Annotated in this window: 51 protein-coding genes and 1 tRNA gene (1 of these 52 cut by a window edge); 8 read left to right on the top strand and 44 right to left on the bottom strand. The window is 39.8% G+C overall.

The annotated features are described in order from the left end of the window. Positions 1-79: 79 nt before the first annotated feature. From KO529_RS23355 to mraZ, 15 genes are all read right to left on the bottom strand, one after another. Positions 80-153 (bottom strand) — tRNA-Arg (locus KO529_RS23355). A 77-nt stretch (positions 154-230) separates the two neighbouring features. Further along, complete coding sequence (locus tag KO529_RS23350) at positions 231-680, bottom strand: GatB/YqeY domain-containing protein (protein WP_215950260.1); 450 nt, start codon at positions 678-680, stop codon at positions 231-233. A 94-nt stretch (positions 681-774) separates the two neighbouring features. Next, positions 775-2,700 carry a cell division protein FtsZ gene (ftsZ, locus tag KO529_RS23345; protein ID WP_215950259.1) on the bottom strand — a complete coding sequence of 642 codons (1,926 nt, stop codon included), beginning with the start codon at positions 2,698-2,700 and terminating at the stop codon, positions 775-777. 44 nt (positions 2,701-2,744) lie between these two features. Continuing rightward, entirely contained in the window at positions 2,745-4,073 is a 1,329-nt protein-coding gene (gene ftsA, locus KO529_RS23340; protein WP_215950258.1) for a cell division protein FtsA, read from the bottom strand. A 3-nt stretch (positions 4,074-4,076) separates the two neighbouring features. Further along, the gene (locus KO529_RS23335; protein WP_215950257.1) at positions 4,077-4,796 is read right to left on the bottom strand and encodes a cell division protein FtsQ/DivIB; all 720 of its coding nucleotides are present in this window, start codon (positions 4,794-4,796) and stop codon (positions 4,077-4,079) included. A 10-nt stretch (positions 4,797-4,806) separates the two neighbouring features. Further along, a complete protein-coding gene (murC, locus tag KO529_RS23330) occupies positions 4,807-6,168 on the bottom strand; it encodes a UDP-N-acetylmuramate--L-alanine ligase (RefSeq protein WP_215950256.1) in 1,362 nt (453 codons plus the stop codon). Between the two features lie 4 nt (positions 6,169-6,172). After that, a complete protein-coding gene (gene murG / locus KO529_RS23325) occupies positions 6,173-7,267 on the bottom strand; it encodes an undecaprenyldiphospho-muramoylpentapeptide beta-N-acetylglucosaminyltransferase (protein ID WP_215950255.1) in 1,095 nt (364 codons plus the stop codon). After that, complete coding sequence (locus KO529_RS23320) at positions 7,254-8,447, bottom strand: FtsW/RodA/SpoVE family cell cycle protein (protein WP_215950254.1); 1,194 nt, start codon at positions 8,445-8,447, stop codon at positions 7,254-7,256. The genes murG and KO529_RS23320 overlap by 14 nt, the downstream gene beginning before the upstream one ends. Positions 8,448-8,450: 3 nt before the next feature. Next, positions 8,451-9,785: a UDP-N-acetylmuramoyl-L-alanine--D-glutamate ligase gene (murD, locus tag KO529_RS23315; RefSeq protein ID WP_215950253.1), complete on the bottom strand. Its 1,335-nt coding sequence runs from the start codon at positions 9,783-9,785 to the stop codon at positions 8,451-8,453. Position 9,786: 1 nt separating this feature from the next. Beyond that, the gene (gene mraY / locus KO529_RS23310) at positions 9,787-11,010 is read right to left on the bottom strand and encodes a phospho-N-acetylmuramoyl-pentapeptide-transferase (RefSeq protein ID WP_215950252.1); all 1,224 of its coding nucleotides are present in this window, start codon (positions 11,008-11,010) and stop codon (positions 9,787-9,789) included. 52 nt (positions 11,011-11,062) lie between these two features. Continuing rightward, entirely contained in the window at positions 11,063-12,526 is a 1,464-nt protein-coding gene (locus KO529_RS23305) for a UDP-N-acetylmuramoyl-L-alanyl-D-glutamate--2,6-diaminopimelate ligase (RefSeq protein ID WP_215950251.1), read from the bottom strand. Continuing rightward, on the bottom strand, positions 12,523-14,529 hold the full coding sequence (locus KO529_RS23300) for a penicillin-binding protein (protein WP_215950250.1): 2,007 nt from the start codon (positions 14,527-14,529) through the stop codon (positions 12,523-12,525). Before KO529_RS23300 ends, KO529_RS23305 begins: the two co-directional genes overlap by 4 nt. A 2-nt stretch (positions 14,530-14,531) precedes the next feature. Next, a complete protein-coding gene (locus tag KO529_RS23295; protein WP_215950249.1) occupies positions 14,532-14,852 on the bottom strand; it encodes an FtsL-like putative cell division protein in 321 nt (106 codons plus the stop codon). 90 nt (positions 14,853-14,942) lie between these two features. Continuing rightward, positions 14,943-15,839 carry a 16S rRNA (cytosine(1402)-N(4))-methyltransferase RsmH gene (gene rsmH / locus KO529_RS23290; RefSeq protein WP_215950267.1) on the bottom strand — a complete coding sequence of 299 codons (897 nt, stop codon included), beginning with the start codon at positions 15,837-15,839 and terminating at the stop codon, positions 14,943-14,945. After that, complete coding sequence (gene mraZ / locus KO529_RS23285; protein WP_031442632.1) at positions 15,826-16,290, bottom strand: division/cell wall cluster transcriptional repressor MraZ; 465 nt, start codon at positions 16,288-16,290, stop codon at positions 15,826-15,828. The genes rsmH and mraZ overlap by 14 nt, the downstream gene beginning before the upstream one ends. Positions 16,291-16,555: 265 nt before the next feature. Between mraZ and KO529_RS23280 the strand changes: the two genes are divergently transcribed. Next, entirely contained in the window at positions 16,556-17,320 is a 765-nt protein-coding gene (locus tag KO529_RS23280) for an alpha/beta fold hydrolase (RefSeq protein WP_215950248.1), read from the top strand. Between the two features lie 37 nt (positions 17,321-17,357). Then, a complete protein-coding gene (gene yihA, locus KO529_RS23275; protein WP_215950247.1) occupies positions 17,358-17,972 on the top strand; it encodes a ribosome biogenesis GTP-binding protein YihA/YsxC in 615 nt (204 codons plus the stop codon). Between the two features lie 2 nt (positions 17,973-17,974). Here yihA and KO529_RS23270 read toward each other — a convergent pair whose 3' ends face one another. From KO529_RS23270 to gldB, 3 genes are all read right to left on the bottom strand, one after another. After that, positions 17,975-18,379 carry a GTPase gene (locus KO529_RS23270; RefSeq protein ID WP_215950246.1) on the bottom strand — a complete coding sequence of 135 codons (405 nt, stop codon included), beginning with the start codon at positions 18,377-18,379 and terminating at the stop codon, positions 17,975-17,977. Between the two features lie 106 nt (positions 18,380-18,485). Next, complete coding sequence (gldC, locus tag KO529_RS23265; RefSeq protein WP_215950245.1) at positions 18,486-18,821, bottom strand: gliding motility protein GldC; 336 nt, start codon at positions 18,819-18,821, stop codon at positions 18,486-18,488. 27 nt (positions 18,822-18,848) lie between these two features. After that, positions 18,849-19,814 (bottom strand): gliding motility lipoprotein GldB, encoded by a 966-nt coding sequence (gldB, locus tag KO529_RS23260; protein WP_215950244.1) that lies wholly within the window; start codon positions 19,812-19,814, stop codon positions 18,849-18,851. 93 nt (positions 19,815-19,907) lie between these two features. On the opposite strand from gldB, the gene nadE reads away from it, so the two are divergent. After that, positions 19,908-20,696 (top strand): NAD(+) synthase, encoded by a 789-nt coding sequence (nadE, locus tag KO529_RS23255; protein ID WP_215950243.1) that lies wholly within the window; start codon positions 19,908-19,910, stop codon positions 20,694-20,696. Positions 20,697-20,865: 169 nt separating this feature from the next. Further along, positions 20,866-21,495, top strand: a complete 630-nt coding sequence (locus KO529_RS23250) for a response regulator (RefSeq protein WP_111621715.1) — start codon at positions 20,866-20,868, stop codon at positions 21,493-21,495. An 87-nt stretch (positions 21,496-21,582) separates the two neighbouring features. On the opposite strand, the gene dnaG is transcribed toward KO529_RS23250, so the two are convergent. Further along, a complete protein-coding gene (gene dnaG / locus KO529_RS23245) occupies positions 21,583-23,562 on the bottom strand; it encodes a DNA primase (protein ID WP_215950242.1) in 1,980 nt (659 codons plus the stop codon). A 125-nt stretch (positions 23,563-23,687) separates the two neighbouring features. Between dnaG and KO529_RS23240 the strand changes: the two genes are divergently transcribed. Further along, on the top strand, positions 23,688-23,954 hold the full coding sequence (locus KO529_RS23240; protein WP_215950241.1) for a zinc-ribbon domain-containing protein: 267 nt from the start codon (positions 23,688-23,690) through the stop codon (positions 23,952-23,954). A 71-nt stretch (positions 23,955-24,025) separates the two neighbouring features. Here the strand turns inward: KO529_RS23240 and KO529_RS23235 are convergent, their stop codons facing one another. From KO529_RS23235 to rsgA, 7 genes are all read right to left on the bottom strand, one after another. Beyond that, positions 24,026-25,003: a polyprenyl synthetase family protein gene (locus KO529_RS23235; RefSeq protein WP_215950240.1), complete on the bottom strand. Its 978-nt coding sequence runs from the start codon at positions 25,001-25,003 to the stop codon at positions 24,026-24,028. A gap of 169 nt (positions 25,004-25,172) precedes the next feature. Further along, complete coding sequence (gene rlmN, locus KO529_RS23230; protein WP_215950239.1) at positions 25,173-26,219, bottom strand: 23S rRNA (adenine(2503)-C(2))-methyltransferase RlmN; 1,047 nt, start codon at positions 26,217-26,219, stop codon at positions 25,173-25,175. Between the two features lie 89 nt (positions 26,220-26,308). Continuing rightward, the gene (queA, locus tag KO529_RS23225; RefSeq protein ID WP_215950238.1) at positions 26,309-27,358 is read right to left on the bottom strand and encodes a tRNA preQ1(34) S-adenosylmethionine ribosyltransferase-isomerase QueA; all 1,050 of its coding nucleotides are present in this window, start codon (positions 27,356-27,358) and stop codon (positions 26,309-26,311) included. A 95-nt stretch (positions 27,359-27,453) separates the two neighbouring features. Then, positions 27,454-28,683 (bottom strand): 3-phosphoshikimate 1-carboxyvinyltransferase, encoded by a 1,230-nt coding sequence (locus KO529_RS23220; protein WP_215950237.1) that lies wholly within the window; start codon positions 28,681-28,683, stop codon positions 27,454-27,456. Positions 28,684-28,763: 80 nt separating this feature from the next. Further along, entirely contained in the window at positions 28,764-29,090 is a 327-nt protein-coding gene (locus KO529_RS23215) for a nucleotide pyrophosphohydrolase (RefSeq protein WP_215950236.1), read from the bottom strand. Next, positions 29,090-29,542 (bottom strand): D-aminoacyl-tRNA deacylase, encoded by a 453-nt coding sequence (gene dtd / locus KO529_RS23210; RefSeq protein WP_215950235.1) that lies wholly within the window; start codon positions 29,540-29,542, stop codon positions 29,090-29,092. Before dtd ends, KO529_RS23215 begins: the two co-directional genes overlap by 1 nt. Next, positions 29,542-30,492, bottom strand: coding sequence for a ribosome small subunit-dependent GTPase A (gene rsgA, locus KO529_RS23205; RefSeq protein ID WP_215950234.1), 951 nt, complete (start codon positions 30,490-30,492; stop codon positions 29,542-29,544). Before rsgA ends, dtd begins: the two co-directional genes overlap by 1 nt. Before the next feature lie 149 nt (positions 30,493-30,641). On the opposite strand from rsgA, the gene KO529_RS23200 reads away from it, so the two are divergent. Continuing rightward, positions 30,642-31,037 carry a hypothetical protein gene (locus tag KO529_RS23200; protein ID WP_247097820.1) on the top strand — a complete coding sequence of 132 codons (396 nt, stop codon included), beginning with the start codon at positions 30,642-30,644 and terminating at the stop codon, positions 31,035-31,037. A gap of 82 nt (positions 31,038-31,119) precedes the next feature. Here KO529_RS23200 and KO529_RS23195 read toward each other — a convergent pair whose 3' ends face one another. From KO529_RS23195 to KO529_RS23175, 5 genes are all read right to left on the bottom strand, one after another. Beyond that, the gene (locus tag KO529_RS23195) at positions 31,120-31,794 is read right to left on the bottom strand and encodes a head GIN domain-containing protein (protein WP_215950232.1); all 675 of its coding nucleotides are present in this window, start codon (positions 31,792-31,794) and stop codon (positions 31,120-31,122) included. A gap of 281 nt (positions 31,795-32,075) precedes the next feature. Further along, entirely contained in the window at positions 32,076-33,158 is a 1,083-nt protein-coding gene (locus tag KO529_RS23190) for a bifunctional 3-deoxy-7-phosphoheptulonate synthase/chorismate mutase type II (RefSeq protein ID WP_215950231.1), read from the bottom strand. Between the two features lie 9 nt (positions 33,159-33,167). Beyond that, positions 33,168-34,028 (bottom strand): prephenate dehydrogenase, encoded by an 861-nt coding sequence (locus tag KO529_RS23185; protein ID WP_215950230.1) that lies wholly within the window; start codon positions 34,026-34,028, stop codon positions 33,168-33,170. 109 nt (positions 34,029-34,137) lie between these two features. Beyond that, positions 34,138-35,283 carry a pyridoxal phosphate-dependent aminotransferase gene (locus KO529_RS23180; RefSeq protein WP_215950266.1) on the bottom strand — a complete coding sequence of 382 codons (1,146 nt, stop codon included), beginning with the start codon at positions 35,281-35,283 and terminating at the stop codon, positions 34,138-34,140. Further along, positions 35,277-36,107, bottom strand: a complete 831-nt coding sequence (locus tag KO529_RS23175; protein WP_215950229.1) for a prephenate dehydratase — start codon at positions 36,105-36,107, stop codon at positions 35,277-35,279. Before KO529_RS23175 ends, KO529_RS23180 begins: the two co-directional genes overlap by 7 nt. Positions 36,108-36,585: 478 nt before the next feature. Here KO529_RS23175 and gldA point away from each other — a divergent pair, with 478 nt between their 5' ends. Next, positions 36,586-37,479: a gliding motility-associated ABC transporter ATP-binding subunit GldA gene (gene gldA, locus KO529_RS23170; RefSeq protein WP_215950228.1), complete on the top strand. Its 894-nt coding sequence runs from the start codon at positions 36,586-36,588 to the stop codon at positions 37,477-37,479. A 35-nt stretch (positions 37,480-37,514) separates the two neighbouring features. Here the strand turns inward: gldA and KO529_RS23165 are convergent, their stop codons facing one another. The 7 genes from KO529_RS23165 to KO529_RS23135 all read right to left on the bottom strand — a co-directional run bounded on the left by KO529_RS23165 (position 37,515) and on the right by KO529_RS23135 (position 42,816). Beyond that, a complete protein-coding gene (locus KO529_RS23165; protein WP_215950227.1) occupies positions 37,515-38,387 on the bottom strand; it encodes an ABC transporter ATP-binding protein in 873 nt (290 codons plus the stop codon). Then, positions 38,384-39,055 (bottom strand): molybdate ABC transporter permease subunit, encoded by a 672-nt coding sequence (gene modB, locus KO529_RS23160; RefSeq protein ID WP_215950226.1) that lies wholly within the window; start codon positions 39,053-39,055, stop codon positions 38,384-38,386. The genes KO529_RS23165 and modB overlap by 4 nt, the downstream gene beginning before the upstream one ends. Next, positions 39,055-39,456: a TOBE domain-containing protein gene (locus KO529_RS23155; protein WP_215950225.1), complete on the bottom strand. Its 402-nt coding sequence runs from the start codon at positions 39,454-39,456 to the stop codon at positions 39,055-39,057. Before KO529_RS23155 ends, modB begins: the two co-directional genes overlap by 1 nt. Next, a complete protein-coding gene (gene modA, locus KO529_RS23150; protein ID WP_252734535.1) occupies positions 39,449-40,183 on the bottom strand; it encodes a molybdate ABC transporter substrate-binding protein in 735 nt (244 codons plus the stop codon). Before modA ends, KO529_RS23155 begins: the two co-directional genes overlap by 8 nt. Before the next feature lie 105 nt (positions 40,184-40,288). Continuing rightward, positions 40,289-40,720: a BLUF domain-containing protein gene (locus KO529_RS23145; protein WP_215950223.1), complete on the bottom strand. Its 432-nt coding sequence runs from the start codon at positions 40,718-40,720 to the stop codon at positions 40,289-40,291. A gap of 111 nt (positions 40,721-40,831) precedes the next feature. Further along, entirely contained in the window at positions 40,832-41,641 is an 810-nt protein-coding gene (locus KO529_RS23140) for a sulfurtransferase (protein WP_215950222.1), read from the bottom strand. A gap of 11 nt (positions 41,642-41,652) precedes the next feature. Then, on the bottom strand, positions 41,653-42,816 hold the full coding sequence (locus tag KO529_RS23135; protein WP_215950221.1) for an alpha/beta hydrolase family protein: 1,164 nt from the start codon (positions 42,814-42,816) through the stop codon (positions 41,653-41,655). 333 nt (positions 42,817-43,149) lie between these two features. On the opposite strand from KO529_RS23135, the gene KO529_RS23130 reads away from it, so the two are divergent. Then, complete coding sequence (locus KO529_RS23130) at positions 43,150-46,200, top strand: PVC-type heme-binding CxxCH protein (protein ID WP_215950220.1); 3,051 nt, start codon at positions 43,150-43,152, stop codon at positions 46,198-46,200. 156 nt (positions 46,201-46,356) lie between these two features. On the opposite strand, the gene KO529_RS23125 is transcribed toward KO529_RS23130, so the two are convergent. From KO529_RS23125 to KO529_RS23100, 6 genes are all read right to left on the bottom strand, one after another. After that, positions 46,357-46,866 carry an OmpH family outer membrane protein gene (locus KO529_RS23125; RefSeq protein ID WP_031442598.1) on the bottom strand — a complete coding sequence of 170 codons (510 nt, stop codon included), beginning with the start codon at positions 46,864-46,866 and terminating at the stop codon, positions 46,357-46,359. Positions 46,867-46,942: 76 nt separating this feature from the next. Next, positions 46,943-47,782 carry an OmpH family outer membrane protein gene (locus KO529_RS23120; RefSeq protein ID WP_436835207.1) on the bottom strand — a complete coding sequence of 280 codons (840 nt, stop codon included), beginning with the start codon at positions 47,780-47,782 and terminating at the stop codon, positions 46,943-46,945. Positions 47,783-47,887: 105 nt separating this feature from the next. Next, positions 47,888-50,467 (bottom strand): BamA/OMP85 family outer membrane protein, encoded by a 2,580-nt coding sequence (locus tag KO529_RS23115; protein ID WP_215950218.1) that lies wholly within the window; start codon positions 50,465-50,467, stop codon positions 47,888-47,890. A gap of 4 nt (positions 50,468-50,471) precedes the next feature. After that, entirely contained in the window at positions 50,472-51,188 is a 717-nt protein-coding gene (locus tag KO529_RS23110) for an isoprenyl transferase (protein WP_247097822.1), read from the bottom strand. A gap of 31 nt (positions 51,189-51,219) precedes the next feature. Then, entirely contained in the window at positions 51,220-51,906 is a 687-nt protein-coding gene (locus tag KO529_RS23105; RefSeq protein ID WP_215950216.1) for a DUF6089 family protein, read from the bottom strand. Positions 51,907-52,022: 116 nt separating this feature from the next. Beyond that, positions 52,023-52,163: the final stretch of an NAD kinase gene (locus KO529_RS23100; RefSeq protein ID WP_215950215.1), read on the bottom strand. It continues 741 nt past the right edge of the window; 141 of the gene's 882 nt are visible here — the last part of the coding sequence; its start codon lies off the right edge, out of view; the stop codon is at positions 52,023-52,025.

Here is a 52,163-nt window from a genome sequence, read left to right as displayed (position 1 = left end):
CACTTCGCTATACTTCAAAAAAGAAGCGAGCTTCATTTTTGAAGCTCGCTTGCACAACCACTTTTTTGTGGTTTATCCGTGACCCCGGAGGGATTCAAACCCCCAACCCTCAGAGCCGAAATCTGATGCGCTATTCAGTTGCGCCACGGGGCCATTATTTAGTTCTCGGTCGACAGCAGCAGTAAGCGGTCCATTATATTAAAAATACTGCCCACTGCAACTGCCTACATTTAAATTAAATTCTTTTTTACAATAGTAGATATCGTCTTCCCATCTGCCTGTCCGGCCAATTCCTGGGATACGATCCCCATTACCTTGCCCATATCCTTCATCCCTGATGCCCCAACGGCATCTATAGTCTGTACCACTACCTTTTCTATCTCTTCCTCGGTCAATTGCTCTGGAAGGAATTTTTCGATGATCAAGGCCTGTGCCAATTCTGGCTCTGCCAGATCCTCACGCCCCTGCTCTTTATAGATGGCCGCGCTATCCTTGCGTTGCTTTACTAATTTTTGAACCAGCTTTACTTCATCTTCTTCGGACAGTTCCGTTCCCGGACCTGTTTCGGTCTGTGCCAACAATAAGGCTGATTTTATAGCTCGTAACGACTCCAATGCCACGGTGTCCTTGGCCCTCATTGCCGCCTTCATATCTTCCATTACCCTCTGCTGTAAACCCATATCTTTTTTTTAGCCCTGCGAAGATAAAAATAAACCCGAAAATAAAAGCTATTTTCGGGTCTAAACTTTAGTATTTATAGTTCTGTGAACAGCACTAGTCTACATTGTCATGTAAATAAGAGTTATTGGAACGTAATTGGATATCGTCATTACTATCCTCACTTAAGCTAGTTCTGGAAACTTTATTTTCCTTAGGGCTTTCACTTAAGTTTATCCCTTGTCTCTTATAAGCCGGCTGCTTGGATATTTCGTCCAAATTGCTAAGGCTATTCTGGAATTTATAATTAAAATCCTTTAGTTTTCTTCTACGTTCGTCTGCGCGTTCCTTTAACAGGATTTCAATTGGGGTATTAACAGGATCTTCATCCTCCACATTCACCCTCTGCTGGATCGGTTCCTGCTTTGCAATGGTACGCTTTTCAAATATCAACTCGTCTTCAACAATGCGGGGCTCAAACTCCTCAGCCTTGGATTTGGCTCCAGTAAGTTTCTTTTCCAACTCCATATAATCGTCCAGACTATAGCGCTTTTCCCCATTCTTATTGTATTCAAGGACAGGAATTACTTCTACGTGATCTTTCACCTCAAAATCCCTTACCTCTTCATCCAAATCGAATGTAATAATGTGTTGTGCCTCCTCTTCCTCTTCTACTGGTTTTTTGGCCAAAGGCATATCAAAACTAAATGCAAATTGATCTTCCTCCTCCAACTTGTTGGATACTACCCGTGGATCCACTACTTCTATATCCTTGATCTCGTCCGAAGCATTTATAATGATAAAATCGTCCTGAACATTTTCCGCAACTACTTCTTCATAGAAAACATTAAAATTCCTAATAAAATTAGTGGTAGGTATCAAATCCATTTTTGGCTCCTCTTGCACAGGGTTGTGCTTAACCGGAGTCGCCTTAATTTCCTCTTCTTCGACCAACTGGTGAACAACATTCTTTGGAGTAAGGTTGTGCTCCGCACGTTGCTCATCTTCTAACGTATGAATGATTTTTTTGGATTCCGTATTTACTATATCATCCTGTTGATCTATATTAAAACCCGTGGCTATAACCGTAACTGCGATTGCCTCGCCCAGTCCCTCATCTTCACCGACCCCCATAATGATATTGGCCCCAAAACCGGCCTCATTTTGAATATGGTCATTAATCTCACCTATTTCATCTATCGTAATTTCCTGGGAACCGGAAACGATAAGTAAAAGCACATTCTTTGCCCCAGTAATTTTGTTGTCGTTTAGTAAAGGGGAATCCAAAGCCTTCATTATGGCCTCATGCGCCCTAGAAGAACCCGAAGATATCGCCGATCCCATTATAGCCGTTCCACTACTGCTCAATACAGTCTTGGCGTCACGTAAATCTATGTTCTGAGTATAGTGATGTGTAATAACTTCTGCAATACCACGAGCGGCAGTGGCCAACACTTCATCTGCTTTGGAAAAACCAGCTTTGAATCCCAAATTGCCATATACTTCCCTTAATTTATTGTTATTGATAACAATCAAGGAATCTACATTGGCACGTAATTTTTCTATTCCCAACTGAGCCTGTTGGCAACGCATTTTACCTTCAAATTGAAAGGGCATGGTAACGATCCCCACTGTAAGAACATCCATTTCCTTTGCCATTTTTGCAATGACAGGGGCAGCACCAGTACCTGTTCCCCCGCCCATACCGGCAGTAATAAAGATCATCTTTGTGGTAGTATCAAGCATTTGCTTGATCTCTTCCATACTTTCAATAGCGGCCTGTTCCCCCACTTCAGGATTGGCACCAGCGCCCAATCCTTCAGTCAACGAAACTCCCAATTGTATCTTATTGGGCACGGGACTATTTTGAAGTGCTTGCGAATCGGTATTGCAAATCACAAAATCCACGCCATTGATACCGGCCTGGAACATGTGATTAATGGCGTTACTACCGCCACCGCCAACACCTATGACTTTAATTACGTTACTCTGATTTTTGGGTAAATCAAAGGATATACTTTCAAATTCAGTGTTCTTGCTCATATTTTTTATTTTACTGGTTTACTATACTTTTCTTATTTTATGATCTATTCCGCATTATCCAAGAAATCCTTCAATTTCTCGGACCATTTATCAAAAATAGATTTCCGCTCCTTTTTTAGGGCCGTTTTTGTCTGGGTTTGATCTTCCCCTGTAAAAACCTCATGATCCATATCCTTATCCACAGCCTCCTGACTCGCTTCCCTTACTTTGGCCTTGTTCTGCACAGCATTCATCAAGAGTCCTACTGCAGTTGCATATAAGGGACTGGCTATTTCCTCGTCCGAATCACCTGCCAAATGCTCATTGGGGTAGCCTATCCTAGTGTCCATTCCCGTGATATACTCTACCAATTGCTTCAAATGTTTTAACTGGCTTCCACCACCCGTCAATACAATACCGGCAATCAATTTTTTCTTTTGCTCGTCGTGCCCATAATTTTTGATCTCCACATAAACCTGCTCCACGATTTCCACCACTCTGGCATGTATGATCTTGGAAAGGTTCTTCAAAGTGATTTCCTTTGGCTCACGCCCTCTCAATCCCGGTATGGAGACAATTTCATTATCCTTGTTTTCCCCCGGCCAAGCCGAACCAAACTTGATCTTTAAAAGTTCTGCCTGCTTTTCAATAATGGAACAGCCTTCCTTGATATCTTCGGTGATTACATTACCTCCAAAAGGAATTACAGCCGTATGACGGATAATTCCATCCTTGAAAATTGCCAAATCCGTGGTACCCCCACCTATATCGATCAGTGCTACACCTGCCTCTTTCTCTTCCTGACTCAAAACTGCATTTGCAGATGCCAATGGTTCCAAGGTTATATTCCCAAGATCCAGACCTGCACTCTTTATACATCTTCCCACATTACGGATAGAAGAAACCTGCCCCACAACTACGTGAAAATTAGCTTCAAGCCTTCCTCCATACATCCCCATAGGCTGTTTTATCTCCGCCTGGCCATCTACCTTAAATTCTTGTGGCAAAACATGTATAATCTCCTCCCCAGGAAGCATAACCAATTTGTAAACCTGATTACAAAGCTTTTCTACGTCATCCTCATTGATAACTTCTTCAGATTTGGCCCTAGTTATATAATCGCTATGTTGCAAACTTCTAATATGCTGTCCTGCAATACCTACCACCACCGAGCTGATCTTTAAACCGGAATTGCCTTCTGCCAGTTCAACAGCTTGTTGGATAGACTTAATGGTTTGTGTAATATTATTCACCACTCCGCGGTGTACCCCCAAACTTTTAGACCTGCCAATACCTAAGATTTCAATCTTGCCATATTCATTTTCCTTACCAATGATGGCGACAATTTTGGTGGTTCCAATATCCAACCCAACTGAATAATTACCTTGTTCCATATCTTAAATTTTGGTGCACACTACTTGGTTATTAAATTCTAAACTCACCCTGTTATAATCGTTCAACGTTTTGTCCTTATTCGCTTTGGTATAAAAAGCTTTGAAATTGCTGAACTTTTTCTCCAATTCATCCACATGACCCAAATCCACTACAAAATTCTCCATCCTAAACTTCAACTGATACTTTTGCTCCTCGGTAATATGAACGCCTATTATATTCTTTCTCAAGAATTCATCAGAATTTATATAAGTCAAAATTTCGTACACTCCCTCCGTACTTTTATTGGTTACTATTCCTGTAATTATTGGTACCCGCGCAGAATGATATTTGGAAAATGGCATACGTTTCCCATCTTCATCTATATAAAACTTTGCAACTCCCTCAACTCTTCCGATTGGTTTACGCTGTATGACTTTAGCCACTAGATCCCCGTTTACCGTAAGGTAAACTTGGGCATTTTTCACCATTTCATTAGCTTCGATAGCTTTTTCTATAGTATTCAAAACTATATCTTCTTTGGGCAGGTTTCTAAGGTCTCCAGAATTTTGTATTAACAATTTATTAACCGTCTCTTGGGTCATGTAAAGATTCTGATCTCCGACGAACTTAATTTCAATTTTATCAATTTTTTTATGCCTGTTCCTAGCACTGGAAAATGCATAAAGACCCGTAACTACCAGCAACAGGGCCCCGAACTTTATGAAATTCCAATTAATTTTCATTTCTCTTATTTTATTGTTTTTTATGGACAAGATTTAGTTCCTTTTTAATTTTTGACACTTCCAATCCAATATCGCCAGCCCCCAAGGTTATTAAAACATCAGGGTTTTGGGCTATTATTTCAGAAATCAACTCTGACTTTTCAATTAATTTTTTCTTTGGGCTTGTAATTTTATCCAACAACCATTGCGAGGTAACCCCTTCAATTGGTTTTTCCCTGGCCGGGTAAATTTCCAACAGTAACAAACTCGGAAAATTGGACAGACTTTTTGCGAATTCTTCCACAAAATCCCTTGTTCTGGAAAACAAATGCGGCTGAAAAACAGCCAATACCTTTTTACCGGGATGCATTTCGGAAACCGCCTGAAAAGCAGCCTCTATTTCTGTAGGATGATGTGCATAGTCATCTATAAACACAAATTCGGAATTTTTTATCTGGTAGGAAAAACGTCTTTGAACTCCTTTGAAAGTGGCCAATGCCCCTGCCAACCTTTCTGGAGACGAACCAGCCTGAACAGCCATGGCATATGCCACCAAACCATTGAGCAGGTTATGTCTACCCGGTTTATTGAACCTAACGGATTTAAGATTGGCTTCCGGAGATTCCAAATCAAAAATATAGCTCCCTTGGTCTATTCTAATATTTCTAATACAATAATCGGAACCATCCTCAATACCGTAGGTTGTCCCATCCAAAGCCAAACCATTGCGAACAAACAGCTTACCATTCGGCTTTATTCGTTTTACAAAATCTCTAAAAGACTTTTGCAGCTCCTCACTGTTGCCATATATATCCAAATGATCTGCATCCATAGAAGTAACACAGGCCACATTAGGCGATAACCTAAGAAAGGAACGGTCAAATTCATCTGCCTCTACCACAGAATATTCTGAACCTTCCAACAAAAAATTACTGTTGAAATCCTCCGAAATCCCTCCCAAGAAGGCCGTAATGGAAGTCCCGGTCTCCTTCAATAAATGAGCCAGTATACAAGAAGTAGTTGTCTTGCCATGGGTGCCGGCAACTGCAAAACAAAAGGTATCCTTTGTTATCAATCCCAATACTTCTGAACGCTTTTTCACCTGAAAGCCATGGTCCATGAAATAATTATACTCCCCATGATCATTAGGCACGGCGGGAGTATACACCACTAAGGTATTGTCAGGATCCAAATACACCTTGGACACCAATTCCAAATCATCTTCATAATGCACCTGGATACCCAAATCCACCAAATCCTTTGTAAGAGGTGTCTCGGTCTTATCATAGCCCGCAACATTCTTACCTATAAATTTAAAATATCGCGCAAGGGCGGACATACCAATACCTCCAATACCTATAAAGTAGACGTTATGTATATCTTTTATGCCCATTTTCTTATTGTTGCACTAATAATTTTTCTATTTCATTTACAATCTCCTTGGTAGCATTTGGCATGGCCAAATTCTTGATATTGGCTCCCAAATTATTGCCCAGGTCCTTATTTTTGAGTAAATCCAAAAACACCGTCCCGAACTTTTCATCCAATTCCTTTTCCTTGATCATTATGGCCGCATCCTTTTCCACCAAGGATTGGGCGTTTTTTGTTTGATGATCCTCGGCTACGTTCGGGGAGGGGATAAAAATTACTGGCTTGCCTACAATGCACAGTTCAGAAACCGAACCTGCACCTGCCCTGGAAATAATAATATCGGCAGCCCCATAGGCCAAATCCATCCGATTTAAAAATGCCACTACCTTTACATCTGCACTTTCATGTTTCTTATATTCCTCATAATACAGCTTACCACTTTGCCAAATAACCTGAATTCCCTGTTCCTTGAAAAAAGGCAAACTTTGTTCAATAAGAATATTGACTCTTCTTGCCCCAAGACTGCCTCCTAGGACAAGCAATGTGGTTTTACCCGCCTGCAAACCAAAGAAGCTCAACGCCTCTACTTTATTTTCCACCAATGACACCAAATCCCCACGTACAGGATTACCCGTCTTTACGATTTTATCTTTCGGAAAAAATTTCTCCATGCCATCATAGGCCACACATATTTTGGCTACTTTGTTCGCCAATAATTTATTGGTGATACCAGCAAAGGAATTCTGTTCCTGCAACACACATGGAATTCCCTTTCCCGATGCCACCTTCAAGAGGGGACCACTGGCAAAGCCACCAGTACCCACAACGGCATGAGGTTTAAAATTCCGTACTATGTTTGCTGATTTCATCAAACTACTTATCACTTTAAAAGGAAACATTAAATTTTTCAAAGTGAGCTTCCTTTGCAACCCACTTATCCACAAACCTTCAATTTTGTACCCTGCCTGGGGCACCTTTTCCATCTCCATTCTATCTTTTGCCCCGACGAACAGAAAATCAGCATCGGGATACCTAAGTTTCAACTCATTTGCAATGGCAATGGCAGGATAAATATGTCCGCCCGTGCCTCCCCCCGATAATATAAATCTATAACTGCCCACTTAACACTTCTAAAGGGTTGGTCTCATCTATTTCATCCGATTCGGATTGCACATGTTTATTACTTGCACTAAGAATAATACCTATGGCCAAACAGGTCATCCAACTCGAGGTTCCACCACTACTAATCAAAGGCAAGGTCTGACCGGTAACCGGGAAAAGTTCCACGGCCACCGCCATATTGATCAATGCCTGAAATACTATAGGAAGTCCAACTCCCAGAACCAAAAGTTTACCGAATACCGTGTCATTGCTATTGGCCACCACCACAATCCTAAAAAGCAACAACAAATAGAAGAACATTAGCACAAAGCCTCCCAAAAGTCCGTACTCCTCTACAATAATGGCATAAATAAAATCCGATGAACTTTGTGGCAAAAAATTCTTCATTACACTCTTTCCTGCCCCATTGCCCACTATTCCTCCCGTTGCAATAGCTATTTTTGCCTTCTCTATTTGATAATCAGCCTCCGTATCCTCAGGATTGGAAAAGCTTTCTATTCTGCTCATCCAAGTATCTACCCTGTTAGGAAATAAATCCGGCACTGCCTTGGCCGTCAAAATAAACAGCGTTAGGCTCAATATCCCCGCACCAACGATTCCCAACAAATACTTAAAGGGATACCCCCCTATAAAACAGAGCAATAACACCATGGAAAATATAATCCCGGCCGTTGAAAAATTCGCAGGTAGTATTAGTACTATCACCAAAAAAACCGGCAACCAAAGTGGCAGAATACTCTCTTTAAAGGTTATAGTCTTATCCTTTATTTTTGTTAAATATCTAGCTACGTAGATCATTAGCACCACCGCTGCCAGGTTGGACGTCTGAAATGTAAACCCAACAATGGGAATACGGATCCACCTACTGGCATTGGCCCCATCAATGACCTGCCCTTGAGCAAGTGTATAGAGCAATAAAAGCAATACCACAGGCATTGCAATCAAGGACAAACCCTTGAAGAAGTGTGTAGGAATACGGTGCACCCCATAAATAATACCAAATCCCATTAGCAAAAGTATGGCATGCTTTACCAGGTAACCAATAGTGGTACCATTGCCTACCACGTATACCAGGTTACTACTGGCACTATAAACAGGTAAAAACGAAAATAAGGCCAAAAGGGCTACTACTGCCCAAATAGCTTTATCTCCATTAATTTTGTTTAAAAATCCGAACACCCTTTATAATTTTTTTATTGCTTCTTTAAACTGATTTCCCCTATCTTCATAATTCTTGAACAAGTCAAAACTGGCACATGCGGGTGACAACAATACGGTATCTCCCCGTTCTGCTATCTTATAGGCCACCTTTACGGCCTCGTCCATTGCAAATGTTTCCACTACCAGGTCCACTACATTTCCAAAGGCATCCTTTATTTTGGAATTATCGGTTCCCAAACAAATAATGGCCTTTACTTTTTCACGTACCAAAGGCATTAACTCCCTGTAATCATTCCCTTTGTCCACCCCTCCTACAATCCACACCGTAGGTGTTTTCATACTATCCAAGGCGTAGTAGGTAGCATTTACATTGGTAGCTTTGGAGTCGTTGATATACTGTACATGATGAATTTTAAGTACTTTTTCCAACCTATGCTCCGCTCCCTGAAAATTTTCTATACTTCTGCGTATAGTCTCCTTTCGTATACTAATTAGTTTAGCGGCCGTAGTGGCAGCCATGGTATTCTTTACATTGTGTTTTCCTTCCAAAGCCAAAGCGTCTGTACTCATTTCTATAGTGTTATTGTGTGTCTTAATAATTATTTTATCATTCTCTAAATATGCCCCTTCATCCAATTTCCTACTGATGGAAAAGGGCAATAATTTTGATTGGACCGGGTTCTTTTGCAACCACTGGACTATTACTTCATCATCGGCATCATATATTAAATAATCTTCCTTAGTCTGGTTCTTTGCAATCCTAAACTTGGACGCTATATAATTTTCAAATCTGTATTCATATCTATCCAAATGATCCGGAGTTATGTTGGTAAGGATGGCTATATGGGGTTTAAAATCCACTATCCCGTCCAATTGAAAACTACTTATCTCCAATACATAAAAATCAAAGTCATTTTCGGCCACCATTTTGGCATAACTATCTCCAATATTCCCCGCCATTCCCACATGCAAACCACCTTCTTTTAATATGTGGTTCGTTAGCATTGTGGTGGTGGTCTTTCCGTTGCTTCCGGTTATCCCTATAATGGTTGCCTTGGTATACCTTGAGGCAAACTCGATTTCCGAAATTACAGGAACCCCTATTTCCTTGAGCTTTACCACCAAAGGAACCTTATCCGGAATACCGGGACTTTTCATGACCAGATCGGCATTCAAAATCATTTCCTCGGTATGTTGCTGTTCTTCCCAGTCAATCTCAAAATGTTCAAGAACTTTTTTATATTCCTCCTTTACTATCCCCTTATCGGAGACAAAAACTTCAAAACCTTCCTTTTTGCCCAAAATAGCCGTTCCAACGCCACTTTCACCACCTCCCAAAACAACCAACCGCTTCATTCTATCGCACCTTTAAGGTTACAATGGTTATTACCGCCAACAGAATTCCAACAACCCAGAACCTGGTCACGATTTTGCTTTCATGGTATCCCTTTTTCTGGTAATGATGATGTAATGGTGCCATTAGAAAAATCCTTTTCCCCTCTCCAAATCTCTTTTTGGTGTACTTGAAATAACCCACCTGCAACATCACGGAAATCGACTCTGCAAAGAAAATTCCGCACAAAACGGGTATCAACAATTCCTTGCGAATAATGATCGCTATTACGGCGATTATCCCTCCAATGGTCAAACTTCCGGTATCCCCCATAAAAACTGTTGCCGGATAGGCGTTGTACCATAGAAATCCTACCAGGGCCCCAACAAAGGCTGCTATAAATACTACCAATTCCCCTACCCTGGGAATAAACATGATATCCAAATAATCCGAAAAGATGATATTACCAGAAACTAGGGTAAAGATGCCAAGAGTAAATACTATTATAGCCGATGTGCCTGCAGCCAATCCATCTATCCCATCGGTCAGATTTGCCCCGTTGGAGACCGCTGTGACAATAATTATGATTATGGGAATAAATACCAACCAGGCATATTTCTCCATCCCATCTCCCATCCAGGTAATAAAGCGGGCATAATCCAACTCGTTATTTTTAATAAATGGCAAGGTGGTCATGGTAGACTTAATCTCCTTTCCCGGTACTTGCTGTACGATATAGTCCTGGGTAATTTCTGTTCTGGAATGCTCCTTCATGGTAACCCCCGGGTGAAAATACAAGGTAGCTCCTACCATAAGCCCTAGACCTACCTGGCCCATTACCTTGAACCTACCTTTTAATCCTTCTTTATCCTTTTTGAAAATTTTGATATAATCATCCACAAAACCTATAATCCCCATCCAAATTGTAGTAACTATCAAAAGGATTACGTAAATATTATCCAAGAAACGCGCAAACAACAATACAGGAATCAAGGTGGACATAATAATAATCAACCCACCCATGGTCGGGGTACCCGCTTTTTGTTTTTGGCCTTCCAGCCCCAAGTCCCTTACGGTTTCCCCAATTTGTTTATGGCGTAAATAATTAATAATTCTTTTCCCATAGACCGTAGCCAATAACAGCGAAAGCATTACCGCCATTGCCGCCCTAAACGTTATAAATTGGAAAAGCCCCGCCCCTGGCAGTTGATAGTGTTTTTCCAAATATTCGAACAAATAGTATAGCATTCCTGGGTTTATTGTTTTTTATTATTCACTTTAATATTGACCACCAAATATTTTATTTATTTAAGTTGGCCAACAACTCCTTCACCATTTTAAAATCATCAAAATCCTCCCTGACCCCATTAGTTTCCTGATAGGTCTCGTGGCCTTTGCCGGCAACCAAAATAATATCGTGGGCGGTAGCCAATTGACAAGCTGTTTTAATAGCCTGCTTACGGTTAACGATAGACAGTGTTTTATTTACATTTTGCGCCTCCACACCAGCTTCCATCTCCTCTATAATAACAGTGGGCGACTCCGACCTGGGGTTGTCCGAAGTAAAAATGACTTTATTACTCAATGCTGTTGCGATATGACCCATAACCGGACGCTTAGACTTATCTCTGTCACCACCACACCCCACGACGGTGATGACATTTTCATTTCCAGTCCTCAATGTATTGATAGTATCAAGTACATTTTTCAAGGCATCCGGTGTATGGGCATAATCAACAATAGCTGTAATTTTCTCTTTTGATATATAATGTTGGAACCTTCCATCTACATTTTCCAATTCACTTAGTAGACGAAGAATTTCAAGTTTTTCCAATCCCAATAAATCCGCAGTGGCATAAATTGCCAACATATTATAGGCATTAAAATCTCCGATCAATTTGGACCAAACCTCATTGTCATCGATCTTTAACAATTGACCATTGAATTGATTCTCCAATATTTGCGCCCTATAATTTGCATAGGATTTCAAGGCATAGGTATACTTTCTCGCATTGGTATTCTGCAGCATTACCAAACCGTTCTTATCGTCTATATTAGTAAGTGCAAATGCTTTTTTTGATAGTTGATCGAACAATATTTTCTTAGTATCCCTGTATTCCGCAAAGGTTTTATGATAATCCAAGTGATCGTGGGAGAGATTGGTAAAAATAGCGCCTTCGAACACCAATCCTTCCGTTCTTTTTTGGTGTATTCCATGGGAACTGACCTCCATAAAACAATACTCAACCCCGGCATCGTTCATTAACTGCAGGTGCTTATTGATTGTTAAAGCATCCGGAGTGGTATGGGTGGTAGCATACTCCTTATTATCTACCATAATCCTTATGGTGGATATCAATCCCACCTTAAAACCGGCCTTTTTAAACAATTGATAAAGCAAGCTACTAACAGTGGTCTTTCCGTTGGTACCGGTTACCCCCACCAATCTTAAGTTTTTGGAGGGATTACCGTAATAATTGGATGCCATAATAGCCAAAGCTTTATTGCCATTATCCACCTGCACATAGGTTATTCCATTATCCAACTTCTCGGGCAGTTCTTCACAAACTATGGATTTTGCACCAGAAGCAATGGCCTTATCTATAAACTGATGACCATCTGCAACAAGACCTTTTATTGCCACAAAAACATCCTCCTTTCCAACTTTTCTGGAATCAAAACAAATATGGCTCACCATGACAGAAGTAGATCCACTTACCGCAGAAAGACCAACACCGTACAATATGTCCTTTAGCGTCATCATGATAGTACCAATACGATTTTATTAACCTTTTTCAGATCTGTTCCCTTGGCAATTGATTGCTTCTTGACTTTTCCATTGCCCTTCACCTCTACTTCTATCCCTAAATTTTCAAGGATCGATACCGCATCCATACCACTCATACCCTCAACATTGGGCACTTCATTATATTTTTTATTGGAGTCTGCAAAGTATCTTTGATAGTTCTCCTCCAAGTTCTTGTTCCCGGCATCATTAACATCCACCTCATCCACTAAAGGAGAACTTGCATAAATCTTTTGGGCAACCGATTTAAATACGGGACCGGATACATCGGCACCATAATAACCTACACTTTTGTCCGGCTCATGAATTACTACAATACAGGAATATTTTGGGTCGTCCGCAGGAAAGTAACCGGCAAAAGTTGAAATGTACTTCATCACTTCCGGATCCTTGGAAACATAATTCTTTTGAGTGGTTCCGGTTTTTCCAGCCATAGAAAAATTAGGCGAATACAACCCATGCCCGGTACCGTGCTTTTTCTCCACAACATCTTTCAACAATTGCTGAACCTTGTGCGCCGTTTCCTTGGAACAGATAGACGGATTGATAACCTCCTTCTCAAATTTCAAAATAGTTTTATCCCACTCCTTCACTGCTTTTATAAGCCTGGGCTTCAACATCTCCCCATCATTGGCAATGGCATTGTAAAAAGTTAGGGTCTGTAATGGGGTAAGTGAAACTTCATACCCATGGGACATCCATGCCAAGGAAACACCAGACCAACCCTTATCCCCAGGATAACGGATTACCGGGGTTCCCTCCCCATTAACCGGCAACCCCAATTCCCTATGAAGGTTCATGTTCATGAGGCGGTTGACAAATTTTTCCGGATTGTCCTTATAATTATTATTGATGATTTTAGCAAAAGCAGTATTGGAAGACACCTCAAACGCCTTAGCGGCGGTAATTTTACCATAACCCCCGTGCTTGGAGTCCCTAACCGTTCTGTTATAGACCTTATAAGTACCTTTTTCCGTATCTATTACCGTATTGGTATCTATTACCTTGTCCTCCAAGGCCACGACCATAGACATTAGCTTAAAGGTAGATCCAGGCTCATGAGACTCCCCTATAGCATAATTAAGTCGCTCATAATATTTGCCCTCGCTGGTCCTTCCCAAATTGGAAATGGCCTTGACCTCTCCGGTCTTGGTTTCCATTACGATTACACAACCATGTTCCGCGTTATATTTTTCCAATTGCCCCAATAAGGCATGATGTGCAATATCCTGGATATTGATATCAATGGTTGAAACCACATCATAGCCATCCTTGGGCTCTACAATATTATCCCAGCCAATAGGCTTCCATTGTCCTTTGGCAATTTTTTGTTTTAACCTCTTACCTTCTACCCCTCTTAGATATTGTCCGAAGGCCCCTTCCAAACCAACCCTGGTGTAGTATCCGTCCTCATCTACCCGTTCATAGCCAACGCTCCGCTCAGCGATCTTGCCCAAGGGATGCTCACGTACAATTTTTTGCTCTATAATTAGCCCCCCTTTATAGGGACCCTTATTAAAAAGCGGAAACTGTTTTACGGCCACATAATCCGAATAATCCAAATTCCTGGCAATCAAGGCGTATCGATTCTTATTGGCTTTCGCCTTTCTCAACAATTGCTGATAATGTGAGGACGTTTTGCCCAACAATTTAGCCAAGGCATCGGACAAAGGCTTTACATTATCTTCAAAATCCCTTTTTCCAACGGTTTCGGCATCAAATCGTATGGTATATCTTGAAACTGAAGTTGCCAACAAACTGCCATCATCCGAATAAAGATTACCTCTCTTAGGAGCAATGGTGAACATTTTTTCAGTGCGATCCATGGCCAGTTTCCTATACTTCTCCCCTTCCACCATCTGTATACTGACCAATTTGACCAAAACGGCAATTGCGAACAGAAATAGGAATCCCGCCACAATATATAATCTGGTCAATATGTTTTTTTCTGTTACAGGCACTATTATTCGGTTTCGGTTTTAACTTTTATTTTTTTCGGCGGAGTTTCAGACGGGAACAAACCATCTTCCTCCAGAATTCTCAACACAGTGGACTCCAACTTTAACTCCTGCATATCGGAACGGACATCTACAAACTCGCTCCTCAATTCCTTAACCTGTTCATCAAGGGCAGCAATTTTATGGACTTTTCCATCAGCACTATGGGAACTGGCAATCATGACCGTAGCCAAAAAAGAAACATATATGATAAACATCCAGTTCTTGGGAGCACCTCCACTCACTAAAAACTTTCCTTTTAATATGTCCAATATCCCTTTTCTCATTACTTAAAATTTACCCAACTATATACCTTATTATACTATTGCACAATTCAAACGTCACTAGGGACAGTTCAAAATTGCCGTACATTAATCTCAAACCCGCTCCGCTATCCGGAGTTTGGCACTTCGTGCCCTATTATTCAACTTTATTTCCTCCTTGGAAGGGACCACTAAACCTCCAACCTTTTTCATAGGAACTTCTATGTTCCCGTAAAAATCCTTTTCCGGCTCCCCTTCAAACTGGCCGGCCCTTATAAACCTTTTAACCAATCTATCCTCCAAGGAATGATAACTTATTACACTTAACCTACCCCCTTCATTCAACAATTCCGGCACCTGTAACAAAAATTCCTTTATCACTTGTATTTCCTGGTTCACCTCTATCCTTATAGCCTGGTAGATCTGAGCCAAAATCTTATGCTCCCTATGTTTTGGCAGATACTGACCAAGAACCTCCTTCAACTGATCAGTGGTTTTTATTGGTGTATTTTGCCGCTGCTCTATAATGGTTTTTGCCATGGCATTTGCGTTCCGCAGGTCACCATATTGAAAAAGCACCCTCCTCAACTCATCATAGTCATAAACATTTACCACATCAAAGGCTGAAATCTGGTTCTTTTTGCTCATTCTCATATCCAGATCAGCATCAAAACGGGTAGAAAACCCTCTCTCGGCCTGATCGAATTGATGGGATGACACTCCAAAATCGGCCAAAATACCGTCCACTTTCCTTATGCCATAGAACTTCAAAAACTGCCTTATATATCTAAAGTTTTCATTGATCAACTGAAATCGCCCATCATCAATAACATTTTGCAACGCATCCTCATCCTGATCAAACGCCAACAGCCTTCCATTTTCTCCCAGCCTTTTCAATATCTCCTTGGAATGTCCGCCACCACCAAAGGTCACGTCAACATAAACTCCATCGGATTTTATATTCAGCCCCTCAACGGACTCTGTCAGCAATACGGGGTTATGATAAGTCATCGTCGTCATCTCCCATTACTTCCTCGGCCAAACTTGCAAAGTCCTCGGCCGTTTCCTCCAATACCTTTTCATAGTTGTCCTTATCCCAGATTTCAACAATGTTAATTGCCGAACTCAATACTACCTCTTTCGTAATTCCCGCCACGTCTACCAAATTTTTTGGGATCAACAGCCTACCAGTAGCATCTATTTCCACCACCTTTACTCCTGCAGAAAATCTTCTTATGAAATCGTTGTTTTTTTTCTTGAATCGGTTCTTTTTGTTCATTTTCTGCATCAACAGATTCCACTCCGCCATAGGATACAGCTCCAAACAGGGTTGAAAAACAGAACGTTTAACCACAAAACCATCATTTATTACGGGAGACATTTGATTTTTAAGCGCCACAGGAAGCATTACCCTTCCCTTAGAATCGGCCTTACAATCATATGTTCCAATGAAATTAATCACTTAAAGTAGCTGGTTTTTAATTTAATAACTCAAATATATAGAAATTATTACCACAATTTACCACAAAATACCACTTTGTTAATAAAATGCATACTTTATCGACAAACGACACTCCAATTACACCTGAAAAAATTCTTGGGACCAATACCAGAAAAATTCTTTCAACAATAAATTGTCATTAAATATCAACGTTCCAAAAACTTATCTATGCTTGCATAATAATGAAATGCCTATATTTGCCAACTAAGATTAGAAGCTATCCTTAATGGAAAAAAAGATAATTAAAGAGGGAAAATACCGATATATTGAAATGGGTGAAGGAACACCTATTATAATATTACACGGTCTTATGGGGGGATTGAGCAATTTTCATGGGGTTATGAATCATTTTCCACCTAAAGGCTATAAGGTTTTGGTACCCGAGCTTCCTATTTACGACATGCCATTGCTCAAGACCAACGTAAAGAGCTTTGCTAAATTTTTGGAAGGGTTTATAGAACATAAAGGCCTTAAGGATGTGATACTTCTAGGTAATTCCCTAGGCGGACATATTGGCCTGCTCCATACCAAATTATACCCAAAAAAAGTAAAGGCACTGGTAATCACAGGTAGTTCAGGACTGTACGAAAGTGCCATGGGAGATGGTTATCCCAAACGTGGTGACTATGAATTTATAAAGAAAAAAGCCCAGGACGTATTTTATGATCCCGAAGTAGCCACCAAGGAAATTGTAGACGAAGTCTTTGCCACTGTAAACGATCGTATTAAACTGGTAAAAACCCTGGCCATCGCAAAAAGTGCCATTAGACACAACATGTCCAAAGATTTACCCCATATGTTGACCCCTACATGTATAATATGGGGGAAAAACGATAGTGTAACGCCACCCAATGTAGCTGAAGAATTCCATGCACTACTCCCGGATTCCGATTTATTCTGGATAGAGAAGTGCGGACACGCCCCAATGATGGAACATCCACAGGAATTCAACACTGTTCTTGACGCCTGGCTGGAAAAAAGAAATTTCTAAACAAGAGTTAAGATCTGCAACCTTTAAAAGCGAACAAATGAAAATTAAGTCGGCCGACTTTGTTATGAGCAATTCCAACGTAGCAAATTGCCCTAAGGACCATTTGCCGGAATACGCATTTATTGGTCGCTCCAATGTTGGAAAGTCCTCCTTGATCAACATGCTCACCCAAAGAAAAAGTTTGGCCAAAACATCTGGCAGACCTGGAAAGACGCAACTTATAAATCACTTTAAAATAAACGAAAATTGGTTTTTGGTAGATTTGCCCGGTTATGGCTATGCCCGTGTATCCAAAAAAGACAAAAAAACCTTTCAAAAATATATCACCGACTACTTTATAGAGCGGCAGCAATTGGTATGTGCATTTGTTTTGATCGATATTAGACATGAACCCCAAAAAGTAGATATGGAATTTTTGGAATGGATGGGAGAAAACCAGATTCCGTTTTGCATGATTTTTACCAAAGCGGATAAATTGAAACCAAAAGCCATAGAAAACCACGTCAATGCCTATATTAAGGAATTATTGGATGGAGTTTGGGAAGAGGCCCCCAATTATTTTGTAACCTCCTCTACCAATGGGATGGGCCAAGAAGAATTGCTTGGTTTTATTGATGAATTAAATACCAATTTCTTTAAGATAGTAAACTAGATTTACTTTCCGTTTCCCGCTACCTTGATCTGCCCTAACTTTTCTTCAACGGTCAAAATAAGATCCTCTTGGCTTTTCATGGCATTGATCTCCCCTTTTGAAAGAAACTCTTGAAGTTTATCCGCTTTTAAAAGGAATACCTGCGGAAAGGCTTCCTTGTTCTGTTTTTCTTCCGGATACCGTTTTTTAAACTCGTCCCTATGCAGAAACTCCATATCCACAACCGAATTCTGCCTAAATTCCTTCCATTTTCTATTTTCAGAAAAAAAGCCAAAGGTTATGGCACACAGATTACAATTGTAGGATTTTGGATCCAAGGTTTTATGGACACTATCCAAAAGGGCATTACCAAACCCGGAATTGGCATTATATACAAACACAAGTAGGTCTGTCCTGATACTTTCCATCGTTACAAATTAGGAATTACTATTACCAACTTAGTCGGCAAACACCGAAAATACTTAATGGAAAAGCCCTTTTTGCCCCAAGGGTGGCAAACAGCTTATATGCGGCCTATTTTTTTAATTCAAGTTTTTCGGCAAAATAATCGCAAAAATCTTTCATGGTAGCCGTCATCTTTTCATCCTGGGTAGCCTTCATAAAGGTGTCCGATAGGGAAACAAGGGTTTGATGAAAAAATACTTTCATTTCATCTACCGGCATATCCTTAGTCCATAGATCAATCTTTAAAGATTCCTGGTTTTCACTATCCCATACGGACAATAGCATTGCCTTGGCTTTTTCATTGTCTATGCCTCCATCTTGAGCAGACCAGGTTAGCTCTTCAGGAACCCTATTTTCATCCAATCCAACTCTTAGCGTAATTTCTGATGTATGTAGTTTTGCCATTGCTTTGTTTTTGATTTGTATTTACTATTACAGCTTTTTTGGCTTATACCCAGATCTTTTAAAAAGTTCTTCCTCGGGTAGGGTCAACATTTCCTGCAAAGTAATCTTATTGTTATCCATAAAGGCCTTGACAATTTGCCAACCTATATATCGTCCTATTTTACCTGGTGACTCGTTATCCAATTCCAATTCAAACTTGGAGAAAGGAGCTGGATCCAAAAATCTTGGGCCCAACTTGCTATTGGTACTGTACAACAATTCGCGTTCTATAAAATAGCGCCAAACCTGCTCTTCGTTGACTGTTGCCCAATCCAACTCATCCGGTGCATAACCTATAATGACAGCTTCATTTTTTTTAGGCATAAGCTGCTGCATTAAATACAGTTCTTTACCGTAATAAACAAGTTGCGACAAAAAAGTACGGTCGCGGGGTGGTGCTACAACAGCCTTAGCAAATGCACTGGCCACGTCGCGGGTCATGTATTGTTTGTCCAAATCGTTGGCGATATACTTGGAAATACCTTGATAAAACTTATGGGACCTTCCCAAATAGTTATCAAGACCAACAAGAAGTAAGCTATCCGTTAAAATAATTCTATTGTTATAGTCTACCTCCGAGGTAACTGTAACAACCTTTGGTATCGTATAATTGGGAAAATAATATTTTATATACTTAAACAACCACTCCAAATCTTCACTTTCACTTCCAAAGTCGGGGAAAGTTTTTCCTACCTCTTCCATAACTTCGATTTGTAGGGTGTCCTGTAATTTGGCTACCCAAATGCTATCCGGATAATTGGCAGGAAAAAGATAAGGGTACTTTGCTTTTAAAATTGGGATATCCAAGGGTTTTGCTTCTGCAAATTCCCTATCAAACCTATTAACCTTTACATCTACGTTTATTTTAGCCACCTCATCGGCCAATTTATCGCTGCGATCACAACTGCAAAAAATAATAATTGGGATTAAAAGAAGGAATATGGCCTTTTGCATTCTAAAGTAATTGGGTTAATGTTTTAAATATTAAACTCTAGGCTTTATTTTTACGGTGCAAAGTTAAGTTTTTAAACCTAATAAATTGTTCATATGCAGACCGAAAAAGTTATAGACCACATTGTAACCTGGTTACAGGAATATGCCAACAAAGCAAATATGAAGGGATTTGTAATCGGAATTTCCGGAGGAATAGATTCCGCAGTAACCTCTACCTTATGTGCAAGAACAGGACTACAACTTTTATGTTTGGAAATGCCCATTCACCAAGCCGAAAGCCAAGTAACCCGCGCATCCGACCATATAAAATGGTTAAAAAAGAACTATCCCAATGTTGAAAGACTAGAGGTGAACCTTACACCCACTTTTGATAGTTTGGTGGATGCACTGCCCGCTGTTGACAACGAGGAAGATAGGTTTATGTCCTTGGCCAATACAAGGGCCAGGTTAAGAATGACCACTTTATATTACTTTGCCGCCTTAAACAAACTGCTGGTGGCCGGTACCGGGAACAAGGTCGAAGATTTTGGCGTAGGCTTCTACACGAAATATGGGGATGGCGGTGTAGACTTAAGTCCGATCGCCGACCTACTCAAAACCGAAGTATACGAAATTGCCAAAGTCCTTGGCATTAACGAAGACATTATTAAGGCCGCACCTACAGATGGCCTATGGGGCGATGACAGAACAGACGAAGACCAAATAGGAGCATCCTATCCAGAATTGGAATGGGCCATGCAAATGGAAGGAGAAGGAAAAGTGGAGACGGATTTTTCTGATAGACAAAAAGAGGTTTTTCAGATATACAAAAGATTTAACCGCGCAAACAAACATAAGATGGTTCCTATTCCTGTTTGTGAAATACCAAATATGTTAAAATGAACATCTCACCTAAGAACCAAGTGATTAAATCGAAAAAACATGTGAAAATTTTCGGTTTTGGATAAAAAAATGAAGCTTTGCTTATCGAATTAGATATTTTAACCCTACATTGCATGTCAGTATTTTTAGACATGATTATTGATGTTGAAATCTAGAAAAATAACCCAAAATGATCAAAATTTTAATTGCTGATAATCATCCAATAGTTCGGATGGGCGTAAAACAAGTCTTGGAATCGGTTTCTGATATTCAAGTGATCGCCGATGCATCTACCACCACGGAATTATTCAATAAGTTGGAACTTTTTACCCCGGACGTAATTCTTCTGGAAATGGACATCCCCGAAATTAATGGCATTGCAACTCTTAGAAAAATAAAAAAAGAGTACCCCAACATAAGGGTTTTGATCTATAGCGGTCAATCTGAAGATGTTTATGCTTTAAGCACCATTCGTGCCGGAGCTTTTGGTTACCTATCCAAAACATCGGAAATAGATTATATCATAAGTGCTATACGAAAAGTTAGCGAAGGCAATATGTTTATTACCAACGAATTGGCGCAACGCCTAGCTTTTGATGAAGGCACACAAAAACCAAGAAGGTTCTTTAGAAAACTTTCCACAAGGGAGGTAGAAGTCCTTAAACTCTTGGCCAGTGGAAAGCGAAATAAGGAAGTAGCCCAAGGCTTGGATCTGAACGAAAAAACGGTCAGTACCTACAAAGCGCGTTTAATGCGTAAATTAAATGTGGACAACTTAGTGGATTTACTACAGCAGGCCAAAGCTTTGGAACTGTACTAGATATAGAATAACCAATCAAGAATAAAAAAGACTGATTTCCTGACAAATAGGACTTCAGTCTTTTTTTATTTATCCTATTCAGAAATCCTAAGAAAGAACCCTGTTGAGCTTTTTGTTCAACAATACATTGAGTTGTATATAGTTCATAATCTCTTCCATGGTTTCCATATTTCCTTCCTGATTATCCAAGGTGTTCTGCTGAAGGGAACCTATCCTCTTTTTTATCAAGTAACATCTAAGTGTTAAAATGGTTTCGCTCACCAACTGGGAAATACCTACTTTTTTATCTTTCGGATATATATCCTTTCGTTCCCACTGATGTAGAGCATACTTTTCCTCTTCCATTAAAATGGAAGAAATTTCCGTTGCCAGTTCTTGGTCCAAATTTGCTATAAAGGTGGTAATGGAAAAAATCTCCTTCTCATTAAGGTCTTCCATTAATCTATAATAGATATTTCTGAACTGCTCATTTGCCAACTCAATTTCATCGTCTTGTAAATCTAGATATATCTTTTCATATACTTTGGCATCCAGGGATTCAGGCTCCAGTTCCAAATCACCTTTTTCATTTTCCTTTAAAACAAGATCCTCGAATTGTTGGTCCAAATCCCCATAAAGCAGCAACATCTCTATAATCTTACGCTCCAGCTCATATTGCACATCTACCTTTTGTCGCTGTGGTTCGTTCTTGACCACATCAAAGGCCTGTTGCTCCTGCTTTACCTTTTTATTGGCGTCCGATACATCCTTTTTCCCAATCTGAGCCAAGGTATTGAATAGAACAGCCTCGGAAATATTCATGATCTGTGCGCACTCCTGTATATAAATTTCCTTCTGTATCCTATCTGGAATTTTAGAGATACTATTAACAATATCCCTAACCGTATCCGCTCTTTTAATAGGGTCGTTAGCAGCTTCCTCCACCAATAATGAAGCTTTGAACTGAATAAAGTCCTTGGAATTCTCCTGTAGGTAGAGCACCACATCCTCGTAATCATTGTTCTTGGAAAAACTATCCGGATCTTCCCCTTCCGGGAAAGTACACACTTTTACGTTCATCCCCTGTTCCAGAATAAGGTCTATCCCTCTTAGTGATGCCCGCAATCCGGCCGCATCCCCATCGAACAAAACCGTTATATTCTTGGTGAGCCTATTGATCAACCTTATTTGATCCGAGGTCAGGGCCGTACCACTGGAAGAAACTACATTGTGAATACCCCGTTGGTACATCTGAATAACATCTGTATACCCTTCTACCAAGTAACAATTATCTTCCTTGGCTATGGCCTGCTTGGCAAAGTATATACCATAAAGCACCTTGCTTTTGTGGTATATATCGCTTTCCGGGGAGTTTAAGTATTTAGCCGCCTTTTTATCATTCGTCAATATTCTGCCTCCAAAACCTAGCACCCTACCGCTCATGCTGTGAATAGGAAACATAACACGCCCTTTAAACCGATCAAAGGTCTTTTTGTTATCCCTATCTGCAGCATCGTCCTTAACAATAGTAAGGCCTGTTTTCTCCAAATAATCCAATTGATACCCCTTACCAAGGGCCGCTTTGGTAAAACCGTCCCACTGATCCAAACAATACCCCAGATCAAACTTTTTGATGGTATCATCCGTAAATCCACGTTCCTTAAAATAACTTAAACCAATGGCCTTACCCTGCTCTCTTTCCCATAAGACCTCCGAGAAATATTTTTGGGCAAATTCAGAAACCAGATACATGCTCTCCCGTTCATTGGTCTGCTCTTTTTGTTCGTTGCTCAGCTCTGTTTCCTCAATTTCAATATTGTACTTTCTGGCCAAATATTTAATGGCCTCAGGATAGGAGAAATGCTCGTGCTCCATTAGGAAGGCTACGACGTTCCCTCCCTTGCCGCTACTAAAATCCTTCCATATCTGTTTTACCGGGGAGACCATGAAACTGGGACTTCGCTCATCGGTAAACGGACTTAATCCTTTGAAGTTGGAACCGGATTTTTTTAATTGTACAAAATCCCCGATCACCTCCTCCAAACGGGCAGTCTCATATACTTTGTCTATGGTGGATTTTGAAATCAAATTTTACATTTTTTAGCAGGCTAAAGATAGTACTTTAAGGGCTGTTGAAAAAAGGAAAAGCCATGCTTGTAAAATAAATATTGGTTAAATTGCGATTTTCATTTAGATGTATAAACAAATAGGAAATGATATTATTTCTAGGAACAAAACCCGGAAAAACAACTTCAAAATTGCTACAAAACGTTGCTTGTCCCTATTGTGACAACAAAGGCACCTTAACAGCAGTAACAAGTACCACCTATTTCCACTTGTTTTGGATTTCCCTTTTTAGAGTGGGTACGCATACCATCATTAGCTGTTCCCATTGCAAAAGAACCTATTTTCAGGATGAATTTACGGAAGAAATGCAACGCAGTATTGAAACTGGAACAAGCTTGGAGCAAAAAAACTAAAATTACTTCAATTATCACGAACCAAAGTGCAGTCCCAAACCAATATTATACTTATCTACAATAGCAAAGATTTACTTTTTACGATCTACCACGTAATTTACCATAAGTTCAAGCGAACTTTTATATTCCGAATCTGGATAGGTATCCAATAGGTCCAATGCTTCTTCCTTATAGGCAAGCATCTTTTTTACGGCATATTCCAGACCACCGTTGGCTTTTACAAAGGCAATGACTTCCTTGACCCGTTTTTTATCCTTGTTGTGGTTCTTAATAGAATTGATCAACCATTTTTTTTCGGTCTTGGAACATTTGTTAAGTACGTATATCAATGGCAAGGTCATTTTTTGTTCCTTTATATCGATCCCCGTAGGCTTGCCAATTCTTTCCTCCCCGTAATCGAACAGATCATCCTTGATTTGAAAGGCCATACCAATTAATTCGCCAAATTTTCTAAAAGTTTCCACATCCGGGGAATCAGGTTTAACGGAACAGGCACCCAAACTACAGCAAGCGGCGATCAAGGTTGCCGTCTTCTGCCTAATAATGTCGTAATACACCTCCTCTGTAATATCCAAGCGCCTCGCCTTCTCAATTTGCAGTAATTCTCCCTCGCTCATTTCACGCACAGCGACAGAAATAATCTTAAGAAGATCAAAATCCCCATTATCTATAGATAACAGAAGCCCTTTTGAAAGTAGATAATCCCCTACCAAAACAGCAATTTTGTTTTTCCATAAGGCATTTACAGAGAAGAAGCCGCGACGTTTATTGCTATCGTCTACCACATCGTCGTGTACCAGGGTGGCGGTATGTATCAGCTCAATGACCGATGCCCCCCTATACGTCCTTTCGTTTACCTCCCCTTTATTCAACAGTTTGGCGGTAAGAAAAACGAACATTGGTCGCATCTGCTTCCCCTTTCGGTTAACGATATAGTAAGTAATCCTATTTAATAAGGCAACCTTGGAAGACATGGATTCATAAAACTTTTTTTCAAAAAGTTCCATTTCCTGATTAATCGGTTCCTTTATTTGGGATACAATTTTCAAGGGATAATTTAGGCTGTTTTGGATTGCTAGTTCAGTTGCGTAAAATTAGGTAAAAAAACATAGTAATTAACAGCCATAAATGGTAATGTAACCCTAAATTATAGATTTCAGCGAATTTGCAATAGGAATCGACAAAGAACAAAGTGGCCTTGCCCTATATTAGGTTTCCCTACGATTTATTTGCCAATTGCCCACAGGCAGCATCAATATCCTTGCCCCTAGAACGCCTAACGGTCACCGTTATGCCATTTTTTTCCAATGTTTCCACATACATTTCTATGGCGGCATTATTCGCTTGTTGAAATTCCCCGTCGTCTATTGGATTGTACTCGATAAGGTTTACCTTGGAGGGGGCAAACCTGCAGAAATCCACCAAGGCATTTGCATCTCTTTGAGTGTCATTAATACCTTCCCAAACCACGTATTCATAGGTAATCCTACTTTTTGTCTTTTGGTACCAATAGTCAAGTGCCTCCCTTAGATCGGCCAAGGTAAAAGTTGCATTGAAGGGCATTATGGAAGTCCTTATTTCATCTATGGCAGAATGCAAGGATACCGCCAATTTAAATTTTACTTCCTCGTCTGCCATTTTCCGTATCATTTTGGGCACACCTGAAGTGGATACGGTTATACGTTTGGGAGACATCCCCAATCCTTCCGGAGAGGTTATCTTATCAATGGCCTTAAGTACGTTGTTGTAATTCATCAACGGCTCTCCCATACCCATAAAAACAATATTGCTCAAAGGGCGGTCAAAATATAACCTACTCTCATTGTCAATGGCTACCACTTGGTCATAAATCTCGTCAGGATTTAGGTTTCTCATCCGCTTTAGTCGGGCAGTAGCACAAAATTTACAATCCAAACTACAGCCCACTTGGCTGGACACACAGGCGGTAGTCCTGGTTTTAGTAGGAATCAAAACAGATTCCACAATAAGATCATCGTGCAAACGAACCGCATTTTTAATGGTTCCGTCGCTACTGCGCTGCATTTGATCTACCTTTATATGGTTGATCACAAAATTATCCTCCAACATCAGCCTGGTTTCCTTGGAAATATTGGTCATATCCTCAAAGGTATGTGCCGATTTTTGCCACAACCATTCATAGACCTGGTTACCCCTAAAGGCCTTGTCTCCCTGGCTTTCAAAGAACGACCTAAGTTGTTCTTTGGTAAAAGCCCTTATATCCCTTTTGTTTTTTGCAACTTCCACTTTCTAAAGATAAATGATTCTATAAAAAAATCCCGCCATTCCAGAATTATCCTGGATACTGACGGGATCTTAGTATTATTTTTGGATACTTATATAATCAACATTGCATCCCCGTAAGAATAAAATTTATATCCTTCCAAAATAGCCTCCTTGTATGCCTTCTTCATTAAGTCGTGCCCCATAAAAGCCGAAACCATCATCAAGAGTGTAGATTTTGGCAAGTGAAAATTGGTCACCATAGCTGTGGCAATACTAAAATCGTATGGAGGAAACACAAACTTATTTGTCCATCCATCAAAAGTATTTAAAGTCTGCTGAGAAGATACCGCACTTTCCAAAGCTCTCATAGCTGTAGTACCTACAGCACATATTCTACGCTTCTTAACTTTGGCCGAGTTAACTATTTCGGTTGCCTTTTCATCTATGATCAATTCCTCACTATCCATCTTGTGCTTGGAAAGATCCTCTACTTCCACCGGATTAAAAGTCCCTAGACCTACATGAAGGGTAACCTCAGCAAAGTCGATTCCCTTTATTTCCAATCTTTTCAACAAATGCTTGGAAAAATGCAGACCAGCGGTAGGTGCTGCAACCGCACCTTCATGCTTTGCATAAATGGTTTGATATCTTTTTTCGTCTTCGGCCTCTACCTTTCGTTTAATGTATTTTGGTAAAGGAGTTTCACCTAGTTCCTTTAATTTTCTTCTAAAATCGGTATAGGAACCATCATAAAGAAATCTTAGGGTTCTTCCACGAGAAGTGGTATTGTCTATTACTTCGGCCACTAGAGTTTCATCATCACCAAAATAAAGTTTGTTCCCAATTCTTATTTTTCGTGCCGGATCTACCAAAACATCCCAAAGACGTTGTTCCTCGTTTAGTTCACGTAATAAAAAAACCTCGATTCTAGCGCCGGTCTTTTCTTTATTACCATATAATCTTGCTGGAAAAACTTTGGTGTTATTAAGCACCATAACATCGCCCTCATCAAAATAGTCTATAAGATCCTTGAACATTTTGTGCTCAATTTTACCTGTATCCCTGTGAACCACCATTAATTTGGACTCATCTCTGTTCTCTGCCGGATATTCTGCCAATAATTCGTTTGGAAGTTCAAAATTGAAGTGCGATAATTTCATCTAGTATATTCCTTAAATTTAGATTAATGTTTAGCGGCTGCAAATATACGACTAAGCAAGGGGCGATGTCAAGTAAAACACCATTTAAATAAAAATCAAACAGTTTGCACCTTGAATTTCAGATTTTTCATATCCTCCCAAAAGTCTGGATATGACTTGGATACCACTTCCGCATCGTTCACGAACAGTGTAGTCTTGAGGGCCAATGGTGCAAAGGCCATGGCCATTCTATGATCGTTATAGGTATCAATTGCAATTTCCTTTTTTATTTCCTTGGAAGGCTCCAAAGTCAGAGTTTTGTCGGTAACGGATATGGATGCGCCCAACTTGGTCAATTCCGTCTTTAAAGCTTCCAGTCTATCGGTTTCCTTAATTTTAAGGGTATGTAGGCCCGTCATATGACATCCTACGCCCAAACCTAAACAAGTCACGGCAATGGTCTGCGCAATATCCGGTGCATTTGCCAGGTCCAAATTGAAGCTGGTATTATTGGGAGCTGCGTTTTTTTTCAAAATAACCTCGTGGCCATGAAAGCTGGTTTCCACTCCAAAATCCTTGTATATTTCCTTAAGGACACTATCCCCCTGAAGGCTGTTCTTATTATAGGCGGACAATGATATTTCCGTACCTATATCACAAAGTGCAGCTATACTATAAAAATAGGAGGCGGAACTCCAATCCGATTCTACCACTTGGATGGTAGGTTCAACTGTCGTTTTTGGCGATACCTTAATCGTATTCCCCTGAAAAGAACTGGTTACCCCAATTTGGGAAAGCAGACCCAAGGTCATTTTTATATATGGTACCGATGTAATTTTACCCACCAGCTCCAACTCAATTCCATTTTCAAGACTTGGGGCTATTAGAAGCAAGGCTGAAATATATTGACTACTAATATCGGCAGGTAGACTAACTTTATGCTTTGTCAACTTTTTACCCTTTATGGCAATAGGCGGATACCCTTCGTCCTTTAGATAACTTATTTCCGCACCCAGACTCCTCAATGCCTCCACCAATACTTTTATAGGCCTTTCTGTCATTCTTTTGGATCCTGTGAGGGTAACTTCTTTATTCTCCTGTGACGCAAAATAAGCGGTTAAAAAACGCATGGCCGTACCTGCGTGATGAATATCTACAACACCATTACTGATCTGCAACCCCTTTTGCATAACCTCCGCATCATCGGAATTGGAAAGGTTATCGATTTTTATAGAGGGAAACAAGGCCTGTAGCAACAACAATCTATTGGATTCACTTTTGGATCCTGTTATTTTTACTGTTGATTTTATTAGGGTTTCAGTAGGAGTAGATAAATGTAGCTTCAATTTATATGGAATTATTTAGACTTATTTGCTTAATTTTTTGTTTTGGAATGAATGCACAAAAACAAACGACAAATATAGCACTATTTCAGCTTTTTATTGTTGTGGTGGCGGTCATGATCGCGTTTGGCCTTAAGGTTTAATTTTTTATCAAAAGACTCCTGTAAGTTTATTCCCGTCTGATTGGCCAGACACAGTACCACAAAAAGCACATCTGCCAATTCTTCCCCTAAATCTTTATCCTTGTCCGACTCCTTTTCACTTTGCTCCCCATAACGCCTGGCAATTATTCTAGCCACCTCCCCTACTTCCTCTGTAAGTTGGGCCATATTGGTAAGTTCGTTAAAATAGCGTACCCCATGGGCCTTGATCCATTCGTCAACAGCTTCCTGTGCGTTTTCTATGTTCATTATTCTCTATTTTTTGTATCTATTTGAATGGTTACCGGCCCATCGTTAAGCAGCGCCACTTTCATGTCCGCTCCAAAAACACCAGTTCCAACCTTTTTTCCAAGATCTTTTTCCAATTGGGCCACAAAACTTTCATACAGGGGAATAGCAATCTCCGGTTTTGCAGCTTTTATATAACTTGGCCTATTTCCTTTCTTTGTGGATGCATGTAACGTAAATTGACTAATTACCAAGGCCTCTCCCTCCTCCTGAAGCAGGGACAAATTCATAACTCCATTCCCATCATTAAAAATCCTGAGGTTTACAATTTTATTGGAAAGCCACTTAATATCATCGACTGTATCCGCATCCTCTATTCCCAAAAATATAAGTAGTCCGTTCGAAATTTTTGAGATTACTTTCCCATCTACCGTTACACTCGCAGTGGCTACCCTTTGTATTGTTGCACGCATTACTTTTCCCCGTAAATATCCATTCTATAATTCTCTTGTTCCCCGCTCAACATTTGCACATAACTCTTGTACCTGCTCCAAGCCACTTCATTATTCTCCAAGGCCTTCTTTACTGCACAATGGGGTTCATCCAAATGCAGGCAATTATTAAACTTGCATTCGCCTTTTAACTTAAAGAATTCTGGAAAATAATCCCCTATTTCCTCCTTCTCCATATCTACTATACCAAATCCTTTGATTCCAGGGGTATCGATAATCTTGGCCCCACATTCCAAATCGAACATTTCCGCGAAAGTGGTAGTGTGCTGCCCCTGCATATGCTGGGAGGATATTTTTTTGGTCTTCAAGTCCAATTGAGGCTCTATGGCATTGACCAAGGTGGATTTCCCCACTCCGGAATGCCCCGAAAACATACTTGTTTTTCCTATCATCAATTCCTTTACCTTATCCACATTTTTTCCGGTCTTGGCAGAAATCCCTATACACGTATAACCAATTTCCCTGTAAAGGTTAGCTAGATATTTTATCTCATCAAGCTCCTCTTCACTATAGGTATCTATCTTATTAAAAAGCAAAATAGCAGGAATATGGTACGCCTCGGAGGTCACCAAAAAACGATCTATAAAACTTGTAAAAGTGGGCGGATTGTTTAAGGTTACTATCAGGAAAACCTGATCCAAATTAGCAGCAATAATATGGGTTTGCTTGGATAGATTTACCGACTTTCTAATTATATAGTTCTTCCTATCCTTAATTTCGGTAATAATACCCTGGAAATTTTCATCGGCCCCATCCACGTCAAATACCACCACATCCCCAACGGAGACAGGATTGGTGCTCTTTATTCCCTTGAGCCGAAATTTCCCTTTGATCCGGCATTCGTAGAAAGCCCCTTCAGCGGTTCTTACGCTGTACCAACTTCCAGTAGATTTATATACGGTTCCTTCCATTAAAGAGTTCTGACATATTTGTTTACAAAGAAACAACTTTAGTTTTATACTAGCTTTTAAAATTCATCGTTGTTAAACAATCATAAATCATAAAAACACGAAAAATGAAAAACTTTCTGCTCATTGCTTGTCTAGTAATTACAGCCATTATGGATGTAAATGCCCAACAATTTAAAGTAATCACCAGTGTCGAATCCATAGTCCCCAGTGGCTTGGGAAGATCACGGCTCATTAGCGCCACAGAGGATAGGGATTATAAGGAATTCACCAGTGAACAAACTGATGAAGACAATACAAGAAATAAATCTGACCGAGGTGATATACGGGTGAAAAATTTTGAAGAAACCAAACTTTTAAATTTTTACAATATTGGAGGAATCAGATTCCAGAATATTGCTGCCAATGACGCCTTGATATCATCAAAAATAAATGCCATGGTGGCCGAAGGATGGGAACTGGCCTTTGTTACCAGTGCCGTTGAAAGCGATAGTGGCAAAGACGATGGTCAGGGCATTTTTATTACCCGATACATCTTTAAGAAATAATCTTCTAGGGCATCAAAAAAAACTAAACCCGGTCCATTTGGCCGGGTTTTATTTTTACAATCGTGTTTAAAAAAAAGTCGTACTAATCCATAATTTTCACCCTTCCACCAGCAAATGTATTCTTATTGACCGATTTTGGGTTTCCGTAAACGTACACATCCCCTCCAGCTTTGATATTAATATCTATTGCCTCCGAAGCAAACATTGCCGCCTCTCCGGCAGCCGTTATCTTAATACTGGCTTTCTCACTAAGAAGCGGTTTACCTTCAAAAACTCCCCCTGTATTTAAAACTACCTCCTGATTTATAGTTTTTCCCGAGGCCTCAACATTACCTCCGGTAACACATCTTACGACCAATTGGTGAACATCTAGTCCAACCTTTATTTTGGCCCCTTCCTGGGTCTTCAGTTCAATCTTTTCCTGGCTTAAGGTTTCGTTGACCGTAATTCTTGCGCCCTCATTTCCGTCAATTAGGTCTATATTTTTAAAATACACCTCCACAAAGGTGTTTTCTCCGTGAAACTTTTTATCCAGTTCCATCTTTATTTTAAGGACTCCTTTTTTATTTACAATCTGGATATCATCCACGTTATCCCCTTTTACCAAAACCTTATTCTCATTAGATTTAATAAGATTCACCTCTATCAAATCATAAACCTTTACCTCGTTAAAATCACCTACCGATTTATCAACTATTCGCTGGGAATACCCTATAAACGATAGACATACAAAACCAATTACCAAAACATTTTTCATTATCATTAATATTTTTATTAAACTTCCATTAAAGCATTTGGGGGAAACTTTGAACTATTAGTTCCATTCACTTGGTAAAGATGGTACAAAAGTAGATTTGTTACACTAAATTATACAAACAATTAACTTTATCAAATATCCGTCATCCAATTTTAACTGCATCCAGAATTTTCTTAAAGCAGGGGCACAACAAATAATTCGCCTGAAACCAAAAGAAAACATTGAACATAAAAAAAACCACGCCATTAGGCGTGGTTTTAACGGTATACCAATAAAATAGTTTATGAGTTGATAATCTTCTCTTGGTGATTTATGGATTCCTGGTGAATTGCCTTAAACATCTTTAAAACAAATTCCTCACTTAATCCTTTTGCTTCCCCTTCCAGGATCATGGCACCTAAAATCTGATTCCATCTGTTAGATTGCAAAACAGCAACATTTTTTTGCTTCTTTAATAACCCAATCCCATCAGAGATCTTCATTCTTTTACCTAGCATTTCTATCAACTGGCTATCAAGAACATCTATTTGCGCTCTCAGGTTACTAAGTTGACTAGTATACTCTGCTTCCGAATCCGACTCTTTTCTAATTTTCAAATCTCGCATAATCTGGATCAATTTGGCCGGAGTTACCTGTTGTGCGGCATCACTCCATGCGTTATCAGGATCGAAATGGGTTTCGATCATAAGACCATCAAAATTAAGATCCAAAGCAGTTTGCGAAACATCAAAAATCATTTCCCTATTCCCTGTGATGTGCGAAGGATCATTGATTAAAGGCAAATCAGGAAATTTATTTTGAAACTCGATCGCTAATTGCCATTCGGGAATGTTCCTATATTTTGTTTTTTCATAAGTAGAGAAACCTCTATGAATGGCACCTAAGTTTTTAACACCGGCGGTATATAATCTTTCGATTCCTCCTAGCCATAAAGCTAAATCCGGATTTACTGGATTCTTTACCAATACAATTTTATCCGTACCAGCCAAAGCATCTGCAATTTCTTGCATTATAAATGGACTTACGGTTGATCTTGCACCAATCCACAATAAATCAACATCATGCTCCAATGCCAACTTCACATGGGCAGCATTAGCTACTTCGGTACAAGTTTTCATACCGGTTTCCGCCTTAACTTTTTGCAACCACTTTAAACCTAAAGCTCCCACCCCTTCAAACATTCCAGGACGCGTTCTTGGTTTCCAGATACCAGCACGATAGTAATTTACATCGGTATCTTTTAACTCATTGGCAATTCGAAGCACCTGCTCCTCTGTTTCCGCACTACATGGCCCGGCAATTACTAACGGATGGTCCAATTTCATATCGTCCAACCATGTTCTCATTTCTTTTAAATTTTCCATTTCTATACTCTATTTTTTGTTAAGTGGTATTCCGTTTAATATTTCCTTTATTTTATTGGTACTATTCATTTCCTTATAGATGCCTTCATAATCATCGGCTATCAACATTGCTTTAAACTCCTTCAAATTCTGTATATATTCTCCCAAGGTTTCAACTACATTATCCTTGTTCTGCCTAAAAATTGGGGTCCACATGGCAGGTGAACTCTTTGCCAATCTAACAGTGCTTTCAAAACCACTGCCCGCCATATCAAAAATATCGCGTTCATTCCTTTCTTTCTCAATTACTGTCTTTCCCAGCATAAAGGAACTTATATGCGACAAATGTGAAACATAGGCAATGTGTTTATCATGTGCCTCCGGATTCATATACCGTATCCGCATCCCCAATTGCTGAAAAAGTTCCAATGCTTTTTCCTGTAATTTAAAGGCAGTTTTCTCTATTTCGCAAATGATATTGGTCTTTCCCATAAACAAACCTTCTATGGCCGCAGAGGGACCTGAAAATTCAGTTCCCGCAATAGGGTGGCAAGCAAGGAAATTTCTTCTCTTGGGATGGTTTTCCACAACATGGCAAATCAGGGACTTTGTAGATCCCACGTCAATTACCACCGCATCATCATTAATGGCATCCAATATTTTTGGTAGTTCCAGAACCATAACATCTACAGGAATCCCCACTATTACGAAATCGGCCTGGTTCAGTTGACCATAATCTGCCTTTTCATCTATCAAAGATAATGACAAAGCCTCATCCAAGTGTCCCTCATTGGCATCAATGCCATAAATTTTGGATTCCGGCCTATTGCGTTTAATATCCTTGGCCAGAGACCCTCCGATTAATCCGATACCAATTACAAATACATTCATCTTTTATTGTTAACAGAGAAAAAAATGCTAGAAAACAGTCAAAGAATTAACCAGTTATACTTTATCATTTTCCATTTCCTCTTTCCTATATTCTTATTTCATTTTCTTATTAAAACCTACCTATCGCTTCTTTAATCTTATCTGCCGTAACACACAATGAGAATCGAATATACCCCTCCCCATTTGAACCAAAAATAGTTCCAGGAGTAATAAAAATATTCTTGTCATAGAGCACCTCGTCAATGAACTTTTCAGAAGACGAAACCCCGGAAGGTAATTTGGCCCAAACGAACATCCCTACAGCATTTTTATCATACGTGCAATCCAGCTTATCCGCCAAAGCGAACATTAATTCCCGCCGCTCATGATACACCTTGTTTAATTCACTAAACCATGATTCACTACTGTTTAAAGCGGCGATGGCTCCCTTTTGGATCCCGTAGAACATCCCGGAATCCATATTGCTCTTTACTTTTAAAACGGCATTGATATGCTCACTGCTCCCTAGAACCATCCCAACTCGCCAACCTGCCATATTAAAGGTCTTGCTTAAGGAATTCAATTCCAAGGCCACATCCATAGCCCCCTCCATCTCCAAAATACTTATAGGATTCTGGTTCAACACAAAACTATAGGGATTGTCATTAACCAATAAAATATCATTTTCTTGGGCAAAAGCTACAAGATCTGTCAATTGTTCCCTACTTGCCGTAGCACCTGTTGGCATATGTGGATAACTAGTCCACATCAACTTCACTTTTGTTAGGTCTTGCCGCTTCAATTCTTCCAAATCCGGAAACCAACCATTTTTACCTATCAGATCATAATACCTCGGCACTGCCCCAACCAAATTGGTTACCGACGTGTAAGTAGGATACCCAGGATTGGGAATCAACACCTCATCTCCAGGGTTCAAAAAGGCCAGACTAATGTGCATGATACCTTCCTTGGACCCCATCAAGGGCAATACTTCATTTTGTGGATTTACCGTTACCCCAAATTTGTTTTTATAGAAAGTTGCAAAGGCCTCCCTTAGCTCTGGCAAGCCCTGATAACTCTGGTATTGATGCGCCCCATCATGCGTCAATGCCTCTTTTACCGCATTCTGCACCTCCATGGATGGCTCCAAATCAGGACTTCCAATTCCCATATTTATAATAGGCCTTCCTTCTGCCATTAATCCCCTAACTTCCCTAAGCTTTTTAGAAAAGTAGTATTCTTCAACTGTATTTAATCTGTTTGCCGTAATCATAATACTCTGGCATTTTTATATTCTCCCAATACTTTAAATTCTTCGGCCATAATTTCCAATAAAGCCTTTGCTTTTTCAAAATGTTTATATTTTTCAAAAGTTACATCAACAAAGAAGGAATACTTCCAGGGCGTCTGAATTACCGGAAGGGATTGTATCTTAGTAAGGTTCAAGTTACAATCGCTCATCACATTCAAAATAGCAGCAAGACTACCTCGTTTATGATCAGTGATAAAACGCACCGATGCCTTATTAATTTCATTCTCCGGTAAAGCCTTATTTTGTGTCTTTACAATTATAAACCTAGTAGCATTATCCTTTATGGTCTGTATTTCAGAATGTATAATTTCCAAATCGTACAGTTCGGCAGCAACTTTTGGCGCAATGGCCGCTACCCCCATTAACTGATTTTCCTGGATTTTTTTTGCTGTCTCAGCAGTATCCACATCTTCCACCAGTTTGATGTGCCCGTAATTTTTAAAAAATTCATTACACTGCAGCAGTGCCATTGGATGGGAGCGAACCTCTTTTATATCATCAATGGTCTGCCCCTTTAAAGCCATCAGGTTATGATGTATATTTAAATATTGCTCCCCAATTATATGAAGGTTTTTATGGAAGACCAGGGCGTAGTTGGGTATAATGGAACCCGCAATGGAATTCTCTATGGCCATTACCCCCTTATCCGCTGTTTTATTGATCAAGTGATCTACCAAAATATCGAAGGATGAACATTCCACGAATGTAACATCATCGCCAAAATAATCCTTCGCCACCTGATGATGGTTAGAACCTTTAATACCTTGTATTGCAATTTTTAATTTCACCCCTTTTTTAATTATCTTTCGGTCTATCAGAGACTTACCGCTAAACTCCTTGGTAACCCCACTCCCTTTTCGAAAGTTATATCCAAAAAAAAAGTCCTGGTTTTCACAGGACTTTTATCTATATATATTTTAAAATATGCTAGAACAGTCCCTTACCTCCCTTAAAAAAGAAGTAAAAACTAAAACCGTTCCAGAAATATTGCTTTGTCATTTTTCTTGTAAAACTCCGGCTAAATTAATAATTAAATTTATAAAACAGCATTTACGCTAACATTTTTTTATTTAATTCAGTTTAAAGCAAAAAATAATACCGATTAAATCCCTAAATCGGTATATTTTTGCGAATTACGAAGAACAAATTAGAACAATTAACACTATCAACACCAAAAAATCGCCGTTGAAGGTCAAAATTTTATCATATCGATAATTAAAACTAGGTTTCACTAATTTGCATTATTTTTGATAAAAAAGTAAACGCATGTCCATCATAGCAAAAAACATTACCAAATTTTTTGGAAAACAAAAAGCACTGAACAAGGTTTCCTTTACCATAGAAAAAGGGGAAATAGTTGGCTTTTTAGGCCCCAATGGCGCAGGAAAATCCACTATGATGAAAATATTGACCACATATTACACCGCAGATGACGGACAAGCCGAGGTTAATTCATTTGATGTGCAAAGTGAGAAGAAAAATGTTCAAAAGAGCATTGGCTATCTACCCGAACACAATCCATTGTATTTGGACATGTACGTAAAGGAATATCTTGCATTTAATGCGGAAGTCTACAAAGTAAGTAAAAATAGGATCAACACAGTAATAGATCAGACCGGCCTTACACCGGAGGCGAACAAAAAGATAGGACAACTTTCCAAGGGCTATAGACAAAGGGTTGGATTGGCCGCGGCATTATTGCACGACCCGGAGGTTTTGATCCTTGACGAACCCACTACGGGTCTAGACCCCAATCAATTATTGGAAATCAGAAAATTGATCCGGGAAATTGGAAAAGAAAAGACCATTTTACTTTCCACACATATCATGAAAGAGGTTGAAGCTGTCTGTGACAGGGTATTGATTATAAATAAAGGAACTCTAGTGGCAGATAAAAAACTTTCAGAATTGCGCGACGGGCAGGACCAAGTTTTGGTGGTCGAATTCGATTTTAGAGTAGAAGAAGCCTTTCTAAATAAACTGCCCAATGTAATTTTAGTCAAAAATATTGGTGGTTTTGTTTACGAGATTACCTTTAACACTACCAAGGATATGCGCCCTGTGGTATTCGACTTTGCCCATGATAATCAATTGAAGACACTACAATTAAGTAGGAAAAACAAAAATCTGGAGAGCCTATTTACAGAGATGACCGTTTAAACCTAGAAATCATGAATACTTGGCAAAACCAATTCCTATAATTTTTGAATTATTGGGTTAAAAGCTTTTGAAGCCACTAGAACCTGATCTCCTACCCTTAAATCATTAGCTTCCGTACGGTCTGAAACCACCTTGATAATATCGTTACCGATAAGGACCGAAATTACATAAATAACATCCTCCTTCTCTATTTTCAAGACTTCCCCAGAGAACCTAAATTTGGCACTGGTCTTGTTAAGTCCAAAGAAATCGGCTGCAGTACCTTTCTTGATTACACGACCATTTTGAAGCTCAAATACACAATCCGATAATTTTACAATTTCCCCAATGTCATGACTTACCAATATAGTAGTTAGTTTGTATTTCTTGTGAACCCTCAAAAGATATTCCTGCAACTTTATCCGCATCTTCAAATCCAAGGCAGATAAAGGTTCGTCCAATATTAATATTTCAGGTCGCTGGACCAATGCCCTGGCCAATGCCACCCGTTGCTTTTGCCCCCCGGATAGGGTTTCAGGTTTTCTTTGCTCCAATTCGCCAAGCTCGGCAAATTCCAACAGCTCCCCTATTATGGTTCTATCTTGATTTTTCTGAAGGGCATATTCCAAATTTTGGCGAACGCTCATGTTGGGAAAGAGGGCATAATCCTGAAAGACATACCCTACCTTACGTAGTTGGGTTTTAAGATCAATATTTTTATGACTGTCAAACCATGTTGTTTCACCTACTTTTATGGTTCCGCTATCTGGCTTTAACAAACCACTTAGCATTCTTAAAGTAGAGGTTTTTCCCGCCCCGGATTCCCCAAATAAGGTAACAAATTGCCCCTTTTCAATGGTCAATTGCAAATCCAGGGCCATTATTCCACCGGCAGACTTCAATGTTTTTTTTAGGTTTAACCGTATCATTGGGCAAAGCGTTTAAAATATCCCCCATTGGTAAGATAAACCAGCAACAGAATTACAAAAGTTACGGAAAACAAAATCAATGAATAGCTATTGGCAGCAGCATAATTAAGTGCTTCCACTTCATCATATATGGCAATAGAGGCCACTTTGGTCTTTCCCGGCATATTCCCCCCAATCATAAGCACAACGCCAAACTCGCCAACTGTATGGGCAAAGGAAAGTACAATACCTGTTAGTAGGGAAGGCTTAATATTGGGCAACAAAATTTTTAGTAGTGTAGTCATTTTTGATTTCCCCATAGTATAGGAAGCTTCTTTTAGTGTAGAGGGCAGGGAGGAAAGTCCCGCTTGAATGGGTTGCACCATAAACGGCAAGCTATAAATGACCGAAGCCACTACCAAACCCTCAAAAGAAAATATAAGCCTGATCCCCAGCCATTCATTTAACCAACTTCCAAAGGCATTTTCAGGGCTAAAGGCCACCAGCATATAAAACCCCAATACGGTAGGTGGAAGCACCAATGGCATACTCACCAAGGTTTCCAAGACAGGCCTTATTTTGGATCTGGTACTCGACAGCCAATTGGCTATGGGAATTGAAATCACAAACAATATTGCCGTGGTAACCACCGCAAGTTTAAAGGTAAGGACCAAAGGTTGCCAATCCATTATGGTGCCAGTATTATCTCGTTCAATTTAACCATAATCATTACGTTCATCTTTTCAACCAATCCCATCTGCTTTACACTCATAGTACTTATAATAGCGATGACCTCCCCTATTGTGGTCTCCAAAACCAATCTACTCAACAAAACTCCCTCTTCCATACTAGTAATATTTCCAGTAATCCTATTCTCAATACTAATATCCAATTCCTTTTGGGTAGTGACCGCAACCTCCATTTCCTTAAACAAGACATTTACTTTATTGCCCTTTATCATATAAGGGGCAGATTCAGGGGTATCTATGACCACCGACATAAATTTCTCACCGCTATCCACCTGAACACAAACAATGGACATGGTTCCATTGGTTTTAATGTCTGTTATATTACCCGGAAAACTATTCATCTACCAAATATCCAAATTCTTTTAATATCTCCTTGGCTTCAACTGAAAAAAGAAAGTGATAAAAACCCTGTGCTTCTTGTTTGGTGTCTTCTTTCCGATCTACAAGCACTACACCTTGACTAATGTTAGAGTAGAGCGATGGATTTATTGGAATCCAACTCCCTTTTCCTTTCATTTCTGGTGACAGTACTGTTGATAAAGCCGTAAACCCAATTTGTGCGGCTTGAGAAATAATGAATTGATCGGTCTGGCCAATACTTTCCCCGAAGACTAATTTAGGTCCTAAGATTTCATTAAGGCCATAATACTCCAAAACCTCTTTGGCAGCAACGCCGTAGGGGGCAGTTTTGGGATTTGCCAAAGCAATATGCTCTATAGCGGGATCGGTTAGGGCATCAATTGAAACGGGGGTATTCTCCACCATTGACCACAGCACCAATTTTCCTTTGGCATACACTTTTGGAATATTCCTTGCTTTCCCCCCAGCATAAACTGCTTCCGGATATTTCATATTGGCGGCAACAAAAATGTCATAAGGTGCACCTTCCATAATCTGTGCGGTCAACTTGCCCGATGACCCAACAATTAATTCGAATTCTACTCCAGTTTTGTTGGTATAGGCATTCGCCAAAGCCTTCATGGCAGACTCCATATTGGCCGCGGTGGCAATTACAATTTTTTTATCGTGACTATCCTGACACCCTACAAATATGATGGTTAATAACATTGACCACAGCCATTGCCATTTGCATCCCTTAATTATACTTTTGCCGTTAAACATTTTTTATTGGATAAATTTTGATCGTCAAAAGAAAGAAGGATCAAGGTCTAATTAGATTACCTCCCCCGAAATAAGTTTACGCACACTTATCCAAAACATGTTCAATACAGCAGTAGAACCCGCGGACAGTTCTGATAGCAACAATAAATTTCTTTCAAAATTCTTCATCTCCCCACCGTCAAATCTTTCGTCGGATTCTGTAAAATAAGCCATATTCCAGTCACCAAAATTCCTACCATTGTTCTTGCCTTCCCACAATAATGTTACATCTCGGTGCCTTTTATCCTGTCTGATCTCCTCGAACAAGGATTGTATATGACTCTTTTCACCTTCAATTATTTGAACAAAGGAAAGTTTATGAAAAACTAGACAACCAGTAACACCTATGGCCTCGTTACGCTCACGGGAGGTTTCCAAAATGCCGCTAATAACTTCTTCTGAAATATCTTGGATTGCTTTGGAAGAATAAGACAGTTGGTACATTAAATTTATTTTGGAGCAAAATACAAAAATTCTGCAGTTTCACTAGTTTGCGCTACACTGTAAAATATACATTATGCCCATGAATAGCTGTTTTTACCTTTTATAGACAAATCAATCAGTCAACTGCGCATACTCCGTCCACGAACCATCATAAACCTTATTATCGTTCTTTAGGCTCATTTCGCTTGCCATTAGAACAATGCATGCTGTAACGCCGGATCCACAACTAAAAACCAACGGCCGCCCCTCCCCTTCCAAATCAGCAAAAACTTCTTTCAACTCGCCTAGGGATTTAAACTTTCCGTCCTTAAGAACAGTTTCATAAGGGATATTAATGGAGTTCGGAATATTCCCCCTTCTCAATTCCTTCCTTGGCTCCGGAACAAGCCCATGAAAGCGATCAGAGGAGCGGGCATCTATGACCAAGGCCTTTCTACTTTTCAGATTATTGCTTATACCTTCAAAGTCCACCACCATATCAGGATTGAAATCAGCTTTAAAATTGCCTGTTTCAAACTTCATATCAACTACTTTTTCTGTTCTATATCCCGCCTTCTTCCATTCCGGAAAACCACCATCCAAAACCCTTATATTCTGATGACCCATAACTTTAAACATCCACCAGACCCTGGGGCTCAAATAAATTCCACGATCATCGTAGACTACAATCATACTGGATTTATTAATGCCCAATTTTCTACAGGAATTTTCAAATTGCCCTGGACTTGGAAGCGCATTGGGAAACGGATTTTTTTTATCACTAAAATCACCTTCAAGATCAAAAATACGGGCTCCTTTTATCCTAAGGTCATCTAATTCTGAAGATGCTGGATCATATCGTAAACGAGCATCCAAGATTATGATTTCGGGCATTTCCAAATTTTCATTCAGCCAAGCGGCAGACACTATCATACCATTCATTTCCATATATTTTAATCTACTGATATTTTCAAATACGCCATAACGGCCTCATCTCCCACTAGGGCATTCTTGGGCCTAGGATTATCCTTGCTAAAAACCATCAAATCTTCCGGGGGCAAAATAGTAACAAAATCTTCCTTATAACCCTCAGCGTACGGTATTTTGCCGGTATTTAGATCTAGGTGATGGTCAAAAAAATTGTAGAGAGCCGTTCTTTTATTATACCCGTAATCGTGCCTTTCGGCCGGTAGATGAACATTTTCCACTTTGTGTTCGGCATTATAAAGCGCATATACCTTTTGTATGTAAGGATACTCTATTCTTGGTGTGTTTCGCGTCCAATCGGAACCATCTGACACCAACAATAAAGGTCTTGGGGCGCAAAGGGCAGCTATTTCCACATTATTGGTTTGGTGGTCGGCACTTTTGTGTATTGGCATTCCACTCTCACAAACACATCCTCCAAAAAAGTGGGCAGAAACCTGTACCACAGGTGCCGCTACTTTTATTCGATCATCTATAGCCGTTAAAACAAAGGTTTGCGTACCGCCTCCAGAGGCACCTGTCATCCCTACACGTTCTGGATCCACATCCGGCCTGGAAAGCAAATATTCCAAGACCCGTTTACTATTCCAGGTCTGTAATAGCAAAGCTATCGGCATCTTATGGTTTACCTGGGTACTTTCCGCATAACCCACCATGTCATAGGCAAAAACTACAGCCCCCATTCTGGCCAATGCAGCACAACGCCATTGAATGTAATCCGTATACCTTTTATCCTTCATATGACCATGCGGACTCAGGATGGCCGCGTACTTGCTATTTTCTTTTATAGGCCTATACAGGTTGCCCGTAACAAAGAAACCTGGAAAACTCTCTATAGCAATATTTTCTACAATATAACCATCCATAACCCTGGTATTTCTAATAATGGGATTGAAATTACCCGTTATTTCCGGCATCTTGTCCAATTGCATACCCTCTATAATACCCTTCTTAATTCTTAAGGCCCTTTGTTCCCAGGATTCCAAGTCGTTCCATTCGGAGGCGAATTTTTTCATAACAATATTTGCCTCATCCTCGGTCCAATAACTTCCAACACACAACATGCTATCCTGACCATGGACCATTAAACCAAAAAATGAAATTGCAATAAGACCGAATAATTTTTTCATCTATTTCAAAAGTTAATAGTTGCTATTATAATTCATGAATTTCAGAACAATTTATAGGCAAGAATAACCCTTATATCTTCCAAAAAAAACCTCATTTCAGATATTTCCCCTAATTGATCCTGCTAACTAAAATACTGCTTTTCCTCCATTGTTTTCATTATTTTGATGTCAAGTTCAATTAAGCCCCTCCCCAACATCAACAAGCAACATCATTGATGTAGTGAATCTTTGGCCAGCCTGCTTATATCTATTTTCCCAATAGCCTAGTCCCATATTTTTAAAATGATGCAGGTTTTTTTGGTAAATTGTGGAGCAACAACCAAAAACGTTCACATGCTTCAAAACCAAATTGCCAACAAAACCTTAGCAATTATAATGACCTTGGGTTCCCTTTCCTCTTGCAAGGACCAACCAAAAACCAATATCGATTTCCTATCGCTTTCAGAACAGGATAAAAGAAATCCCGAATATGCCCTGTCCTCAATGGAGGTAGCGGAAGGATTAAATCTTGGGCTATTTGCTTCGGAACCTATGGTCACAAACCCTACCAACATGGCTATAGATGCCAAAGGCAGAATATGGGTTTGTGAAGCTAGGAATTACAGATTGTTTGCCAATCCGGATAATACATATAACGATAGCGGAGATCGAATCTTAATACTGGAGGACACCAATGGAGATGGCCAAGCGGACACTTCCAAGGTTTTCTACCAAGGAGAGGACATCAATGCCGCCTTGGGCATAGCCGTGCTGGGAAATAAAGTAATCATCTCCGTAAGTCCCAACGTTTTTATCTTTACGGATGAGGATGGGGATGATCTCCCGGATTCTAAAGAAATCCTGTTCCAAGGCATAGAAGGCGTAGACCACGATCATGGGGTACATGCTTTTGTCTTTGGTCCCGATGGCAGACTTTATTTCAACTTCGGTAATAATGGCAAACAACTATTGGACAAAAATAGTGATGTAGTTATGGACCTGCACGGCCAGGAAATTGTGGCCAATGGCAAGCCTTACCGGGAAGGGATGGCCTTTAGAATGAACATGGACGGAACCAATCTGGAAATCCTAGGGCATAATTTCAGAAACCCTTATGAAATTGCCATTGACTCCTATGGCGGTTTATGGCAATCCGATAATGACGATGATGGTAACCGGGGAACGCGGATAAACTATGTTATGGAATACGGCAATTATGGATATAAGGATTTGCTAACAGGTACCAGCTGGAGAGAAAGAAGAACGGGATGGGATAATGACATCCCCAAAAGACATTGGCATTTAAACGATCCGGGAACCGTCCCAAATATGCTTCAGACCGGATCGGGATCCCCTTGCGGCATGCTTGTATATGAAGACTATATGTTGCCACAAAAATTTCAAAATCATCCCATACACGCCGAACCCGGCCATAATGTAGTTCGTACTTATATTGTAGACGAATCGAAGGCAGGTTATACGGCCAAAATTGAAAATCTGGTAAAAAGTAAAGATGATTGGTTTAGACCGGACGATGTTACCATTGCGCCAGATGGCTCTCTTTTTATTTCCGATTGGTATGATGGAGGCGTTGGCGGGCACAAGGCGGAAGACATAGCACGGGGAAGAATTTACCGATTGTCCACTGGCCAGGAATATAAAGCTATTGCTATAGACCCCAAGACCGAGGATGGAGCGGTTAAAGGACTACTTTCCGGAAACATGGACCTCTTTTATCAGTCGTGGCAAAAATTGCATTCCATGGGCGAAGCTGCCCAACCCCTTTTAACGAAATTAACAACCAAAGGAGGTATAGCCAAAGCCCGGGCATTGTGGATTGGGTTGTATATTCCTTCCAAAAGCAACGACTACATAGAAATGGCATTATCGGATGAAGACCCCAAATTTAGAATGCAGGGCATCCGAATGGCAAGGTTTAAAGGCAAAGAAAGTCTGGAGAAATACTTATCCCTCTTAGCAAATGATAAATCGCCACAAGTCCTAAGGGAAGCGGCTATTGCACTAAGGTTTATAGGCACAGAAGCAGCAGCAGAGCAATGGGCCAATTTGGCCGCTCAACATACTGCTGGCGATAGATGGTATTTGGAAGCACTGGGTATCGGGGCGGATAAATTCCCTGAGCTATATTTTAACGCTTGGAGAAACAGGGTTGGAGATAACTGGCAAAGTGAGGCCGGAAAAGAAATAGTTTGGCGTATCCGGGCCTTAGAATCGGTTCCGCTGTTGGTATCCCTAATTAAAGACCAAACTGTACCGCCTACCAAATTGGCTTCCTATTTTAGGGCCCTCGATTTTAAGGATCATCCCGATAAAGACAATTACCTAATGGACATGCTGACTAGGAACCACCCCCTTAAAAACCAAATTCAGGGATACGCAGTTGGGCAAATGGATGCCAAATTTGTGTATAGCTCACCCAAACATATTAAAATGGTCAAAGAAGTGCTTCCCAAAATTGAAGGAACACCAGAATGGATCATGACAATCAAAAACCTAGAGTTAAAGAACCAGAATGAGGCCTTGTTTCGAGTATTGGCCAACGGGTCCAACACAGATATTGGCAAGGAAGCCGCAAACCTTTTACTCAATAATAACGGCGCCACATTGATCGACACCTTCCTTCATTCCCAGGAACCTGAATCTTCCAAGATCGCCGTACTGGAAAGGCTAAATGGAATATCCAATCCAACCGCCATTGCAATGCTAAAGGAGAACATTACCTCCAAGAAATTAGGCCATGCACTTACCAGAAAAATGATTGAAACCCTGGGCAATACCGGATCCGGGCAAGAAGAACTATACCAAATGCTTAAGGAGGACAGATTGGCGGAAGAATACAAAACAACTACTGTATTAAAACTCATGAACAGTTGGAACAAGGAGATCAGAACCAACGCCCCTAAATTCCTAACCCCTCAAGGAGATGGAACATTGGACATTTCAAAATTGGTAGAACGTAAGGGCAATGCTACCCACGGCATGGAAGTTTACAGCACCTATTGCAGTTCCTGTCACTTGGCTGCTGGCTCAGGAATTGAATTTGGACCCGAATTGTCGGATATAGGCAATAAACTATCGAAGCAATTTTTATACTCCAATATTATATATCCCAGTGCCGGAATCAATTTTGGTTTTGAAGGTTACTCTTTTAAAATGAAAGATGGGAAAACCTATACCGGATACATTTTAAGCAGGACAGAGGATGAAATAACCATAAAGATGATGGGAGGCGCCCAAAAGACCGTGGAATTGCAGGATATTGCAGAACAGGAAGCCCTGGAACAATCATTAATGACAGAAGGCTTGGCCAATATAATGCCGGAGACGGACTTAGTGGATTTGGTAGCCTATTTGGAGACCCTAAAGATAGCAACGGAGGAATAATAAATCTCCTTAGCAACATCGCAAGGAGATGTTTGTTGGGAGTGCCATTTACGTAATTCCAACGGTTTACCATCTACAAATACCCTAAACCACAATATGACCAAAGAAAAAAGCCATGCGAATGCATGGCTTTTTTTAAAACATTTTATTGCTGGATTAGAAACCTAATTGCTTCTTGACCTCTGGCAAAATATCCTTCCCCTTGGCTACGATAAGCCCACTACCTTGGGTAGCATCCATTACGTAGTCTATTCCTTGGGCAGCCGCCACAGACTCGATAGCTTTTTTGGCCTTTTCTGTGATAGGACCTAAAAGCTCACCTTGTTTCTTTTGTAATTCTTGTTGGGCAGTCTGTTGTGCCTCACCAATATTTTTTTCAAAACCTTGAAGTTCCAAAGCTCTTTTCTGATTTTCTTCTTCAGACTTTGAAGATGATTCATTTTTATATTGGGTATACTTATTTTGAAGTTCGGTCATGGAACTTTCAATATCCGCCCTATACGTTTCCTGTAATTTCTTAAGTTCCGCTTCGGCTGCTTTCATCTCCGGCATTTCAGACAACAATTTCTGTACATCTATATGTGCAATTTTTGCCTGTGCATTAACAAAACTAGTAGCTGCTACGAACAAAACTATGGCTACTGCTATTTTTTTAATTTGTTTCATGATTTTAATTAATGTTTGAGTGTTAATTTAAAGATTTAGTTATATAAATGTAATTTGGTTTAAGCTTAATTTAATATTATTGATTGTCCTTTGTACTATCCTCTTCCTCAGAGTCATTTTTACCATTTCTTTCCTCTAATTCCTTCTTTCTTTTGGCCTCCCTTTCTTCCAACAACTTTTTCCTTCTTTCTTCGTACGCCTTTTTACGTTCTTCGCGAATCCTGAGCTGTTCTGCCCGGTTTTCCTCTGCTGTCTTGGTCCTCGCCTCTTCCGCCTGCTTTGCCCTCTCCTGACGCTCTAAAATAGCATCACTTATATTTTCTTCCGTTTCCTCATCCTCTATATCTTCGAAACTACTTCTTGCATTTTGCCTATTCTTAGGTGCGCTTATTTTTCTAGTCCTCGAAATCCCCCTCAAAACAAGATCGCTAATATCGTGTCTTTTCTCGGAATACAACATTACAACATCTGCCGATTTATCAAAAATAAAATCATATTTTTTATTTGCACCAATTTTCTGCACTTCATTGAAAACCTGATCCTGAATTGGCTGTATCAATCTTCTTTTCTGAAGCACCAGATCTCCTTCCGGACCAAATCTATCCTGTTGATAATCGAACATCTCCTTTTCCAAAATTTGGATCTCTTCCTGTCTCTCGGAAATCAACTCCTCTGTCAACAGCACTTTCTCCGCCATTAAATCCTTCTTCATCTGATCAATAATCCCCTTCTCCTTATCCAGCTCCAATTTCCATTTCTGCACTTTGGCCGCCAATTGCTCATTGGCCTCCCTGTACTCCTCTACATTCTCCAGGATATATTCCATATCCACATAACCTATCCTAATGGACCTTTGTGCCGAAATAGTAGCTACAAACATAGTTGCCGCCAGAAACAAAAGTACTTTTGATTTAATTCCCATGCTATCTTCTTTTTATACTATAGAAAATATCGTGCCAAAATAACTAAATATTTTAGAATGAACCATTTAACATATAAAACAATTGCACATTTCTATATATTAAAACTGTTGTCCAATGATGAAGTGGGTTTGCCAACCGCTAGGTCCGGATGAATTGGGGTTATAATCTTGATCAAATCCATATCCAAAATCAATTCCCAATAATCCAAATGCTGGCATAAAAATACGTAGTCCCACTCCGGCAGATCTTTTTAACTCAAACGGATTAAAGTCTTGAAAATTGTTGAAGGCGTTCCCTGCCTCTAAAAATACCTGCCCGTAAATGGAAGCAGACGGTTTTAGCGTCAAAGGATATCTAAGCTCCAAGGAATATTTATTATACACAACTCCACCGTCCTGTACTTGTCCACCACTTAATGGATCTGTACTATAAGGTGTTAAGGATTGATTCTCATAACCTCTTAAAGAAATAACATCCCTGCCGTCCAATGTGTAGGAACCCATACCGTCACCCCCAACATAAAATCTTTCGAATGGAACCTTTCCTACATCTTCGTTATAAGTTCCCAAAAATCCAAATTCGGCATTGGTCCTTAAAACCAATTTGTCTACCAAGGTGGTATACCAATCACCTTTAAAGTTAACCTTGTAGAATTCCAGCCACCTAAAGCGTTCTTGATCTATGCGCTCTATTTCATCACTATCCAACTCCTCAATGGCTACTTCCTGATCTTCATTGAGTTGCTTATAGTCTATATTATTGAACAAAGAAAAAGGAGGGGTAAATTTGGCTGTAAGGGCAAAATTGGATCCCGATCTTGGATAAATACGACCACCACCGGTAGCATCCCTAGAGATTCCAAGGGTGTATGCTATGGAGTTCGATTTTCCGTTCCCGAAATTGAAAAGCCCTAAATTATAATCCTGGAAATTGTATAACTGATACCCCAAAGAGTGGGAAATGGTAAAGAAATCATCTGGCCATTGTACCCTTTTTGCCAGCCCTGCCGAAATTCCAGTGATGGAAAACTGCTTGCTTTTATCTGGTTTGTTACTTACATAAGGGTTATAATAAAACTGTTGTGTTCTGGACAAGGACATATTGAACCTTACCGGTTTTTTACCTCCCAACCAAGGCTCGGAGAAATTTAAACTATACACCCTATAGGTCCTACTGGCTTGCAAACGCAGGGCAAAGGTTTGCCCATCCCCCATGGGGACCGGCTTATAAGCCTCCCCTTTAAATAAATTTTTCATGGAGAAGTTACTAAAGGACAGTCCCAATGTACCAATGAAACCACCTCCTCCATAACCACCCTGGAGCTCTATCTGGCTGGAGCCAGCTTCCACCAAGTTATATGCGATATCCACTGTTCCTGCATTTGGATCAGGATTTTGGATATCCGGCTTTATCTGTTCCGCATCAAAGAATCCCAATTGTCCCAATTCCCTAATACTTCTAATGATGTCCGATTTATTATAACGTTGGCCAGGCCTTGTACGCAGTTCCCTAAAAATAACGTGGTCATTGGTCTTATCATTACCAATTACGGTAACGTGATCTAGAAAGGTCTCTTTACCTTCAATAATTCTAATTTCAAAATTGATGGTATCATTCTCCGCAGAAATCTCCACAGGGTTTATACTGGAGAACAAATAACCGTTATTTTGATATAAATTGGTGAGGTCCTCTGCATCTGGCTTCGTGTCATCCGCTATACGTTTGCGCAACAAAACCCCATTATAGGTATCTCCCTTTTTAACTCCCAGAACCTGTCCAAGTTGACGGTCCGTATAAATCGTATTTCCAACAAAATCTATATCACCAAAATAATACTTGTTCCCTTCTTCTACCTTGATCTTCACATCGATAAGATCGTCGGAAACCTTTACAAAAGTATCCGAAATAATACGGGCATCCCTAAAACCTTTTTCGGCATATTTGTCCACAAGGGAAACCAGATCCGTTTTATAATCTTCCTGTATATATTTGGACTTCTTCCAGAAACGGTAGAATTTTCTTTTCTTGGTCTTTTTCATGGCCTTGCTAAGCTGTTTGTTGGACAACTGCTCGTTACCTTCAAAGACAATATTGTTGATCTTAACCTTATCTCCCTGTTTAACATTTATGACCATAGCCTGTGTATTGGCATCGGTCGTATCCTTTGCCGTAGCAATGGTAACCTTGGCGTTAAGATATCCTTTCTTTTTGTATTTGTTCTGGATATAATTCTTGGAATTGGCGATCAAACTCTCGGTTATCTTTTTACCCTTTTTAAGATCGGTATCCTTTAAGATTTCATCTATCTTTCTTTTTTTAACACCATAAACGGTTACATTGGAAAGAGTTGGCCTCTCAATTATATTAAGTTCAAGAAATACATTCTCACCTTCAATATTGGTAATATAGAAGCTTATGTCCGTAAACAGTTCCAATCCCCATAATTTATTGATGACGGCGCTAATTTCATCGCCGGGAACGGTAATGGGCTGCCCTATCCTTAAACCCGTGTAGGTCTTTACAGTCTGTTCGTTGTAACTTTGCAATCCGGTAACTTCCAATCCTCCAAGTATATACCGTTTACCATCTTCATAGGAAGTATCCTGCGCCGAGATAACTGTAGTAAAAATTAAGAATAAAAGTGTAATAAAAAGTTCAAGGGACATGAACCTTTTCATGTCGCTAGGTGAGTTGTTCGCTAGTTTTTCCAAATCTTCGTTCTCTGTTCTGGTAATTTTTAATGGCTTCCAATAAATGCTGTTCCGAAAAATCCGGCCAAAATACATCAATAAAATACAATTCCGCATATGCAATTTGCCATAGTAAGAAATTACTGATCCTATGCTCTCCACTGGTACGGATCAACAAGTCTACATCTGGTAAATTTTGCGTGTAAAGATGGTTATTAATAATGGTTTCGTCAATATTTTCGGGAGAAATTATATTATTTTTAACTTTGACACATATCTGTTGTACGGCATTTTTTATCTCTTCCCGAGACCCATAACTAAGGGCAAGCGTCAAGGTCATACCGGTATTGGCACTAGTTTTCTCCATTACATCCAACAATTCCTTATGCGCACTATTTGGTAAGGAAGCTATATTACCAATGGTATTTAACTTAATATTATTATTATTCAAGGTTTTCAGTTCCTTTTTAAGAGAAGAAACCAATAACCGCATTAAAGTATCCACTTCCAATTTGGGCCTGTTCCAATTCTCGGTGGAAAAAGTGTACAAAGTAAGAAACTCCAAACCAATTCTAGCACAGTCCTCCACAGTTCTTCTAACGGTCTTCACCCCTTGCTCATGGCCAAAGACCCTTAATTTTCCTTTTTCTTTTGCCCATCTACCATTACCATCCATAATTATGGCTAAGTGTCTTGGCAATGATTTCATCTTTAATTCTTCCAAACTATTATTTTTAACACTACTGAAAACAATCCTGGCAAGGTTTTCTTCCAAAGGTATACGTTAGCGTAACCCCGGAGAACACATACCAATCATCACTAAAAATATTTCCAAATCTAAATTCTTCATAATTGGAACCTTCAGGATTACTGGCATCCAAATTATCCGTAAAGGTATATCTGGCCCCTATTTCAGCTCCAACAATAAAAAACTGACTAATTCTTAATTTAGCTCCGACCGTCATAGGCACAGCAAATGATCCATCTTTCTGTCCAACATCCTGCAATTGCGCCGCATCAAAATAATGGTATCCATATCTAAAATATGTAACACCAGTATATAGATATGGTGTAAAGGCCGGTCCCAAACGATGTAAATTATATTCCACAAAATTAAACTCCAAACCTGCGGAAGCCTCCAGAACATTATTGTCCATTATAAAATTCCGTTGTTGTCGGGACGGTATGTCCGATTTGGAATCATCCGCTGTAAATTCTCCATAAATAATACTGGCCCTCCAAGCATAGCGTTTACTCTTGTTCCATTTAAACAAACCACCAAATGCAGGACCCGAAGGTAAAATAAAATTAGACCTTCCAACATCCCCAATATTATTGGTTCCACCCGCAAATAGGCCAATCTCGTATGTTTGTCCCTTTATTTCATTAAAAATGAAAAGAAGAATTGCCGCAAAAAATAACCTCATTATTTATAAAAGTTTGCAAATATAACAATTTCAGCAGTTTAGACTAGTAAATTATTACATTCATGTTCTCACTTGATAAACAGATTTTGTTCCTTTTTATTGTCGCCCAAAAACAATCAATTACGCTTGTCTTCGCCCCACAATAATTTATTTCGTAGTGTTTTTAGAAAACTTTCGGAAGTATATTCGATCATTTTAATGGTAAATGGAGCTTTTTTAATAAAAATCTCCTTGCCGCTGGCCACGGTAGCTATCCT

The organism is Arenibacter algicola (assembly GCF_018860365.1).
Lineage (GTDB): Bacteria > Bacteroidota > Bacteroidia > Flavobacteriales > Flavobacteriaceae > Arenibacter > Arenibacter algicola_B.
The sequence above is the reverse complement of the archived record's forward strand: the minus strand, read 5'-3'. Positions and strand labels throughout refer to the sequence as shown.

Bases quoted from the DNA above. Each gene is read 5' to 3' on its own strand.
- gldA (WP_215950228.1), top strand. From the start codon at position 36,586: ATGTCCATCATAGCAAAAAACATTACCAAATTTTTTGGAAAACAAAAA.
- KO529_RS23135 (WP_215950221.1), bottom strand. From the start codon at position 42,816: ATGAAAAAATTATTCGGTCTTATTGCAATTTCATTTTTTGGTTTAATG.
- KO529_RS23270 (WP_215950246.1), bottom strand. From the start codon at position 18,379: ATGGAAAGTATCAGGACAGACCTACTTGTGTTTGTATATAATGCCAAT.
- KO529_RS23215 (WP_215950236.1), bottom strand. From the start codon at position 29,090: ATGAACATAGAAAACGCACAGGAAGCTGTTGACGAATGGATCAAGGCC.
- KO529_RS23250 (WP_111621715.1), top strand. From the start codon at position 20,866: ATGATCAAAATTTTAATTGCTGATAATCATCCAATAGTTCGGATGGGC.
- modA (WP_252734535.1), bottom strand. From the start codon at position 40,183: ATGTTATTAACCATCATATTTGTAGGGTGTCAGGATAGTCACGATAAA.
- KO529_RS23305 (WP_215950251.1), bottom strand. From the start codon at position 12,526: ATGATGACGCTAAAGGACATATTGTACGGTGTTGGTCTTTCTGCGGTA.
- rsmH (WP_215950267.1), bottom strand. From the start codon at position 15,839: ATGACTTATCATAACCCCGTATTGCTGACAGAGTCCGTTGAGGGGCTG.
- KO529_RS23200 (WP_247097820.1), top strand. From the start codon at position 30,642: ATGGATGTAAATGCCCAACAATTTAAAGTAATCACCAGTGTCGAATCC.
- yihA (WP_215950247.1), top strand. From the start codon at position 17,358: ATGAAAATTAAGTCGGCCGACTTTGTTATGAGCAATTCCAACGTAGCA.
- KO529_RS23130 (WP_215950220.1), top strand. From the start codon at position 43,150: ATGCTTCAAAACCAAATTGCCAACAAAACCTTAGCAATTATAATGACC.
- modB (WP_215950226.1), bottom strand. From the start codon at position 39,055: ATGGATTGGCAACCTTTGGTCCTTACCTTTAAACTTGCGGTGGTTACC.
- nadE (WP_215950243.1), top strand. From the start codon at position 19,908: ATGCAGACCGAAAAAGTTATAGACCACATTGTAACCTGGTTACAGGAA.
- KO529_RS23155 (WP_215950225.1), bottom strand. From the start codon at position 39,456: ATGAATAGTTTTCCGGGTAATATAACAGACATTAAAACCAATGGAACC.
- KO529_RS23105 (WP_215950216.1), bottom strand. From the start codon at position 51,906: ATGAGGTTATTTTTTGCGGCAATTCTTCTTTTCATTTTTAATGAAATA.
- KO529_RS23185 (WP_215950230.1), bottom strand. From the start codon at position 34,028: ATGAATGTATTTGTAATTGGTATCGGATTAATCGGAGGGTCTCTGGCC.
- KO529_RS23190 (WP_215950231.1), bottom strand. From the start codon at position 33,158: ATGGAAAATTTAAAAGAAATGAGAACATGGTTGGACGATATGAAATTG.
- KO529_RS23280 (WP_215950248.1), top strand. From the start codon at position 16,556: ATGGAAAAAAAGATAATTAAAGAGGGAAAATACCGATATATTGAAATG.
- KO529_RS23295 (WP_215950249.1), bottom strand. From the start codon at position 14,852: ATGAGAAAAGGGATATTGGACATATTAAAAGGAAAGTTTTTAGTGAGT.
- murD (WP_215950253.1), bottom strand. From the start codon at position 9,785: ATGAAGCGGTTGGTTGTTTTGGGAGGTGGTGAAAGTGGCGTTGGAACG.
- gldC (WP_215950245.1), bottom strand. From the start codon at position 18,821: ATGGCAAAACTACATACATCAGAAATTACGCTAAGAGTTGGATTGGAT.
- KO529_RS23165 (WP_215950227.1), bottom strand. From the start codon at position 38,387: ATGATACGGTTAAACCTAAAAAAAACATTGAAGTCTGCCGGTGGAATA.
- murC (WP_215950256.1), bottom strand. From the start codon at position 6,168: ATGGGCATAAAAGATATACATAACGTCTACTTTATAGGTATTGGAGGT.
- KO529_RS23115 (WP_215950218.1), bottom strand. From the start codon at position 50,467: ATGAAAAGGTTCATGTCCCTTGAACTTTTTATTACACTTTTATTCTTA.
- mraY (WP_215950252.1), bottom strand. From the start codon at position 11,010: ATGCTATACTATTTGTTCGAATATTTGGAAAAACACTATCAACTGCCA.
- KO529_RS23350 (WP_215950260.1), bottom strand. From the start codon at position 680: ATGGGTTTACAGCAGAGGGTAATGGAAGATATGAAGGCGGCAATGAGG.
- KO529_RS23145 (WP_215950223.1), bottom strand. From the start codon at position 40,720: ATGTACCAACTGTCTTATTCTTCCAAAGCAATCCAAGATATTTCAGAA.
- rsgA (WP_215950234.1), bottom strand. From the start codon at position 30,492: ATGGAAGGAACCGTATATAAATCTACTGGAAGTTGGTACAGCGTAAGA.
- queA (WP_215950238.1), bottom strand. From the start codon at position 27,358: ATGAAATTATCGCACTTCAATTTTGAACTTCCAAACGAATTATTGGCA.
- KO529_RS23140 (WP_215950222.1), bottom strand. From the start codon at position 41,641: ATGAATGGTATGATAGTGTCTGCCGCTTGGCTGAATGAAAATTTGGAA.
- KO529_RS23125 (WP_031442598.1), bottom strand. From the start codon at position 46,866: ATGAAACAAATTAAAAAAATAGCAGTAGCCATAGTTTTGTTCGTAGCA.
- KO529_RS23240 (WP_215950241.1), top strand. From the start codon at position 23,688: ATGATATTATTTCTAGGAACAAAACCCGGAAAAACAACTTCAAAATTG.
- KO529_RS23335 (WP_215950257.1), bottom strand. From the start codon at position 4,796: ATGAAAATTAATTGGAATTTCATAAAGTTCGGGGCCCTGTTGCTGGTA.
- KO529_RS23195 (WP_215950232.1), bottom strand. From the start codon at position 31,794: ATGAAAAATGTTTTGGTAATTGGTTTTGTATGTCTATCGTTTATAGGG.
- ftsZ (WP_215950259.1), bottom strand. From the start codon at position 2,700: ATGAGCAAGAACACTGAATTTGAAAGTATATCCTTTGATTTACCCAAA.
- gldB (WP_215950244.1), bottom strand. From the start codon at position 19,814: ATGCAAAAGGCCATATTCCTTCTTTTAATCCCAATTATTATTTTTTGC.
- dtd (WP_215950235.1), bottom strand. From the start codon at position 29,542: ATGCGTGCAACAATACAAAGGGTAGCCACTGCGAGTGTAACGGTAGAT.
- KO529_RS23110 (WP_247097822.1), bottom strand. From the start codon at position 51,188: ATGAAATCATTGCCAAGACACTTAGCCATAATTATGGATGGTAATGGT.
- ftsA (WP_215950258.1), bottom strand. From the start codon at position 4,073: ATGGAACAAGGTAATTATTCAGTTGGGTTGGATATTGGAACCACCAAA.